Source organism: Selenobaculum gibii (assembly GCF_030273445.1).
Classification (GTDB): domain Bacteria; phylum Bacillota; class Negativicutes; order ICN-92133; family ICN-92133; genus Selenobaculum; species Selenobaculum gibii.
Genome location: NZ_CP120678.1, coordinates 1462571 through 1520241 on the forward strand (window position 1 = coordinate 1462571; position 57671 = coordinate 1520241).

The following is a 57671-nucleotide window of genomic DNA, read 5'->3' on the forward strand; positions in this document are numbered from 1 at the left end:
ATATTTAAAAAACAATTTCTCACATAGAGATGCATCATCTAAATACCCTTTTTGTTTTAGCACTATAATGGCCTTATTTATTTCATCACTTGTATATGATTTTTGCAACAATTTATTTGATAACTCGACTATTGAATAATCGCGCTTTGCTAACATGTTAACCGCAATCTTCAATGCTGTATTATTCATCCTGCTCCTCATTTATTGCCGTTTTCTCAGCTACCCCTTCTGCCCCTGAGTCAGAAACAATCAATTTTTCTCTTATTTTACTTTCAATTTCAGCACAAATATTTTTATTTCCACGTAAAAATTCTTTTACATTCTCTCTTCCTTGTCCGAGTCTAGTGCCAGCATACGAATACCAAGCACCGCTCTTTTCGATAATATCCATATCTGTACCTATATCAACAATACAACCTTCATGAGAAACGCCTTGTCCATACATAATATCAAATTCAGCCTGCTTAAATGGCGGTGCAATTTTATTTTTTACAACTTTAATTCGTGTTCTGTTTCCTACAATTTCATTTCCTTGTTTTAATGTGTCTATCTTCCTCACATCTAAGCGAATTGTAGCATAAAATTTTAAAGCTCTACCACCAGTAGTCGTTTCAGGACTCCCAAACATAACACCAACTTTTTCACGAATCTGATTAATAAAAACCGCTGTAGTTCTTGACTTACTAATAACACCTGTTAATTTGCGCATTGCTTGTGACATCAAACGAGCTTGTAACCCCACATGCGAATCTCCCATTTCTCCCTCAATTTCAGCTTTTGGAACTAATGCTGCAACAGAGTCAACCACAACGACATCAATAGCACCACTCCGAACCAATGCATCTGCAATTTCTAATGCCTGTTCTCCATTATCTGGCTGAGATATCAACAAATTCTCTGTATCTACACCCAATTTTTTTGCATATACAGGGTCCAATGCATGTTCTGCATCAATAAACGCTGCAATTCCGCCCAATTTTTGCGCCTCAGCAATAATATGTAAAGCTATTGTCGTCTTACCTGATGATTCAGGTCCATAGACCTCGATAATTCTCCCTCTTGGAACTCCACCAACGCCTAATGCTACATCCAAAGGCAATGTTCCCGTAGGTATTACTTCAATGTTCATATTTTTTGAAGCTTCACCTAATTTCATAATAGAACCTTTACCAAAATCTTTTTCTATTTGTTTCATCGCATTTTCAAGTGCTTTTAATTTATCCATTAAATTCCGCTCCCTTAAATATCTTTTTTATTATTTTACAAACATTTGTTCGCAAAGTCAATACAGTAACTTTGCATCTTATTCGACAAAAATAAATTTATTACCTTTCTTAAAACAAAAAGACATTGTAACATACAATGTCTTTTTTATCATTTGCAAATCTGCCTTATCTACTTTTTGCTGGTTCTACATTAATTTTATAACCTTTCACTGTATTTTTATGCATTACTGATAAAACACGCTCAGCCACATCTTCTGGCACTTCAACGAAAGTAAATCGGTCATAAATATTAATTACCCCAATAATATTTCCGGGAATATCCGCTTCTGAAGCAAATGCGCGTACGATATCTTCCGGACGAATTTTTTGACTACGCCCGATATTCATAAATAATCGTACCATTCCAGGTGCGCCACCTGTATTCTCAATTTTTGAAATTGGCTCTTCCTCTTTTTCTTTAAACCCTTCAACAGATAATTTAAGTGCTGCGGCTGCAACATCAATTAAATCATAATCTACAGTTAAATCGGACACGATTGTATGATAATCAGCAAAATTATTATTTTCCAGTGTTTTAAGTAAACGTGTTTTAATAATTTCACGTTGACGTTCTAAAATATCTGCCGAAGAAGGTAATTGCTTACGAACAAGTTTTGTCTTTGCTAAACGTTCAATTAATTTTAATTGACGATATTCTCTCGGTTCAATAAAAGTAATTGCAACACCTTTTTTCCCGGCACGTCCTGTACGTCCAATACGATGTACATAAGATTCATGATCTTGCGGGATGTCATAGTTAACAACATGTGTAATATCATCAATATCTATTCCACGTGCCGCAACATCGGTAGCAACAAGAATTTCTAATTTTCCATCTCTAAACTTTTTCATTACACGATCACGTTGAGATTGGCTTAAATCACCATGTAATCCATCAGACATATAGCCACGTGCCTGTAATGATGCCACTAAATCATCTACGCCTTTTTTAGTTCGACAGAAAATAATGATTTTTCCTGTTTCTTCTACATCAAGAACACGACATAAACCTTCTAGTTTTTCTCTTGTTTCATAATAAATTTGGTCAATCAAAGGTACAGTTAAATTTTCCCGGCTAATTGTTACTTTCTTTGGATTTGTCATATATTTTTCTGCTAATTTTGCAATTGGAGCTGGCATTGTTGCGGAAAAAAGTAAAGTCTGACGTTCTGTTGATGATAACTGCTCTAAAATCGCTTCAATATCATCAACGAATCCCATATCTAACATTTCATCGGCTTCATCTAAAATCAATGTTTTTACAGCATTCAATTTTATTGTATTACGTCGAATATGATCTAATAATCTTCCCGGTGTTCCAATAACAATCTGAACTCCGTATTTTAAAGCACGAATCTGTCGATCAATAGATTGTCCACCATAAATCGGTAAAGTTTTTACTTTTTTATATTTTCCAATCTTAGTGAATTCTTCTGATATTTGAATAGCAAGTTCGCGTGTTGGCGTAAGCACTAAAGCTTGAATATGACGATTCCCATCAATGATACGTTCAATCGTTGGAATCCCGAAAGCTGCGGTTTTCCCCGTACCTGTCTGCGCTTGACCAATGACGTCATGCCCCTCTAAAACTAGCGGAATCGTTTGGCTTTGAATTGGGGATGGTTCTTCAAAACCCATATCACTAATTGCCGCTAATACCTTTTTACTTAAAACAATTTCACCAAATGTAGTTATATCTTTTTTCAAATTAAATCCTCCTAAAATTACGTTTCTTTAACATAGCGCCTTATTATATCTAATGCAGTTTGTGTCGCACGATATTTAACCGCTGTTCTTTTTCCTTTAAATTGATTTTTATAACATTTTGTTCCGGAGTGTCCTGTTATTGCAATATAAACCAAGCCGACAGGTTTTTCATTGCTACCACCATCTGGCCCTGCAATTCCAGTAATTCCAATACCAATGTCTGTATTAAATTTACTTCTGATTCCTTCTGCCATCGCTTTGGCTGTTTCCTCACTAACGGCCCCAACTGAGCCCAAAATACTAGCAGGAACCTTCAACTCTGAAATCTTAACTTCATTATCATAGCTTACAACGGATCCATATAAATATTCAGAGCTACCCGGAACATCTGTTATTCGGCTCGTTAATAGCCCACCAGTGCATGATTCAGCACAAGCAATTGTAAGGTGTTTCTTTTTTAATAGATTTCCTACGACTTCTTCAATACCTATATCATCTGTACCAAAAATATATTCGCCAATTCGATTTCGAATTTCGGATTCTAAAACTTCAATCATTTGTTCGGCTTCTTTTTTTGTACTCGCTTTTGCGGTAATTCTAACGATTACTTCTCCTGGTCTAGCTAACAATGCTAATGTTGGATTTGATTGTGCTAATATTAAATCTTCTATACTTTCTTCTAATGTAGACTCTCCAATACCAACCGTATTTAGCACCCTAGATAAAATAATAGAATCCATACCATATTTTCCAGTTAAATATGGTATCACTTTCTTTTGAAACATGTCTTTCATTTCAAATGGGGGCCCTGGCAAATTAATAATCACTTTTCCATTATTCTCTAAGATGATACCAGGTGCAGTGCCACAAGCATTGTCCAATACTATTGCACCATCAGGTATCATTGCTTGTTTTATGTTATTCTGAGCCATTGGATATCCGCGGAAAGCACAAATTTCCTTAATATTATCTAAACTTGCTTGATGTAAGCTCAATTCTTTATCAAATAAAGATGCACTTACTTCCTTCGTTATATCTCCCTGCGTTGGTCCTAATCCACCTGATGTAATGACAATATCAGCTCTGTCTAAAGCAATGGTCAATGCTTGCTTCATACGATCTCGATTATCTCCAACCGTTGTTTGATATAGCACATCAAAGCCCAATTTATTTAATCCTTCTGCTAAATATGCAGCGTTTAAATTTACAATTTGCCCCAGCAATAGTTCTGTTCCTGTTGTAACAATTTCTACAACCACCTTTTCAATCTCCTTTCTACTTTTCATAAGCTTCTACGCTTCCATCTTCGTGTATGTTTAGTATTTACATTTGCAAATAAAAAATAGCAGGTATTTAACGCCCCGCTATTTTCATGTATTAGTATATAGTAATCACACATTCTTTAACACATTACGTTGAAAAATCGGTAAACAAATTGCTTATTATTCAGTTATTTTCTCTGCTAATATATCATAAGTAAAACCTTGAACTATTTTTGCTTTTATCATATCTCCAGGTTTACTATCTGAATCACACTCAACATAGACTTGTCCATCAACTTCAGGAGCTTCTCGATAGGACCTTCCATAAGCGACAGTTTCCTGCTCTGTATCCCGTCCTTCGATTAAAACCTCTATTTCTTTACCTTCCATTTCTTGATTTAATTCTTCAGAAATCTTACATTGTAAAGACATTAAATCATGATATCGTTCCTGCTTTACGACATCATCAATCTGATCATCCATCTCATATGCAGGAGTATCCTCTTCTCTCGAATAAGTAAACACACCAACCTTATCAAAGCGCTGTTCTTCTACAAAACTTTTTAACGCTAGGTATTGTTCTTCTGTCTCCCCTGGGAATCCAACAATAAATGAAGTTCTAATTGTAACATTCGGAATTTTGTTACGAATTTTCTTTAATAAAGCTTCTATACTTTCCCGCGTATCATAGCGTGCCATTGCTTTTAAAACAGTATTATCTGCATGTTGAAGTGGTAAATCAACATATTTACATATTTTAGGTTCAGCTGCCATCAGTTCAATTAGTTCATCAGTGAAATATTTGGGATAACAATACAAAATTCTAATCCATTGCAGTTTCTCAATCTTAACTAATTCTTTTAATAAATCAGTTAAACGCGATTTACCATATAAATCATGTCCATAATTTGTTGTATCCTGTGCAATTAAATTAATTTCTTTTACACCTTTATCCGTAAGACTTTTTGCTTCCGCAACAATAGATTCAATAGTTCTACTACGATAATTACCTCGAACTAACGGAATAACACAATAGGAACAACGATTATTACATCCTTCCGCAACTTTTATATATGCACTATATTCCGGTGTCGTCGTTATTCTTGTCATTTTTTCATCGTATATTGTATCAGTTTCTCCAATGAGTAAAACGCGTTTTCCTTTTAAAGTCTCAGCTACAGCTTCATCAATACGATGCCATGCGCCTGTCCCAACAATTGCATCAGCTTCTGGAATCTCATCTAACAAATCTTGCTGATATCTTTGCCCTAAGCATCCCGCTATGATTAAAGATTTACATTTCCCAATCTTTTTGTAATCTGCCATATTTAAAATTGCAGTAATAGATTCATTCTTTGCTGTTTCTATAAATGCACACGTGTTTACTATAAGTACATCTGCATTCTGTGGATCCGCTGTTAACTCAAATCCTCGATCTTTCAATGCACCTAGCATTACTTCTGTATCAACTAAGTTTTTCACGCAACCAAGGCTAATAAAACCAACTTTTTGCATGTGTTACCTCCATATTTTATCCAAATATAAGCATTTTACACTATTGAAATATATGAGTAGATATGCTGTGATTTATCCAAACCGCACATTTTTCACCCAATTATCCAATAATGTCTCTTTTTCTTTTTTAGTATAATTCACATCATTTTTTAACAATATTAAATTTTTACCTGAAAACGACTTATACGCCAAGCTTTCTTGATTCGTAGGCATAAAAAAGAATTTATTCGCTTGTAAGCACATTTGTGCATCGTCGCTAACTAGCCAATGCATAAATTGAACGGTTTCCGCCTTATGTTTTGTCCCTGACAAAATACCAAAGCCAGTTAAGCTATAAGAAGATCCTTCTTCTGGATAAATAATTTGAATAGGAAATCCATCCTTGACATATTTCATTGCTTCACTTTGAACTGCAATTGCTACATCAACTTCCCCCATACCTGCCATTCTAACTGGCGTAACTAAAAATTTAGAATACTGAATAATCTTTGGATGCAATAATCTAAAAAGATTCATTGCTGCCGACTCACCAAAATCAGCACTCATACTATAATACAAATTCGCTGCATCATCCGCTGCCATAAAATCTGTAATGCCAATTCTAATATGGTCATCTTTAACCAAGGCTTCCCACCCTGTAGGCAAATGCAAGGCATGAGATAAATAATCTTTATTCGTGCAAAAAACAATTGGATCGTACCAAACTCCGACCCACATACCATCTGAGGCTCTAAACTTTTGCGATATAATATCAGTATTTTCTGATGCATAAGATTGTAAAGCATTTGAAGATAATTTTATCTTATTTAATACCTCTTTATTCGTTAGTACAGCATCCGCTTGTGGCTCCTTTACTTCCGCTGATACTTTATCTACAATTTCATTTCCTGACAAAGGAATAAAGTTCACTTTGACTTTCGTATTCTTCTCATATTCTGCTGCTAATAAAGCAGCAGTTTCTATTGGAATACTTGTATATACAGTAATACTATTTGCATAGTCTTTAGTACTCTTATCAGCATATCCTGCTAAATAAATATTACTAGTAAATACAACCGCTAAGATAAAAAAAGTTAACCATAACAGTGGTATATAACGTCGCATATCTATGCCTCCGCAAAAAAAATAACAAACATTACTATACAACGAAATGACTTATGATGCAATAAAAAGAAATTTTACTTTATATTATCATAAATGACGATAGAATCATAGTAAAAAGATATTCTCTGCAATTCCTTCATAAAATTTCAAATAAATTGTTTGCATAAAGTTTATTTTCATCTTTATTGTATTTTTCCCTTTATAGTAAATTAAATATGACGTATAATATATTTTTGTTAATACATTATATTTAATTAGGAGGTTTCACATTATGCGTCCGTTAGGATTTTTTGATGGAAGAATAGTTGAACTAGATGAAAAAATTGTTGCTATGGAGGACCGCGGACATCAATTTGGCGATGGGATTTATGAAGCAACTAGAATCTATAATGGGAAATGCTTTCAACTGAAACGACACCTTGATCGTTGTGTTCGCTCATTAAGAGAGCTAAAAATTCCTATTGTTTATACATATGAAGAGTTAGAGGAAATTCACTATAGTTTAATTCAAGCAAGTGGAATAACTAATGGATTTATTTATTTTCAAATTACTAGAGGTACAGCACCTCGTGAACACGGATTCCCGAAAAACGTAATTCCTCATCTTTCAATGTTTATTCGCCCAATGCAAACAAAAACTGAATTACAAGCTGTGGGCGTTAAATGCTTTCTTACCCCAGATCAAAGATGGTTGCGTTGTGATATCAAATCATTAAATTTACTTGGCAATGTTTTAGCAAAACAAGCCGCTCATGACGCAAAATGTTTTGAAGCCGTAATGTATCGCGAAGATAAAAATTTAATTACTGAAGGATCTAGCAGTAACTTCTTCATTGTAAAAGATGAGGTAATTTGGACACATCCAATCAACAATCTAATTTTAAAAGGTATTACACGTACCATATTATTAGAGGATATTATTCCTTCACTAAACTTAACTATTCTAGAAAAAGCTTTTTCACCAGAATTTGCTCAAAAAGCTGATGAAGCTTTTATCACAAGTACTAGTTTAGAGGTAATGCCAGTTATTTCGCTAGGGGGTAAAATAATTGGCGATGGTAAACCTGGGAAAATCACGCAGAAACTACAAAGAGCCTATCGAGAAAAGGCTCATCAAGAATGTAAATAATAAGGAGTTTTAATTTGATTACACCTGAATTAATTCAACGAATCAATGAGTTAGCAAAAAAGAAAAAGGCAAATACAATTACTGAAGAAGAATTAGTCGAGCAAACAAAACTAAGAAGAATCTACATTGATCACTTTAAAATGCATGTAAAACATCATCTCGATAATATTGAATTTGTAGATACTCCACCAAGAAAGCCACATTAACATGAATAGCTTAAATAAAGGATCACATAGCTGGTATTCTGTTCTTTTATTAACAATGGGACATTTTTTTAGTGATTTTTATGCAAATTTTCTTCCAGTCCTGCTCCCAATTGTTATCCCAAAACTTGGCTTATCTTTGACGATGAGTGGGCTTTTAATTATGGTTTTATCTTTTACTTCAAATGTTTTACAACCTTTTTTTGGATATTGGATGGACCGTTCAAACTTAAATTGGCTAATTCTTGCAACAATTCCAGCCGGCGCAATATTCATTTGTTATACCGGAATAGTTGACACAAAAATCATGTTATTTATTTTAGTCGCTTTAAGCGGTGTTGCTGTTTCTTTTTTTCATCCATTGGGGTCTAGCTTAGTTAGCAAAGTAAGCGCTAGTAATAAAATAGGAATTTCACTTTCGATATTTGTAGCTGGGGGGAATCTTGGATTTGCCTTAGCCCCTATCATTTTAGTATATTTTACCGCTCACTATGGGCTTGACTCGCTTCCCCTATTAATAATTCCAAGCTTTATTTTAACAATAGCTTATTATCATTCAAAATTATATAAACAATGTTCTAGCTCTGAAATAAATGTATTAGTAAATCGTCATATTCCCAAGTTTCATAAGAATACTAATTTAATTAAACTTAATCTTGTTATGGGATTACGTGCTTGGACACACGTTGCAGTCACAACATTTTTGCCAGTACTACTTGCATCTCAAGGATATAGTAATACTTTTTCTGGTGTAGTTCTAACTATTTTTTTAGTCGGAGCCGCATTAGGTGGATTAATTGGTGGATATGCAAGCGATAAGTTTGGCATAAAAAAAGTGATTGTAACTTCTTTAGCATTAGGAATTCTCCCTACTTACATATTTTTATCAAGTTCAGAAATCACCATGTTAACATGGATTGCTATCGTTTTATGCGGTGCCGGATTGCAATGTTCAGCTCCGTCTTCATTAGTTTGGGCACAAAAGTTGTTACCCAACAATGCTGGCATGGCCTCGGGAATGATGTTGGGTCTTTCTTTTGGTTTAGGAGGTATTGGAACTGCAATTACAGCAACACTTGCTGACTATATAGGTCTTCCAACTTCTCTATTGTTAACTGTATTACCATTAGTAGTTGCCGTACCTTTAGCAATGACAATTCCAGCACCTACTTTAGATAATAAGCTATAGATTCTATAGACTAAAAAGAGAGGATACCATTGCGAATAAGCAATGGTATCCTCTCTTTTAACTATTTTTTATGTTAACTTATACTGCACCGATCATCTAGCATTTCATACTATATAATATAGAAGTAATTCATAAAGAAGGTGTAGATATGTTGCTTTATTACAATTTTTTAAATTTTCTTAGCCTATTATTTATTCTATCAGCTTCAATTATGCTTGTTAAAAATATTACTTATTCTCATTTATATAAAAACATACTGACAACTACTTTAGCATTAAATATAATTCAATTAGGTGTAAGTATCTATATTAATACCACTCTAACAGATACGTTTTATTTTTACTTTTATAATATTATGATAATTACTCAAATTTCAATAACAGTATTTCTTTTTATCATTTTACAAAAAATTTTTTCTATGAAAAGAGCATATCTGCATAGTTTTGAAGAAAGTGAACATCAAAGCGACTTACTAGAAACTTCTTTAGCAAAGATTGGCGCAATTTTGAATTCACAGCTCAATTTATCTGATACATTGAATACAATTGCAGATATGGTTGCCGATATGTTACGCGCAAATCAAAGTATTGTGACTATATATGATACTAAGGAAAATCAGTTAAGCATCGCTGCAACTTATGGGATTAATGTGCCTCCTATTGCCTTCCCCATAAATATCAGTCTCAGCCAGAGGGCCATTCATGAGTATAAAACAATTTATATTAATGATACTAGAAACTGTCCAGACCTATTTACACCAAAACTTTTATTTTCTAAAGTTCGCTCAATCATCGCAGCCCCTATTATTCATACTGGAAATATTATTGGCACAATTGAAGTCTATTCTAGAAGCATCAATGGATTTAATGAAAATGCTGCTGACTTTCTTTCCGTACTCGCCCATCATGCTGGAGCAGCAATTAACGCTGCAAAGTTATATGAAGATACAAAACAAAAACTTTTAAACGAGAAATACTTATCTGCGATCACGTATTCCACGTCCTTTACGTTTGACACAAATACCATAGTTGACGAATGTACACATCATGTATTAAATGCACTAAACGCAGATATAGGAATCGGCTGTTTATCTACAGATGTAGAGTATACTTTTACTCCAATTAGTAATATTAATATCACAAATAAATTAACAGAGATTGATTTAAATCCATTTCCATCCTTAAAACTTTTAATTAACAAATTACAACCTTTTAATTCTTTAAATGAAGTTTTACCTCCGATTCATTCTTTTTTACACTTACCACTTAAAATTAATTATCTTATGATTTTACCATTGGCAGTTAACAAGCGTTTATTAGGAATCATTTTAGTCGGCTGGTACAATTTTAAATCAAATAAGCATAAAGAAGAATATTCTTTTATAAAAATGATGGCAAATCAAGTTGCTATTGGTCTAGAAAAAGCACATTTTTATAATCAAATAAAATCTATGGCTTTATCCGATGGATTAACAAAATTAGCAAATCGTCGCAACTTTGATATGTTTTTAAAAACAGAATTACGACGAGCAGAATCATTGAATAAACCATTGAGCTTAATTATGCTTGACCTAGATAAATTTAAGCAATACAACGATACATTTGGTCATATTAATGGAGATCAACTCTTACAGCAAGTTGGTGCAATTCTAAAACATAATGTTCGTTCCATTGATCTTCCAGCTAGATATGGTGGTGAAGAATTCAGCATTATCCTGCCTGAAGGAAACATTAGTGAAGCAATTAGTACCGCCGAACATTTAAGAAAAGAAATTGAAAGTTATAAATTCACTAATCAAAGTGGCATTTTTACCAAACATATAACCGCTAGCTTTGGCATCGCTACGTATGACCCTAATATTACAATGAATGCACCTTCCTCAGATACAATTATTGCCATTGCCGATAAAGCTCTTTATCAAGCGAAACAAGAAGGTCGCAATAGAGTAATAAGTTCAAATATATTTCAATAACGATAAATAAAATTTATAATTTCTCCTCTCTCAATAGCTTAAAATTTTCAGATTTTTTCGGTAAAATTTACACTTTTCAGAATTTGTTCAAAAAATCACAAATATCTCGCCAGGCGCATTGACAAACACTTTCTAAGTACCTATAATGAAGTTGTTAGATAAGACGACAGTAAAATAGCTTAAATAAATTTAAGCTATTTTACTGTTGAAACTTAAATTTATAATGTTTTAATTATATTGGGAGGGTTTACTTAATGGCAAAAAAACCAGTTAGAATTACAGAAACTGTTCTTCGCGACGGACATCAGTCTTTAACTGCAACTCGTATGCGTTTAGACGATATGAAACCAATGTTAGAAACACTTGATAAAGCCGGCTATTTCGCAATTGAAGCTTGGGGCGGAGCTACATTTGATACTTGTCTTCGTTTCTTAAACGAAGATCCATGGGCTCGTTTAGATTATTTAAAAGCTCATCTAAAAACTCCTATTTCCATGTTATTAAGAGGTCAAAACCTTTTAGGTTATAACCATTATGCAGATGATGTTGTTGCAGCATTTGTTAAGAAAATGGTTGAACATGGCATTGGTGTTATCCGCGTTTTTGATGCACTAAATGATATTCGCAATCTTGAAGTTGCAATTAAAGCTGGTAAAGAAGCTGGTGCACATGTACAAGGGACATGTGTGTATACAATCAGTCCTTATCATACAAAAGAAAGTTATGTAGAATTAGCTCGAGGTTTAGTAAAAATGGGCGTTAACTCCATCTGCATTAAAGACATGTCCGGTTTACTAAAACCTTACGTAGCTTATGATTTAGTAAAAGCTTTAAAAGCTGAAATTGGCGATTTACCACTTGAATTGCATACACACTACACAAGCGGATTTGGTTCAATGACTTATTTAAAAGCCATTGAAGCTGGTGTAGATATTATTGACTGTGCATTATCTCCATTCGCTCTTGGCACTTCTCAACCTTGTACGGAGACTATGATTGCAGCACTTGAAGGCACTGATCGTGATACAAACATTGATAGACATGCATTAAAACCAGCAGTACTTCATTTTGCACAAGTTAAGAAAGATCTTGCTGAAACATTTAAATTAGCTAAAACATCATTTGATGTTAATACAGATGTTCTTGATTTCCAAATTCCTGGTGGCATGCTTTCCAACTTATTCAACCAATTAAAAGAACAAGGTATGGAAGACAAATATCAAGATCTTCTTGATGAAATGCCTCGTGTACGTGCTGATCTTGGATATCCTCCATTGGTTACTCCATCCAGCCAAATCGTCGGCTCCATGGCTACATTCAATGTAATGATGGGCGAACGTTATAAAATTGTACCTCGTGAAGTAAAAGATTTAGCTCGTGGTAAATATGGTAGAACTCCACTTCCTGTAAATGAAGAAGTGCGTGAAAAAATCATTGGAAATGACCCAATCATTGATTACCGTCCAGCTGATGATATTCCTCCACAAATGGAAAAATTAAAAACTGAATTAGCTGAAAAAGGTTATCCTAATGCTTCTATTGAAGACGTTTTATCTTACGCTTTATTCCCTGAAGTTGCATTAGAATTCTTTAAAAATAATCGTTAATTCAAAAGAAAAAAGACCTTGCACAAATGTGCAAGGTCTTTTTTCTTTTGAAACTTTATTTAAAAACATGATTTTCCAATAAACTCTTTTAATATCGAATTTACCGGAATTTCATCATCGTTCTCAATACTAACAAAATACTCTAAAAAATCTAGGAGACGGCTAGATTCCGCATATTCAGCTTCCGTTTGCTTTACCTCTCTTAATAATGGTTCCGCATGTTTTTTCAAAACCCCCAGCTCATATATCAAAGCTGAATTAAACATAATATCTGCTTCCTCTTGAAATGGGAAAATATTTTTTTCTTCTCCATTACGTACAGACGGCCATTGTTTTAGCGTTTTCACTGCACTTGATCCCCTAAATTTATGATCACGAACAATTCGACGAATTAAACGAGCATCTGTCGTCGGAATTCTATTATGACCATCTATAGCCAATTGAGTCAACGCACTTATATAAATTTTCAATTTTTTATTACGTGGGATTTTACTTGTTAAACGCTCATTCAGCCCGTGAATTCCTTCAATAAGAACAGGCTGGTTTGGCTCGATTTGAATTATATTCCCCTTATATTCTCTCTGCCCTGTAACAAAATTATAATATGGAATTTCTACAGACTTCCCATTTAAAAGCTCAACTAAATGTTGATTAAAAAGATCTGTATCCAAGGCCTCTAAAGATTCAAAATCATATTCTCCTTTTTCATTTTTAGGCGTATGTATACGATTATGAAAGTAATCATCTAATGAAATGGTTATAGGTACTACCCCATTTACTCGAAGTTGAACTCTAAGCCTCTGCGCAAAAGTGGTCTTCCCTGATGACGATGGACCAGCAATTAATATAATTCTAGCCTGACTTGTATGACTTACAATAAAGTCCGCAATCTGGGCAATTTTCTTTTCATGTAAAGCTTCTGAGATTCTTACAATATCATATATTTCATCTTTTCTCGTATACGCATTTAATTTTTCAACATAATCGCATTGAAGTATTTTAGCCCATTTTTCCGCCTCATTAAAAATATCTGCCAATTTCTCTTGTGGAGAAAATTCAGGAACTATCTTCACATTGGTAATCTCAGGTATTCTTATAATTAAACCTGATCTATATTGATTTAACGCAAATAAACTTAATTCAGCTGTATTACTTAACATCGGTCCATATAGATAATCATATGTATTGCCACAATAATATACACTAACTAATTCCCGTTTTAAATCCTCAATAAGACTTACCTTCTCCGCTTGGCCAGATTTTTTAAACAACTCTAACGCTTCAGCTTTTGGCAGTGTTTTTTTTAGAATTGGCCTTTTTTCTAACACGATTTCACTCATCTTTGCTTCTATTTCTTTTATATCGATTGAAGTTAAATTCCGACCTAAATATACCTCACAAAATAATCCTTTACTAATTGAATGCTCCACTGTAACTTTAACATTGCGATATAATTCATATATAGCTACAATCAAAAGAAATGTTATTGATCTTTGATATACTTTTAGTCCAAACTCTGTATTTAGCTCGATAAATTCTATACTGCAATCATCATAAAGGCATGCTTGTAAATCTTTTATTAAATTGTTTACTTTAGCTGCTACAATCAAATTAGAATGAGAATTATTAAAATCATCCCTTATCTCTTTTAAGGAGATCCCCCTCCGATATATCTTTTCAATATCCCTATTTTTTACCTTAGTAATAACTTTAATGTTCATAATAAAACCTCCACATCTCACGGAAAAAAATTAAGGTAGTATACATGATATGTATACTACCTTAATTATACACCAGATTATGTAAAGAACCTAGGAAAATATAACTCGAACAATACAATAAATCACTGCTCCCATCAATGCAGTACATGGAATTGTTAATAACCAAGCCATAAGCATTTGTTGCGCAACACCCCAACGCACTGCACTAATTCTTTTCGCACTACCAACCCCCATGATAGAACCAGAAACTACATGCGTTGTGCTTACTGGAAGATGTAGCAAAGTCGCTCCAAATACAACAATAGATGAATTCAAATCAGCTGCAAAACCACTTATTGGCTCCAATTTGAATATTTTTCCTCCCATCGTTTTAATAATGCGCCAACCACCAGCAGCTGTACCTAATCCCATAGATGTAGCGGCCGCCAATTTTACCCATGTAGGAACTTCTAAAGTTTCTATATATCCGCCACTTAGAAGTGCAAGAGTAATAATCCCCATTGCTTTTTGCGCGTCATTAGAACCATGTGAAAAAGACATCATCGCAGCAGATAAAATCTGCATTTTTCTAAATTTATTATTGATCGTAGATGGTGCAAATCGCCCAAAAATTAAATATAAAATCATCATAATAATACAACCAGAAATAATTGCAATTACAGGCGATGCAACAAGAGATAAAACAATTTTTCCAATGCCATAAAAATTAAGCCCCATTGCACCTGTCGAGACCAAAACTGCACCAATAATTCCACCTACTAATGCATGAGAAGAACTGCTTGGAATTCCAAGCCACCATGTAACTAAATTCCAAATAATAGCACCAAGTAATGCTGCAATTATAATTTTTTCATCAACATGAGATGCCGACTTTACAATATCTCCACCAATTGTTTTTGCTACACCAGTACTATACATAGCACCCAAAAAATTTAACATTGCAGCCATCAAAATAGCAACTTTAGGTGGAATAGCTCTCGTGGAAACCGATGTCGCAATTGCATTTGCGGTATCATGAAATCCATTAATATAGTCAAACAGCAATGCTAACGCTACTACTGTAAAAATTAATACCTCAAGCATATTTCATTACCACACCTCTTAGTAAGTCTGCTGTATCCTCACAGCGATCTAACGTATCCTCTAAAAACTCTAAAACCTCTTTCCATTTGATTACTTCAATTGGATTTAGTGTAGACTCAAACAAGTGTGCAACTTCTTTACGATAAATTCTATCACCTTCGCTTTCAATATTTTCAATATTTCGCGTACAGTCTAAAATAGCATGTTGATTTTTCTTAATATCTTTTAACAATTCTAGAGCTTTAAGCAATTCTTCAGTACTGCGAATTAGAAGTTTTGCTAATTCAATCGTTCCTTCTCTGGAATCTCCCGTTTTATACAAAACTATCCGCTGTACGGTTCCTTGTAAAAAATCCACGCCGTCATCAAGCTTATTTGCTAATGCATAGATATCTTCTCTATCAATTGGAGTAATAAAAGTCTGATTTAATTTATCAATAATTTTCTCATTAATATCATCAGCTTTATGTTCAATCTCAATAATATCTTTCATCAATTTTTCAGCTTGACTATAATCGCTTACTACAGTGTGTAGTTTTAACGCACCCGCATGAAAGAACTTTGCACTTTCTATAAACAAATCAAAAAACTCATCATCTTTATGCTTAAAACTAAAGTTAAACATACATTGCCCCCCAAAATAGTTACTTATTTATGTAATTTATTTGACCAAGATTTACTATATCACCAATTATTAAATTATACAATGACAAAAATATACTAAAAAAGCCTGTATCCGTAAAAATATAAAAGCATTAATGCTTTTATATTTTTTTCTTACAGTAGAATTAATGCAAAATTATTTTTTTCTTATAATAAAATAGTCCATAATAGATATATATCTATTATGGACTATTTTTAGAAAAAAATTCTTATTTTTGCTCTACAAAATTCATTGCATTTAAAACTTTTTCAGCCATTCCTTTTATTTTAGCTGATGGTACTGCACAAACGGCAATCCTAACGCCCATTTTTAATGGTACAGCGAAAATTAAATCATCATGTAGTTTTGTACATACTGCATCAGAATCAGCTGCTGGAATAGAAATAAAGAAACCAGCACGATATGGTAGCATATTTAATCCACATGCTTTTGCTTCGCTCATAAAAATATCTGCACGTTCGCGAATTAATTGATAATAACCATCTCTTTCTTTTTCAAACTGTACAAGTAATGTTTTATCTTGATCAATTGTTGTTAATAAAGTCATTGCACCACGATTAATATTTGACCAAGTAGCTCTACTTGTATATTGATTGATTTCTGCAAATTCTTTGATCACATTTTTATCAGAAGATATACCAATCATCGCACCTGTACGCTGCCCATACATCGTATAACCTTTAGACATACTAAATGCTAAAATGCCTAAAATATTTGCAGGTAAATTGCTAAATTGTTTTAAAAATTTGCGTGATTCATTTTTCTCTCCTGCATAATCAATATAAGCAATATCTATTAAAACAGTAATTTTTTTCTCAGGATTTTTCGCTTGTACTTTACACACATCCAGCACCTTTTTCCAATCGTCATCCGTTAAACTAAAACCAGTTGGATTATGCGCCGGCGTATTAATAATAATAACGAGTGAATTTTGTTTAGAAAGCAGTTCATTTACTTTTGTTTCAAATGATTTAATATTGAAATTTTGATGCTCATCAAACAATTGATATGTATCCAATTCACGTAATGCTTCTTTACAAAGCACGCTATAAGGACCCCAATACCAATCAGAAGTCAATACTTTATCCCCAATTTCAGAATAATTCCAAATTGTATGATGAATTACCCCTGTACCACCAGCCGTAGCCACAGAATTAAAATAGGCATCTGGTCTTTGATCAGCAAAAGCTAAGTTAATCGTTGCATCCAAATAAGCTGGCAAGCCAGAAATTGGTGCATAAGCAATCATATCGTTAATTGACATTCCACGTAAAACTTTTTCTACGGTTGGAATACAAGCTAATTTTTCATTGTCATCCATAATTGCGCCAATTGTCGCATTTACTACTTTATCTTTACCATGCTCAGCTGTCGCTTTTACAGCTGCTCCACTGGCCCCAAAAATCTTATCCGTAGCAAACTTTCCTTTTGCATGAGATGCTGCAACACTATTTGTCATTTTTTATCCCCCTTAGAAATAGTACTTCAACTTACTACTAAGTGTCCAAATAAATTATATTCGTTTTAATAAAGTAAAGTCCTGCCCAAAATATAAGTATACAAAATTCTTAAAAAATTCTACCTAGCAAATAAGCAAGCCTTAAAAATCCAGCTTGCCTAATAACAGTTTTATTTTTCCGGGAAAAATTCTGCATGAATTGCATTTACAGCTTCTTTCACTTGGCTGTTTTTAATTAAACAAGAGATGCTAATTTCAGATGTGCTGATTACTTCTATATTAATGCCTGCTGTTGATAACGCACCAAACATTCTAGCTGCAATACCGGGACTACCAAACATACCTGCACCAACAATAGATACTTTTGCTACATCTTCTTCAATCAATACAGCGATTGCATTTAATTGATCAGCAACTTTATCAACTATCTTCTTTGCTTCTGCTAAATCAGTAATTGCAACTGTAAATACCATATCCGTAACATTTTTTTCTATGTTACGAATACTTTGTACAATCATATCGACATCAACATTCGCTTCCGCTAAAGCAGCAAAAATCGAATGCGCAATCCCTGGATTATTAGGTACTCCTAATACCGCAACTTTTGCTACATCGCAGTCATGTGCAACGCCTCTAATATTAAACTCTTTATCTTCCATTGTACATTCCTCCCTAATAATCGTTCCCGGTCTTTTTGTAAAAGTAGAACGAACATGTATTGGTATATTAAAATATTTTCCCATCTCTACAGAACGTGGCTGCATAACCCCTGCACCAAGTCTTGCCATTTCAAGCATTTCATTATAGGTGATTTCTTTCATTTTTCGAGCACTTTTTACTACCCTCGGATCAGAGGAATATACACCCTCCACATCCGTAAAAATTTCGCAACTATCTGCTTTTAAAGCTCCTGCAATTGCCACAGCCGAAGTATCTGAGCCACCACGGCCAAGCGTAGTTGGATCTCCATTCATATCAAGCCCTTGGAATCCTGCAACCACGACAATCTGACCTTTATCCAATTCAGCTAAAATGCGCTCAGGATTAATATCAACAATTTTTCCTTTTGTATGTACTGCATTCGTCTTTACTCCAGCTTGCGCACCAGTTAAAGATATTGCAGGATGACCAAGATTCTTAAATGCCATTGCTAATAAAGATATAGATACTTGTTCTCCCGTAGTAAGTAACATATCCATTTCTCTTGCATATTGATATGGTTCTTTGTTAATTCCTTTTGCCAAAGCAATTAAATCATCAGTTGTATCTCCCATTGCAGATACAACCATAACAACCTTATCATCCTTATTCTTTTCTTCTATAATTCTTTTGGCCACTGCTATAATTTTCTCAACACTGCCAACTGAACTTCCGCCAAATTTTTTTACAATTAACGCCATCGCCATCCCCCTAAACTTCTAAAAACATCACGCTAACAATTATACACTATTCTCTTTAAGAAAACAAACTCCTCCTACATGTGGACATTTTATTACAAAAAGTTAATTTTAGCAATTAAGAATCTTTTAGAAAACAACTAACCTTGGAAAATTTCTACTCAGCTCATTTACATTGAGTAAATTTTCTGTAAAAAAATCTGGACATTTTCTATAGACTATGATAAATTGTATTGCAAAGATATCCTTTAAGTTAGTCCTGTGAGACTAAGAAGGTGCACCATATTTGTGATGATGTTACTTTCATGTCTCTTGCGTAATGTAAGGGATTTTTTTTTTGAAAATTTTAATAAAAGGAGTAGAATTTATGAATAACCGTGTAATTTCAGTAGATCAAAAGCTACCATTATTGCAAACAATTCCTTTAAGTTTGCAACACTTATTTGCTATGTTTGGAGCAACAGTCCTTGTCCCGATTCTTTTTAAAGTAAACCCTGCCACAATTTTATTATTTAATGGAATTGGAACTCTATTGTATTTATTCATTTGTAAAGGTAGAGTTCCTGCATATTTAGGATCCAGTTTTGCATTTTTGTCACCAGTATTTTTAGTTTTGCCTCAATACGGCTACGAAGCAGCATTAGGTGGATTTATTGTCGTAGGCGCAATATTTTCATTAGTTGCACTTAGCATCAAAGCTATCGGTACAAAATGGATTGATATCGTATTTCCGCCTGCTGCGATGGGAGCAATTATCGCTGTCATCGGTCTTGAATTGATGCCGACAGCCGCTGGTATGGCTGGACTAACAGCCGAGCAAGTTGATACAAATACGATTCTTGTCTCAATTTTCACTTTGGTCATTACAATTTTAGGCTCAGTTGCCTTCCGTGGTTTTTTAGCAATTATTCCAATCTTAATTGGAGTTATTAGCGGTTATATTTTAGCCTTTTTCTTGGGTTTAGTTGATTTAGTACCAGTCGAAGCAGCTTCCTGGTTTGCCATACCAACAATCTATACCCCTGAATTTAATTTAAGTGCAATTGCAATTATTTTACCAGCAGCACTTGTTGTTATTGTTGAACATATCGGACATCTTATTGTAACAGGCAATATCATTGGTAAAGATTTAACTAAAGAGCCTGGTTTAGACAAATCATTATTAGGTAATGGAGTTTCTACTATCCTTTCTGGATTTTTTGGCTCTACACCAAATACTACTTATGGTGAAAACATTGGCGTGCTCGCTATTACAAAAGTTTATAGTGTTTGGGTCATCGGCGGTGCAGCAGTTTTTGCGATTATCTTGTCCTTTGTTGGAAAACTTGCAGCTGCAATTCAAAGCATTCCCGTGCCTGTTATGGGCGGAGTATCCTTACTCCTTTTCGGTGTCATTGCAGCTTCTGGTATTAGAATGTTAGTAGAAGCAAAAGTCGATTACAATAAGCCTAGTAATTTAATTTTAACCTCTGTAGTTTTAGGCATTGGTGTAAGCAACGCAAGTCTTACTATCGGCACCGTAACAATGAAAGGCATGGCACTAGCAACTGTTGTAGCAATCATATTAAGCCTAACCTTTAAGGTGATTGATTCATTCCATAACAACGATTAAATTATTTATTTTCACATAAAAAATAAGCCTAATCATAACAAAGTGCAGTTTAAAAGATATATAATACTATATATCCTGCATAATCTGTTGTATGATTAAGGCTTATTTTTATTTTCAGAAAGTGGTGTTATTTTGTCTTCTCTTTCATTTTTAAAATTCTATTCAAGCAATCCTAAACTACGTGGCATTATCTTTACTTTACTAGGCGGTATCTTATGGGGATTTTCTGGAACTTGCGGGCAATATCTATTATCTATAAAAGGCTTTGATGCTACGTGGATTACAATTATCCGTATGATAATCGGAGGTATAATTATATTAGCCTTCTCAGCCATTCACAAAAAAGAACAATTAAAAAGAATTTTATTAAATAAACACGATCTTTTTCATCTTTTTTTATTTAGCATATTCGGCCTAGTAATTTGCCAATATACTTATATGACAGCCATTTTTTATCTCAATGCAGGTACTGCAACTGTTTTGCAATATCTTGGTCCGCTGTTTATTATGATCTATACCTGTATAAAGACATTGCGATATCCATCCGCTAAAGAGTATATCTCTATTTTTTTAGCTATTTTGGGTACTTTTCTATTGGCTACCCAAGGAAATATTAACGCTTTAGCCATTTCCTCGCAAGGATTACTCTGGGGCCTTTTATCCGCCTTAGGCGTCATGTTTTATACAATACTTCCAATAAATCTTATGGCAAAATGGGGAAGTATTATCGTAGCGGGTTATGGTCTACTTTTTGGAGGTATCTTTCTTTATCTTATTTCTGGCGAATGGATCTTTCCTTTTTCAATTGACCTATATACGGCATTTGCATTAGCTGCAATAATCATTTTTGGCACAGTGATTGCTTTTATTCTTTATTTACAAGGCGTAAACGATATTGGCGCAATAAAAGCAAGTATGATTTCTTGCGTTGAGCCTGTCTCAGCCGCAATTTTTTCAGCAATTTGGCTTAATTCGCAATTTACGTTTATCGATATCATAGGATTTCTATGTATTATTACAACTGTTTTTTTACTAATAAAATCAAAATAAAATGGGGGAGATAAATCATCATCGATTTATCTCCCCCTTTTTAAACACTATTCAAATCTACAATGACATTTTGAGCATTCATGCCACTTATCAAAGCAATGACCACATTTATGACATTTATTGCAGCCCCAGACACATGCACATCCACAAGATGGACAAACTTGATGACATTCATGGTGACATTTTGGACAGCAATGACACTCATGCTTTTTACCACAACAACCCATATAAGCAACCTCCTTATCCTCATCTACTATAGCTTATGAAGATTAAAATACATCGGTTACTATGATTAAAAGAAAAAGTTTTACAGAACGATAACAACATTGTCACCTAACAGCGGCTGCTTTTTGCACTTCTAATAAATAAAGAAACCTGCACAACATCAAATTTTATGTAGTGCGGGCTTCTTTTCCTATATTATTAATAATTTCATTCTATTATACATTAGAAAATAAGTCTATATATAAACTTTCTTTAAGATAAATTTATTTGCCAATACAAAAAGCCTCCGCATACTACGGAGGCCTAAAATTCATGGTGACACACCGGGGAATCGAACCCCGAACCTACTGATTAAGAGTCAGTTGCTCTGCCAGTTGAGCTAGTGAGTCAGTTAACTTACTCATATATAATATACCCTTTAATAAAAAAAATCAATAGATAAATTAAAAAATTATTAAAATATTAATCTTTATGATAACCATAGAAATTTAATAAACATGATATTGTTTCCAAGGAATTTGTTCTATCTTAATTGTTTTTAAAAAATCAACAATATCTTTTCTGCCAACAAAGCGAGGAACACCTTGCTCGTTTTGAGACATTAAAATGATCGGCATATTCGGAAAAAAAGCCGCATAATTTTGTCTAGCCTCTATTGCCGTAACAGTATACCGTGTTACATGCGGTTTAACAGAGATAATAGCAAAAGTTACCCCTTGCTCTTTGATAACTGCACCATTTATAACCATAATTTTTCCTTTCGTCTTAATAATAGTTGTATTCTAACAAAATTTTATTATAAAATCAAACAACATCTTGCTAGAACATATGTTTTGTGTTATGATGTTTTTAAATCGAACATTTGTTCTTATTGGAGGTTATATAATGAAATTACTAACAATTACCCTTTGTTCAATTTTTTTATGGTTCATGGCTCCTTCTACTATTTCTAACGCTTATCTTCAAGGTAATACTTTTACAACAATTGAAGTAAGACAAGGCGACGACCTATGGAACATTGCAAAAAGATATTCCAGTGAAAAAGATGATATTCGCGACTTGGTTTTTGCTATTATAGAATTAAATCATTTAGATAAGAATGCACATATTTTTCCTGGACAAACAATTAAAATTCCTTTAATAAAATAGTCTTAAACGAAAAAACCTCCTGATAAAGCTTTTATCAGGAGGTTTTTCACTACTTAATTATTTTACTTTTACACTTAGTTCTAATGCTTTTTCAAAAAATTCACTAGGAACATACGTTACTCCATTGATCATCTGAGGAGCGTCATCTAAAACTATGCGCATTTTATTTTTCCCATAGTCATGACTATCAATCGTTAAGGTTGCAAATTGTGGTCCTTTTAATAGCTCCGCAGATTTACTATCTTCTTTCCAAGAAACAGTATACCCAAATTTCTCTGCAATCTGACGCAATGGCAATAGAATCTTTTCATTTTTTACAATCGCCCGTGTAGAAATCACTTGATTATTCCCTTTAATTATAATGCTATTATCTAAAAGCTCAACTGTAATATCTGGTTTCTTATTTAAAATCACAGCTTTTTCTGCTACTGCTTGTCCTGGTAAACTTAATGTCATCGCTTTATACCAAACAAGTAATTCATCACCAGCACTAATATTTTTTGCATCAGCTAAAATATCATTTTTTATTGTGACTAAGCGATCACCATTAGAGCAAAGTACTCTGACACCGTCTTGAATTTTTTCAACTTCTCTCACTTGCATATATAAACCATTTTCATCATTATCCCCAACAACAATCGCCTTAGCAAATCCAATTGGCGGAATACTCCTCGTCATTCTTCCATCATAATACACAGAGACCGATGAATGTTCTTTCAACGTAGAAAAATCTAAATTTTCTCCAGTTTTTCCATTTAAAATATAACTTTCATCCGTAACCCTTAAAATAAGATTTTTATATGTTCCTTCGCCACTAATTGCAATAGAATCTTTATCAATAGAATCAATTATGCCAATCGTATTAAAAATATTATTACTTCTTTCTTCAACAGCTTGGGCAAATACAGTATTTGCGCTAATCATCATAAAAATAAGTAACAGTACTATAGATAATTTTTTCATTTTAACAACCTCTCTTTACTATTATATATCTACAATAGCAATAAACTCCTAATTTCGCAACAAGAATTTTTCTCCATAATTATGTATAATTAATAACCTAGTCCCATTAACGCTAGCGAAACTATACTTAATAAAGCGAGAAACGCCATAATTAAAACGGCATTTTTCTTTCCCCTCTGTGTAGACTTAAACAACTGGATTAATGATAAATTCTGTCCATTTGTTGTTTTTTTCATTTCATCATGCCAGCCTTTTAATGATAGTAAGCAAACGCACAAAGCGATAAGAACTGCAATAAACACATTAATTCTCCTTTTATTTTTATATAAAAATCTTATAACACTAAGAAAATTCCTGAACGATCATAGACCCCTTTTTTCATTTTACTGTAGCTTTTAACGCTTCATCCAAATCAGCAATAATATCTTGCACATCTTCAATACCTATTGAAAGTCTAATTAAATCTGGCTGCACACCTGCACTTTCTAGTTGCTCTGGTGTTAATTGTGAATGTGTTGTGCTAGCAGGATGAATAACTAATGATTTTGCATCACCTACATTCGCAAGTAAAGAAAATAATTTCAAAGAATTAATAAATTTCTTTCCGGCCTCTAAACCGCCTTTTATACCGAAAGTAAAAATTGCACCTGCACCTTTTGGGCAATATTTCTTTGCCTTATCAAATTGTTTATCACCAGAAAGACTAGGATAGCTAACCCAACTAACAAGTTCATGTGATTGTAAAAATTCAGCTACTTTTAATGCATTTTCAGCATGTCTTTGCATACGAAGGTGTAGTGTTTCCAATCCAACTAAAAACATAAAACTATTAAATGGGCTTAAACAAGCACCTAAATCTCTAAGCATTTGCACTCTTAGTCTAGTAATAAATGCTGCCGCTCCTACATCTTTTGCATAATTTAACCCATGATAGCTTGGATCCGGCGCATTAATTAGTGGAAAATTCCCCTTTGTCCAATCAAATTTTCCTGCATCAATAACAACGCCGCCCATAGATGTACCATGTCCGCCAAGAAACTTCGTTGCTGAGTGAATCACTACATCTGCACCAAAATCAATCGGTCGACATAAATAAGGAGTGGCAAATGTACTATCGACAATTAATGGAATATTATGTTCATGCGCAATTTTAGCTACGGCTTCAATATCTAAAATATCTGCTTTAGGATTGCCAATCACCTCAGCATAAATCGCCTTGGTTTTTGAAGTAATTGCTTTTGCAAAATTCTCAGGATTTTCTGCATCTACAAAATTCACGTGTATTCCATACCGCGGTAAATTATAAGCAAACATATTGTATGTACCACCATATAAAGTAGAAGCACTGACTATTTCATCACCAGCTTCAGCAATATTGAGAATTGATGCAAAAATAGCTGCATGTCCAGATGCAAAAGCTAAAGCCGCTATTCCATTTTCTAATAAAGCGATTCTTTTTTCAAATACATCGGTCGTCGGATTCATAAGTCTAGTATAAATATTTCCAGGTTCCTTTAATTCAAATAAATTTGCAGCATGTTCAACATCCCGAAAATTATATGCCGTGGTCTGATAAATTGGAACAGCTCTTGACCCTGTTGTTGGATCTGCCTCTTGTCCTCCGTGTACAGCTAAGGTAGCAAATTCTAAGTTCTCTGGTAATGTCATCTATAAATCCCTCCCAAATTTTGTCCTACAATATATCAACATATTAAATAAAAATATACTTAGTTATGATTTATAATACAACATTGCTTATAGGTTTGTCAATATAATTCATATATGTTTTATATGTTTTATTTCTTTTTGCCTTTTCCAGAAAGGTATCCAAAAATCAATACAAGTCCAACAATTGTTATCGGAATTAGGAATGTTAATACATGAGAAACTGAATTTAAATAACTCCCAATGATTTTATCGTGTACAATCATTGATCCCGCTGTCCAAGCTAAAATTCCGGCACCAACATAAACTAATATTGGATAATCTTCCATCCATCTACCGATCCATTTGCTTCCCCAAACTACAATCGGAACACTAATTAATAATCCAATAACAACGAGTAAAAAGTCACCATGCGCTGCTCCTGCAATGGCTAATACGTTATCAATTCCCATCACAGCATCCGCAATGATGATAGTTTTAATTGCCCCCCAAAATCCAGTTGAAGAATCAACGTGTTCAGTATGTTCTTCTTTTTTTAATAATTTACATGCCACAGGAATAAGTACTAACCCACCTAATGCTTGCAAATAAGGAATTGTTAAAAGCCATACTGCACATAAAGTCATTAAAGTACGAATAACAATTGCGCCTAAAGTTCCTAAATAAATTGCTTTATTCTTTTTCTCTCTGGGTAAATTTCTTGCGGCTAATGCGATAACAACAGCATTATCTCCTGCCAAAACCAAATCTAAAATTACTATAGATAAAACTGATGATAAAAACTCCATATGCATATCCCCTTTTTATAAAATTAATTTTAGTATTAACGCTTTTTAATAATTATTATTCCTGTCAAAAATAGTCACTAATAAAGCAGAGAAGTAGTCAAATAAATGAAAAAGACTTTTAGTATAACCTTTAAGGTTATACTAAAAGTCTCACTAATTGAATCAAAATTCAACGATATAGCCAGCCATGTTATGCATGACAGGATTGTTGACTATATCTATCTAGCTACTCCCCTTTAGAATACTCTATGCCACGTATTTTACATTATCATTCCTATATTGTCAATAATAACTACAAATCATTTAAAAGTAATTTTGCACCAATAGCCAAGAATAAAATACCTAGTACATGTTGCCAGCCAAAGTGTAATTGTTTTAAGCCAAATAATCCAAAATAATCAATAACCCCAGCCATCAATACTTGTCCAATAATAATAGCAGTCGTCGCATTTGCAGCACCTAATTTAGGTATACTTAATGCTACTAGATAAATGATAAAAACGCTAATAACGCCTCCTAAATAACTATACCAAGGCGCTTGATTAATATTAGAAAAACTTCCATCACCCAATTTAATTCCAAACAACATTAAAAACAAAACAATAACAGCTATTACATGAACAATAAAAGTAGCCTCCCATATCCCGATAACCTTTCCCAAAGAGGCATTAATACTACCTTGAATAGCCATCAATACACCTGACAATCCGGCTAATAAAAGCGACCCCAATGTTATTGAAGTAGTGTCTCCCATATTTGTACTCCCCTAAAAAAGAATTTTATTTTATCTTCTCCATCAAAACATAAATCATCCATACAAATTTTACATATGCTAAAAATTGAAAAAGAAAGAGAAAAAGCTCTTCATTTAAAAAAGAGCTTTTTCCCCTTTAATCAACTATATAAACAACAACATCACGACGTCCAAATTCCAATGCTTCACGATGACTATCAAAAGCCAAATCTATACGATTGCCTTTTATTGATCCCCCAACATCGTCAGCAATAGCATAACCATACCCTGGTATATATAATCTAGTTCCAAGAGGAATAAATGAAGGGTCAACCGCAACAAGCCCTTTACGCAAAAAACTTCCTCTAGAAGTATATTGAGAATTTCCTGGATCATATGCACTATATGCAGACGCATTCATAAAAAATGATCTCATATTTCGGTTTACAATTGGCTCTGCTCTTTTCATTACTGCTAATGTCGCATCCCCTACAATGCCATCTGGAATCATTTTATGTGCCAGTTGAAAGTCTTTCACTGCATTTAACGTATTATTACCAAAAACTCCATCAACTGTATCTGCATAAAAACCTAATTCCATCAATATTGTTTGCACTGTCCTTACCGATTCTCCACGCATTCCATATTTAACTATAAAAGGCTGTGCCTTGATTTGCGCACTTTCCTTCCTTAGTTCTCCGTTTTCTTGTTCTAATTTTTTACCAAGTGAATTATCTTCTGTTTCAGCAACTTCTTTACTTTGTTTCTTTTTATCTTTGCTAGAATTGTGCGTTGATTCGGTGTGGGATGAGTTTACGGTATTTTCTTTCGTTTTCTTTTGATTATCAGTTCCAGCAAATACAATTGCATTTATCGAAAAAGTAACTATAATCAAAATAACAAAGATACGAGAAAATTTTTTCAAATAAACCACCTCTCCTTAATTATTTGCAAAACATCATCACAAATTTTCCTATAGATTATACTATATAATTCATTGTTTAGTCAAAATTTCTCAAAATACAAAAGCCCTTACTTGTAAATATATCTCTACAAATAAGGGCCTTGCTATTTTAATAAATAATATAATTATTACTACACGTAGGGGTAAAGTCTATATTATTTATTAAATAATATTTCTTTTATAAACTTCATACAACGCTTTTAATTCTTGAACCTTATCATACATTTCAACTTGCAAACCAGAAGCAGTTGCAAAATCACCTTCCACTAAAGCAGATGAAATAAGCGTAAATAAAGATTTTTCTTCAATTGCATCTTTTGCTAAATAACAACGTAATTCATTTACTTTCGTCCAATTAAATACATCTTGATCTGTATAAAAATCAGAATCAACCTCTTTACAAGCTCTAATAATGGATAAATTCTCTGGAATAATTCTGCTTATTAATTCTGTTTTCCAACGAGTTAATGCACCTGCAACGAAAGCGGAGATAATTTCTTCACGTAATGCACCACCAGCAGTCAATACAGCACGTTTTTCTGGATACAGTTCCATCGCACTCATATTTTCCCATACAGTAGCAGGTGGAGCTCCAAACAATCGATTACGCTCTTCTTCTGTATAATCTTCAAATACATCTTCTTCACTACGATATGCACGATCTTTTTCTAGATAAAATCCTTCTGCACCAGCTTCTTTAGAAAGTTCAGCTAACAATTCATCTGTAGTTTTTGTTACTGCAGCTTTTACACCATCTAGAATAGCAGAATAAACAGCAGCTAACGTAACATAAGTATTTGTGAATGGATTACATGCCCGTAATTCAAAACGAGTTGCCATTGGATTTTCTACATCACGAACTAAACCAGCTAAAATAGTTCTATTTCGGGAAGGAACTTCTGGAGTATGGCCAAGGGATGTAACAATGCAAACTGGTGCTTCAAACCCTGGTTTTAAACGATTTAATGAATCATTTGTAGCGGATACAAATGGATTAATCACTTCATAATTTTTAAGTAATCCCATAATTGCACCATAACCGATAGCACTCATGAAATCTTTTTTCATTTCAGTTGGTGCAAATAGATTTACTATTTTACCTGATTTCAATTTTGCCATGATGCAGAAATGAGTATGTTCGCCATTACCAGCAAGGCCAATCATCGGTTTTGCTTGGAAAGTTACTTCAAGACCGTTTTCACGGAAAACTTCTTTCACCAAAGTACGAACTAACAATTCATTATCCGCAGCTTGCAAAGCATCTGCATATTTCCAGTCAATTTCAATCTGTTCGCAAACATGTGTTAAGTTACCAGATTCATCAATATGGGCTTTAATTCCACCAACTTCTTTATGTCCCATTTCAGCACCAAGCTCATATTGATCTAATATTAATACAGCTTGCTCTAATGCCGTACGGACTGCGCCGCGAGTACGTTGCCAATATTGTTCTTGCATAACTTGTGAAGCAGACATTTCTGTGATTTCCGCTTCAGCAAGCGGAGTTTTTACCCAAAATTCTAATTCAGTTGCAGATGTAAATAAAATATCTTCTACATCATTACCATTAATGTGATCCAATCCAGAAATATGAGGATTTTGCTTAAATGCTGCTAATAATTCAGTTTTCACATATTCTAACGTACCTGCTAAAATAGAGCGAGAATCTACTTTTTTACCATCATGAATCAAAAATGCAGGAATACGTAAAGTTCCTACAGGTTTACCTGTAACTTCATCATAATGTTCAAAATTATAATCAACAATCCACTTCACACTAGGATCAACCGGCATATCAACTTTTGCGTTATTCAAAGTAGCAATACCAGTTAAAACAACTGAAGAACCATCGGTTTGAACCGCACTACCAGAATAAAAGCCATCCATGTCTTTAAGAAAAATACTTACTGGAATTTTTTCGTCAGTATCATTACCAGCTAAATCAATACCAACAATAGACACAAATTTAATTTCAGGATGCGCTTTTAGCATATTACTTACTTCTTCTTTAGGAGTGTTCGCGGGAATTACATACAATAAATCATTCATCATAAATATCACCTCTAAAAAAAATTTAAACTACCAGATACATAAAATAAAAAAACCACATGACAAAACAACCAATAATATATGTACAAACAAAATACATAATAATATTGTATTATCATCTGGCACCATTGCCTATATTTATTAAATTTTCTATAAATATAGGATAGCACACCTATTATCATTTGTCTATACTTTTTTATTTTTTTATGATTAAATCTGATCTCTAAAGAAATAAAGAATTTGGAGTCATGGCTTTATTCACTTCTTCTACTCACATAAATTTTAATAGTTTACATGCTGTTAAAATTTATGTGAGTAGAAGAAGTGAATGCTCCATCTGAATCAACTTTTACTCTGTAAAATCTAGTATGTAATTACTTTCATCTACCGGTAATTCTTCTACCGTTTTTAATTTTCGCTCAATTGTTCGCGTTTTTCTTGCTGCTGCATCAATAACGTTGCTCGCCTCCTGTAGTTTTTTATTTGTCTTTTCTAATAAATCACCAAATTTACCAAACTCAGTTTTAACTGCACCTAATATTGACCAAACTTCTGAACTCCTCTTTTCTATCGCTAAAGTTCTAAAGCCAATTTGTAAACTGTTCAGTAACGCAGCTAAAGTTGTTGGTCCCGTAACAATAATTTTATATTTTTGCATTAAAAATTCGCATAATCCTGGACGACGCAATACCTCTGCATATAATCCTTCAATTGGCAAAAAGAGAATAGCAAACTCAGTTGTATATGGGACACAAACATATTTATTCTTTATATCTTTCGCTTCACTCTTTATACGATTCTCTATAGATTTTGCGCACTCTTCAATTAAAGCAGTATCTGCTTTATCTTGTGCATCTAATAATCGTTGATAATCCTCTTGAGGAAACTTAGCATCGATCGGCAACCATACAGAACCTTCATGAATATGTTTGCCTGGCAACTTTATTGCAAACTCTACTCTTTCACAGCTATTAGGAATCGTTGCAACATTTTTTTCATATTGCTCAATTGTCAATATCTGCTCAAGCAAATTCTCCAATTGAATTTCTCCCCAAATTCCACGTGTTTTTACATTTGATAAAACTCTTTTTAAATCACCAACACCATTTGCCAAGGTTTTCATTTCGCCTAAACCTTTATGTACTTGTTCTAACCGCTCACTGACTAATTGAAAACTCTCTCCTAATCTTTTTTCTAAGGTAGCATGCAATTTTTCATCAACTACTTTACGCATTTCTTCAAGTTGGTTATTATTATCATTTTGTAAATGTCTTAACTGTACAATAATGCTATCTTTTAGTTTGTCAAACTTTTTTTCGTTCATATCTGCTAAAGCATTTAATTGCTTCGCGAAAACCGCTAACTGATTTAATTCAGCTGTGTTAGATTCATTCATTCTCTTAATTAGAGACTCATTAAAATTATTCAATTGAGAAAAAAGTTCTTGTCTTAATAAGTTCGTGTTCTTATTATTTTCTAATCGATTTACACTCATCTCATTTTGCATATAATGATGTATTTGTAAAATGTTTTTTTCTAAAGCCCCTAATGATTTATTAATATCTTTATTTTTATCTATAGTTTTTAATAAATAAAGAAAGATTCCTAACGTCAAAAGTAAATTTCCAATGGAAATAATCACAATCCCATATTCCATCTTATCCCATCCTTAATAAAAATCTCTCGATAAAGCTCGAGAGATTTTTGTCTTATTTTAAATTATTAAGATGTTGCATCAACCATTCAATCCAAATATCAGAAAAAATAGTCTCACTTAATAGTTCATCCACAGATTCAATTCTTTTTTGCCCTAAAAACATAGCTACCCGATTTTTTTCTACTTCCTTTAGAACATAAAAATTTTCTTCTGGTGTACTTTCGCTTGGAAAAACAACCGTATATTCATTATATAAATTATCATCCATCGTTTCGTAAACTGTCGTTGGACGGGCTACATAGCCAGCAAAAGAAGGTGTTGCAATCTCATCAAGTATAGATTGTATTAGAATTTTCTTTTCTGCAACCTTACTTTGATATACCTGCAAAATTTTATCAAGTAAATCCTTTTGTCCAAAAATCACACCACAAATCAACTCTCGAATTGCTAAATAAGTAGATAAATCAAGATTTTTTAATTCATCTTTAGATTTTATCCTATAAATCCATGTATGCACTACTTTTTCAATAAGGTCTTGTGCATTTATCATTAAGCCTTCATCTAACTGATTTAACTCCATGCATGCGTTGCACACATCTTGCCCCTTACTTTGATTATAAATATGATTTTGCGCACATATAGCACAATATCCATCTTGAAAATAGGTGAAATTTTCCTCTCCAAGCTTAGGTAACTGAAGGTGATATTTTTCATAAAGTTTTTTTTGCTTTTCCATTCGATTATTTGCAATATAAACTAAACCATTTTCATTATATTGGACTTTTAAATCATTTCCACAATCCATACAATGGTTAATTTTATCTGTCATATGCACCGAAATGTACTTTTCTGGTTTAGGTACAATAAAATGATATGATGCAGTCTCAATAAAAGCATAGTTAAATACATTTTGTAAATCTCCTGTAATCGTCGGACGCTTTGACAAATTTTCCATAATAGTACCTCTTATTTCATAAAATTATTTTATACAGAAAAAAGCTCCTGATTTCTCAGGAGATTAAATGACAATACAACAAATAATTCTATCATATTTTATGAATAATGTAAATCTTCGCTAATTATTCTTCCAAAGTGACTTTAACAAAGCAATTTCCTCTGCATATCCTTCTAACTCATTTGGTGTTTCTAAATAAAATGGCAAGTTTCTCAATTGTGGATGATTTATAATCCTTGCAATTCCTTCAAGCCCCAACGAACCTTGTCCAATCTTTTCATGACGATCTTTATGACTAGCAAAAGGATTTTTGCTATCGTTCAAATGAACCGCTTTTAATTTATGAATTCCTATAACTTTATCGAATTTTTCTAATACATCATCTATTTGACCAATAATATCATAACCTGCATCATATACATGACAAGTATCTAAACACACACCCATTTTATCAGATAATTCAACCCGATCCAAAATCATTTTTAACTCTTCAAAATTTCGGCCGATTTCAGTTCCTTTTCCCGCCATAGTCTCTAATAAAACGGTTACTTCCTGAGTTGGCTTTAAAACCTTATTGAGCAATTCTACTATATAATTAATACCTATATCAACCCCCTGTTTTACATGACTACCAGGGTGAAAATTATACAAGCTTCCTGGCAAATACTCCATTCTCATCAAATCATCCTGCATAATCATTTCGGCAAACTCACGAGTCGATGGCTCCGCAGAGCATGCATTTAAGGTATATGGTGCATGCGCTAAAACAGGTGCAAAATTATTTTCTTTCATAATTGCTAGTAAAACGTTTACATCTTCTTGTTCAATTTTTTTTGCAGCTCCCCCACGCGGATTACGTGTGAAAAATTGAAATGTATTCGCACCTATAGAAACAGCTTCATTTCCCATATGTGCAAAACCTTTTCCTGCAGATAAATGACAACCAATATTTAATCTATTCTTCAAACTATTTCCTCCTCGCATAAATAACTATAAAACTTATTTTGCATTATATACTTAAATTTTATAACAATCAATAGGTTTTCATTTCAATCCTAATAACGAAAAAGCACTCACCAAAGTGAGTGCTAAACAAAACTGGCATCTACCTAACCTCCCAGGACGTTTCCATCCAAGTACTTTCGGCGTGTATAGGCTTAACTACTGTGTTCGGTATGGGAACAGGTGGTACCCTATAGCTATCGACACCAGATCCGTCTGTCTATAAACGCACATCTACTTCGTTACTGCTCAATCCGTTCAGTCAACGTAATTCTCATTACGCCTCCCTCTCTTCTTTCCGCTGCGCCTTGTATCTGCACATTTCTAGTCATCCGTGCTTTTTGAAGTGAACTTTCTTTTTAGATATGTTCCTTCAAAACTATACAGAAGAATTGAAATTAATCTTAACTACATTTTATTCTTGCTTTACTCCGCTTCGCTTAGATATGAAACTCACTCGCTCCATTTCTTTACGCTCGGAGTAAAGCGATTCGCTCAATCTACTTCATTCGCTTTCGCTCATGGTATATTGGCTCTCTGCTTTAAGTCAAGCCCTCGACCTATTAGTACCAGTCAGCTAAATACATTACTGTACTTACACATCTGGCCTATCTACCTTGTCTTCTTCAAGGGGTCTTACTAGATTACTCTATGAGAAACCTCATCTTAAGGCTGGTTTCACGCTTAGATGCTTTCAGCGTTTATCCTTTCCGAACGTAGCTACCCAACTGTACGCCTGGCGGCATAATTGGTACACCATTGGTTCGTCCACTCCGGTCCTCTCGTACTAGGAGCAGCTCCCTTCAAGTTTCTTACGCCCGCGATGGATAGGGACCGAACTGTCTCACGACGTTCTGAACCCAGCTCACGTACCACTTTAATGGGCGAACAGCCCAACCCTTGGGACCTACTTCAGCCCCAGGATGTGATGAGCCGACATCGAGGTGCCAAACCTCCCCGTCGATATGGACTCTTGGGAGAGATTAGCCTGTTATCCCCAGGGTAGCTTTTATCCGTTGAGCGATGGCCCTTCCACTCGGTACCACCGGATCACTAAGCCCTACTTTCGTACCTGCTCGACCTGTCCGTCTCGCAGTCAAGCTCCCTTCTGCCTTTACACTCTTCGCGCGATTTCTTGCCGCGCTGAGGGAACCTTTGGGCGCCTCCGTTACTCTTTCGGAGGCGACCGCCCCAGTCAAACTGCCCGCCTGACACTGTCTTGATGTTTGTTATTCATTCAGTTAGATTTTCAGTAAATAAAGGGTGGTATCCCAACATTGACTCCTATGATACTAGCGTACCATATTCTCAGTCTCCCACCTATCCTGTACATTATTTACCAAAAACCAATGTCAGGTTGCAGTAAAGCTCCATGGGGTCTTTCTGTCCAGTCGCGGGTAACCTGCATCTTCACAGGTATTTCAATTTCACCGGGTCCCTCGTTGAGACAGTGCCCAAGTCGTTACACCTTTCGTGCGGGTCGGAACTTACCCGACAAGGAATTTCGCTACCTTAGGACCGTTATAGTTACGGCCGCCGTTTACTGGGGCTTCAATTCAGATCTTCGAATTACTTCTAAACCCTCCTCTTAACCTTCCAGCACCGGGCAGGTGTCAGCACATATACTTCAGATTTCTCTTTCGCATGCACCTGTGTTTGTGGTAAACAGTCGCTTGGGCCTCTCTTCTGTCGCCTTCTTCAGCTCTGCTAGCTTGTAGCTTCACCAAAAATGGCTATCCTTTTCCCGAAGTTACGGATACATTTTGCCGAGTTCCTTAACGAGGGTTTTCCCGCGCACCTTAGGATTCTCTCCCCGCCTACCTGTGTCGGTTTGCGGTACGGGCACCTTTAATCTCACTAGAAGCTTTTCTTGGCAGCGTGGTCCAGTTAAATTCAATGTAATTGCTTACATCTTTCCGTCACTTCTCAGGTTTTTAAGATGCGGATTTGCCTACATCTCACCCTACCAGCTTAGACAGGCGTTTCCATCTGCCCGCTTAACCTTCCTTCTGCGTCACTCCATTGCTCAAACAATTATCGGTGGTACAGGAATCTTTACCTGTTGTCCATCGCCTACGCTCTTTGCCTCGGCTTAGGTCCCGACTTACCCTGAGTCGACGATCGTTGCTCAGGAAACCTTAGGCTTTCGGTGGGAAGGATTCTTACCTTCCTTTTCGCTACTCATACCGGCATTCTCACTTCTATACTCTCCAGCACTCCTTTCGGTATACCTTCGTCGTGTATAGAACGCTCCCCTACCCAACATACTTTAGTATGCTGACGCGACTTCGGTTCTGTGCTTTAGCCCCGGACATTTTCGGCGCAAAGCCTCTCGACCAGTGAGCTATTACGCACTCTTTAAATGGTGGCTGCTTCTGAGCCAACATCCTGGTTGTTTGTGAAGCTTTACATCCTTTGCCACTTAGCACAGCATTGGGGACCTTAGTCGGCGTTCTGGGCTGTTTCCCTTTTGACTACGGGTCTTATCACTCGCAGTCTGACTCCCAAGTACAAGTATAGCCATTCGCAGTTTGACTGGGTTCGGTAAGCTTTACGCCCCCTAGCCCGATCAGAGCTCTACCGTCTATACTTTTTACCTTGAGGCTAGCCCTAAAGCTATTTCGGGGAGAACCAGCTATCTCCGCGTTCGATTGGCATTTCACCCCTATCCACAACTCATCCCAAAACTTTTCAACGTTCACGGGTTCGGTCCTCCACTCAATTTTACCTGAGCTTCAACCTGGTCATGGATAGATCACTGCGGTTTCGGGTCTACAATATCTAACTTTCGCCCTATTAAGACTCGCTTTCGCTTCGGCTCCGTGTTTTCCACTTAACCTCGCTAGATACTGTAACTCGCCGGTTCATTCTTCAATAGGCACGCTGTCGCACATTTATAGTGCTTCAACTGCTTGTAGACATACGGTTTCAGGTTCTTTTCACTCCCCTCCCGGGGTTCTTTTCACCTTTCCCTCACGGTACTATACGCTATCGGTCGCCAAGGAGTATTTTGCCTTGGAGGGTGGTCCCCCCTGCTTCCCACAAGGTTCCTCGTGTCTCGTGGTACTCTGGATTCTGACCCACTTATTTATCTTTCATCTACAGGAGTTTCACCTTCTACGCTTGACTTTCCCAAGTCATTCGATTAGATAAATTTCGCTTTTTGTCAGTCCTCAACCCCAGTTGACCGAAGTCAGCTGGTTTGGGCTCTTCCCCGTTCGCTCGCCGCTACTTAGGGAATCTCATTTGATTACTTTTCCTCCGGGTACTTAGATGTTTCAGTTCCCCGGGTCTACCTTCTCATGCTCTTTGGCATGGATAACAGTACATTACTACTGCTGGGTTCCCCCATTCGGACATCCATGGATCAAGACTTACTTGCAGTTCCCCATGGCTTTTCGCAGCTTATCGCGTCCTTCTTCGGCTCTTGGCGCCTAGGCATCCGCCGTATGCCCTTAGTAGCTTGACTTACGTCATTTAAGCTCTAAGTTCATCATTTTTGATGCTTAGTTTGTTTTTTTGAATCCTAAAATGTCGTTAATTTACTCTCTCTTTTGAGAGGTTGATTAATTTCATTTGTTTCTTCTGTGTAGTTTTCAAAGAACATTTTTGAGTCAATACATACTTGTATTCCCTCAAAACTAATCAATGTAGATGCCAAATGTGTCGACCTGGATGACAAGAATTCTATTTCAAATTCTCATGTCTCCTTAGAAAGGAGGTGATCCAGCCGCACCTTCCGATACGGCTACCTTGTTACGACTTCACCCCAATCATCGGCCCCACCTTAGACGGCTAGCTCTCGTTAGAGTTACCCCACCGGCTTTGGGTGTGACTGACTTTCGTGGTGTGACGGGCGGTGTGTACAAGGCCCGGGAACGTATTCACCGCAGTATGCTGACCTGCGATTACTAGCGATTCCGACTTCATGTAGGCGAGTTGCAGCCTACAATCCGAACTGAGAGATTGTTTCTGGGGTTTGCTCCATCTCGCGATTTCGCTTCCCTCTGTCAATCCCATTGTAGTACGTGTGTAGCCCAGGACATAAGGGGCATGATGACTTGACGTCATCCCCGCCTTCCTCCGCGTTATCCGCGGCAGTCTCATTTGAGTTCCCACCTTTACGTGCTGGCAACAAATGATAGGGGTTGCGCTCGTTGCGGGACTTAACCCAACATCTCACGACACGAGCTGACGACAGCCATGCACCACCTGTTTTCTTGTCTTCCGAAGAAGAGGTACGTATCTCTACGTCTTTCAATCAATGTCAAGCCCTGGTAAGGTTCTTCGCGTTGCGTCGAATTAAACCACATACTCCACCGCTTGTGCGGGCCCCCGTCAATTCCTTTGAGTTTCAACCTTGCGGCCGTACTCCCCAGGCGGGGTACTTATTGCGTTAACTCCGGCACAGAAGGGGTCGATACCTCCTACACCTAGTACCCATCGTTTACGGCCAGGACTACCGGGGTATCTAATCCCGTTCGCTACCCTGGCTTTCGAGCCTCAGTGTCAGTTACAGTCCAGAAAGTCGCCTTCGCCACTGGTGTTCCTCCTAATATCTACGCATTTCACCGCTACACTAGGAATTCCACTTTCCTCTCCTGCACTCAAGAAAAACAGTTTCCATTCCATCACGGGGTTGAGCCCCGCACTTTTAAAACAGACTTATTTTCCCACCTGCGCTCCCTTTACGCCCAATAATTCCGGACAACGCTTGCCACCTACGTATTACCGCGGCTGCTGGCACGTAGTTAGCCGTGGCTTTCTCGTTTAGTACCGTCATTACCTCATACTATTCGCATAAGGCACATTCGTCCTAAACAACAGAGCTTTACGATCCTAAAACCTTCTTCACTCACGCGGCGTTGCTCCGTCAGACTTTCGTCCATTGCGGAAGATTCCCCACTGCTGCCTCCCGTAGGAGTTTGGGCCGTGTCTCAGTCCCAATGTGGCCGTTCATCCTCTCAGACCGGCTACTGATCGTTGCCTTGGTGGGCTGTTATCTCACCAACTAGCTAATCAGACGCAGACCCATCTTTTAGCGATAGCTTATATATAGAGGCCATCTTTAAATAACGAAACATGCATTTCATTATCAACATTCGGTATTAGCACCGCTTTCGCGATGTTGTCCCCATCTAAAAGGTAGGTTGTCTACGCGTTACTCACCCGTTCGCCACTAAGAATTACCGAAATAATTCTCCGTTCGACTTGCATGTGTTAAGCACGCCGCCAGCGTTCGTCCTGAGCCAGGATCAAACTCTCCAATAAATTTATTATTAGAAAGCCTAAATGGCTCAATAATTATCTTTTCTTTAAAAGAAATTGTTGTTACTTTTTTGTAACATTTGTTTTGTGTTTCGTTTAAAACGAAACCCGCACATCTGGCATAATTGAATCAAGTAATACATTACTTAATATCTACATTGTTTAGTTTTCAAGGAACACTTGATTGCCGGCGTAACCAGCTCATTTATATTATCAGAAGCGATTTGTTTTGTCAACATCTTTTTTAAAGATGATTGATAAAGTTCACTTCCCGTGCCGCTCGTTAGCGACTTGTATTATATTACACGCTTCATTCTTTTTTGTCAATATCTTTTATGAAAAAATACGAGAATTTTTTTATCCTCGTATTTTTGCTTAATCTTTTAACTATTTATATTCAATTATTTTACACTTCAGTATGACAAATACACAGCTACTTTCCTGACAACAATAACCTCATAATGTAATTCATATTAAACATTTGCTCTTTTTCCCCAAAAACTCTCTCAGCTTTATTTTTCCCTATGGTTAATTGTATAGCCTTTTAACATATATAATAGCTTCTTCATCTAGTTTTACTTTACAGTTCTTAGCTTCAAACTAAATTTGTCACAATTTTGTCATATAACTCTTTTATTATATGATTATACCCCTAGTAAATCTCATACACACTCTTCTCTCTTTTCAAAGAAAAGCACTCTATTTATCATGAGTGCTTTTTTTATTTAGTTTATGTTCCATAAAATAAATAAAATTCATAAACTAATAATGTATATGAAATTTTTAGGAGGAGAGATTTTATGAAAGATTCAAAAAAAGTTCAACAAGACCTATTTAGAGCTAGTAAGCCACCTAATATTGAATTTGAAAAATTTGTATCCCCGAGTGTTGTAAAATTAAATCATACCTTAACGTATAAATTATATTTTCACAACGAAAGTGATGTTCGACTAACTGATGTAACTTTTTCAGACACATTAGCAACCTATTTTCAGGCAGTCCCTAATAGTTTAACTATTGACGGAGACAGTTATGATATAACGAAATTACCTACAGGAATAAATTTTGGCGCTGTAAATCCACATGTAACAATTCCAATTGAGTTTAAAGTTACTTTAATATCCATTCCTAATGATCTTTGTATATTAGGAAATAATGGAAAAATGACCTTTACCTTTAATGACCAAGGAACAATTACTACCGAATCAGTTTTTAGTACAGATGCAAATGTATTCTTAAATTCAATTTGCGGTGCAACTGGCGCAACTAGTGCTACCGGCGCAACTGGTGCTACTGGTGCTACTGGCGCAACTGGCGCAACTGGTGCTACTGGTGCTACTGGTGCTACTGGCGCAACTGGTGCTACTGGTGCAACTGGCGCAACTGGTGCTACTGGTGCAACTGGCGCAAGTGGTGCTACCGGCGCAACTGGTGCAACTGGTGCTACTGGCGCAACTGGTGCTACTGGTGCTACTGGTGCTACTGGCGCAAGTGGTGCTACCGGCACAACTGGTGCAACTGGTCCTACTGGGGCTACTGGGGCAAGTGGTGCTACTGGTGCAAGTGGTGCTACCGGTGCAAGTGGTGCTACCGGTGCAAGTGGTGCTACCGGTGCAACTGGTGCTACTGGCGCTACCGGTGCTACTGGCACAACTGGTGCTACTGGCGCTACCGGCGCAACCGGTGCTACTGGCAGAACTGGGCCTACTGGTGCTACCGGTGCTACTGGCAGAACTGGACCTACTGGTGCTACCGGTGCTACTGGCAGAACTGGACCTACTGGTGCTACCGGTGCTACTGGCAGAACTGGACCTACTGGCGCTACCGGTGCTACCGGCAGAACTGGACCTACTGGTCCGTGTTGTATATACAATACAATTTACGGAGATTTTGCTTTACGATGTTGCTGCTTTAAAACAACTAAAGGAGCTTTACCATTGCGTGTTATTACGTCAAATGGTCCAACAGTATCCTCCTCTAGCAATTTTAAAGAAATATCACTTCCTTCTAATAAGCTATATAAAGTTTGTTGGAACATAATTGTGAAAGTGGATCGTGGACCATATGACTTAGAAGGATATTTGCTTTTAAACGATACTAAAGTTTCCGGTAGCAACTTTAGAGTTTCTGGAGCTGTAGCTAGATGTGAGTTTATAACCTTAGTTGGATCTGCATTAATCAGCATACGTTCACACCACGATGTTTTATCCTTAGTTTTAAATTCGCATGATAATGCCTCTGTAGATGTCGTCGATGCATCTATAAAGATGATTTCTTTAAGCGAATCTATTGATAATCATTTATAGAATGGAGTGTTTTCATGAAAATCTGCGTATATGCCATTGCTAAAAACGAAGAAAAATTTGTTAAACGTTGGATGGATTCAATGAATGAAGCCGATTTTGTCGTTGTGCTTGATACAGGATCCACTGATAATACAGCTAAAATTCTTAAAGAATACGGTGCTATCGTCAAAACAGAAATAATTTCCCCTTGGCGCTTTGATGTAGCTAGAAATAAATCCTTAGATTTAATCCCATCAGAAGTAGATATTTGTGTCTGCACCGATTTAGATGAAGTTCTTGAAGCGGGCTGGCGTAAAAAATTAGAATCACAATGGACTTCAGAAACTAAAAGAGGTCAATATAGATATACATGGAATTTTAACGATGATGGCTCTGAGGGAACAGTATTTTGGGTTGATAAAATTCACTCCCGTCATGATTTTAAATGGGTAAATCCAGTTCATGAAATACTTTCTCCAAAAAAAGAAGAATCCTATCTTACTACTATTTTATATGGTATACAATTAAATCATTTTCCAGATCATACTAAGCCAAGATCACAATACCTTCCTTTATTAGAATTATCCATTGAAGAAGATCCTACAAATGATAGAAACATGCACTATCTTGGTAGAGAATATATGTATTATGGAAAATGGAATCAATGCATTGATACATTAAAAAAACATCTTAATTTACCCAAATCCACCTGGATTGATGAACGTTGTGCCTCTATGCGATTTATTGCAAATGCATATTACAATCTCCAAAACCACGTTGAATGTGAAAAATGGTTACTTCGAGCAATGGCAGAAGCTCCTCATTTAAGAGAACCATATATTGATTTAGCAATGCTATATTATCATCTAGAAAATTGGTATGGTGTTCTATTTGCAGCCGAAAAAGCACTTGGCATAACAACGCGTCCTATGACTTATATTAACGAACCACGTGCGTGGGGTTTTACTCCTTACGATTTAGCCTCTTTAGCATGCACTAATATGGGACTATATGAAAAAGCTTACGACTATGTTAATCAAGCAATAAAATATGCTCCACATGATAAACGATTAGAGTGTAATCGACAATATATAAAAGAACATTTATAAAAATAAAATGGAGTTGAAAATTCAACTCCATTTTATTTTTATAAATTTTAATATTTTAGGTTAATATTGTATTTTTTTTTACCAAACTATGCTAATATGTTATCAAATACTGAAATAAAATGGAACTTATATGCTATAAATAGAATTAATTTCTTAAAAATAGTTTATTTATCTCATTTATGGAGCGTGTTCTATTTGAATAAAAAGCTTACATTTTCTTTAAAGTTAATTCTAATATTTTCTCTTTTAATTTTAATTTGCACATTATTCTTTAGCCAATTTCAAATTTCATTAGATAAAAACCTTAAAGAATCAACCCAAGAAAAATTATCCTATAATACGCAACAAACCTTATATTCCCTAGATAAAAATTATATTGATACTTTTGCTAAGCTAAAAATACAAGCAGATACTCTTAGCTTACATTATGACGATATTACAAGTAACGAGGCTCTATTATATTTAAGCAATCAAATAGATAACCATTTTTTATTACGAATGGCCATAATGACATCCGATGGTACAAGTTATACAACTGATGGCAAAACGCAAAATAATGTTTCACGAGAATATTTCAAACAAGTCTTAGCGGGCAATAATAGTATTTCTGATGTTTTACAATCAAGCGTAGATGAAAAACCTATTATTGTTTTTGCTGTTCCTATTCATAAAGACAACACAACTATAGGGGTCTTGCGCGCCACCTATCAGTCTGAATATTTTTCTGATTTATTAAAAGCAAACACATTTGACAACACAAGTTTATCAATCATTATTAGCCGGTCAGGGGACATAATCGCTTCCACTCAAAATACCCAAAATCAAAGTAACTGGCTAAAAATATTAGAAAATGCTCATTTTCAAGACGATGAAACATTGTCTCATATAATAGATAACTTAGCAGACAATAAAAAAAATACAATTCACTATATTTTAAACAATCAGGAATATTATGCTAATTTTCAGCCTATTGGATTAAATGATTGGTATCTTTTTAACATCATACCAGCTGAAACAATTGCAAAACAACATAAGGAAACTTCTACAAACACATTAGCTTTGTGCATAAAAGTTCTTCTTTTTTTATTAATTGTTATTTTAGCTACAATTTTATATTTAAAGCATAGTTTTAATGAATTACAAAAAAGTAAAAATGCCCTTGAAGCTACTACTAATAATATTAATGGAGTTGTTATTGTTCTATCTTGCGATGAAAACCTTACAATTAAATATGCAAACGATTCTTATTATTCTATGTTAAATTACACACGAGATGAAATTCATACAAAATTTAAAAACACCTTTTATCCTATCATTTATCCACCAGATGCTATAACTACTTTTAATTCTATTATAAAACAATTAAAATCTACCGAATTAATTTCATGCGAATTTCGTATTCGGAATAAAAATGGTACAATTTTTTGGATATTATTAAATGGGCAATGCGTAAATAACCAAGAAGATATCCATACACCACCTACGATAAATTGTGTATTTATTGATATCACTCCAATGAAGCAAACAACACAAGAATTAGAGACGCTCACAAATAGTATCCCTGGCGGTGTTGCAAAAATCTTCATTGGAAGTAATATATCAATTTTATTTGCTAATGATGGCTATTATGAGCTCATTGGCTATACCCGCGATGAATATATAGCCTTAGGTAAACGTGCTTTAGCAAAAATCATTCATCCTAGAGATATTGACAGGGTATTGTCATACCTACGTGCTAACGCACATAAAAATCACCCTATAAAAATCGAATACCGTGTAATTCATAAAGATAAAAGTATATCATGGGTATTATTACATGGAAATCGTGTAGATGATGAAATTATTACACCCGTTTTTCAATGTGTATTCATTGACATCACTCATGGTAAGGAATTACAAAGAACTTTAGAACTCGAGAGCGAACGCTATCGTACTTTAGCCGAATTATCTGATGATATCTTATTTGAGTATGATTTTGCAACAAAATCTATTAGTTTTTCTAAAAAATATGAAGAAGTTACCGGATTAAATCCGCCAATGAAAAATATCCGAAAAAACTTTATTGAATACCAGTTAATTTATGATGAAGACATTGAAACTTTTTTAGTTTTTTATGATTCATTTAAAAATGGTGCATCTTCTGGAACTACTGAATTAAGGTTAAATAAGAGGCAAGGATATTCTTGGTATAAACTCCAAGCTGTAACGATTTTTAACTTTGATAAAACCCCTAAATTAATTATCGGAAAAATTGCAAATATTGATTCACACAAACAAGAAACTGATCATTTACGAAAATTGGCTGAACGAGATACTTTAACTCAGCTTTACAATCATAATACAACAATCTCTCTCATTAACCAGTATTTAAATGAATGCGATGAATGCTCTTATAATGCATTAATCATTATTGATATTGATAACTTTAAAGCAATCAATGATACTTTTGGACATTTAAATGGTGATATTGTTTTGAAAATGGTTTCAAATGGTCTACGCATTTTATTCCGTTCTACTGATATTATTGGCAGAATTGGCGGCGACGAATTTGTCGTTTTATTAAAAAATGTTGTATCAAAAGAAGTCCTATTAAAAAAAGCTACTGCTATTTGCAAATTTTTCCATGAGATTCATTTAAAGGATTATCCAAATTATAAAATATCCGGCAGTGCCGGAATTGCGATAAATCCAGATAACGGATCTAATTATGATGAACTTTTATATAAAGCAGATGCAGCCTTATATAAAGCGAAACGAAAAGGTAAAAATTGCTTTGCCTTATACGACGAATATTAAAAATAGCAAGCCTAAAGGCTTGCTATTTTTAATATTTAAATTTTCCTATTGCATTTTTCAATAATTCCGCCATTCTTGCTAACCCTTGGCTAGATGCTGAAATTTGTTCCATAGAAGCTGATTGTTCTTCAGTTGATGCTGAAATACTATCAATATCTGTAGCAATATTTTTTGTAGATTTATCAACCTCTTCAACAGCACTTAAAACGGTCGTGCTATCTTGAGCTATAGAATCCGCCCCTGCAGCTAATTGTTTTATTAAATCATCCACTTGTTCTATTAAATTAGCAATTTGCTTAAATTGAGTACCTGCTACACCAACAACCTCATTACCTACTCTAACTTCTTGAGTTCCTGCATTCATCGCATTTACAGCTCTATCAGTATCCGTTTGTATCTCACCAATAATTTGAGCAATTTCTGACGTAGCAGCTTGTGATTGTTCAGCTAACTTTCTTACTTCATCTGCTACAACGGCAAATCCACGTCCTTGCTCACCAGCCCTAGCAGCTTCTATAGCTGCATTTAATGCTAGTAAATTAGTTTGTGCAGCAATACTTGCAATCGTACCTACAATATCGCCAATTTGTTTAGAACGTTGTCCCAAAACTTCTACTGCTTTAGAAGATTCCGCAACAGTACTCTCGATTTTGTCCATCTGATTTATCGCACGTTCAATTGCAGCACCACCGTCTACTGCCGCATGACCAGCTTTTTTTGATACGCCTTGCATATTCTCTGAATTCTCAGCAATCCCTCGAATTCCATCTGCCATCCCCCGAACTAAATCTACCATATGATTAATTGTGTCGGTCTGTTTAATTGAAGACTCTGCAACCGTGCCAATTGTTTCTGCTACATGAACAATTGTATCTGCAGTTTGTTCAGCCCCTGTAGATAATTCAGATGATGCAACCGATACCTCTTCAGCACTCTTATTAATTTGTGCAACTAATTCTCTAAGTTGATTATTCATCGTCGTAAACGAGCTCGCCAAATTTCCAATTTCATCTTTTGAATGAATATCAATATCGACTGCTCTCACATCACCATCAGCAATATTTCCTGCTGCATTTTCTAATTTTTTTAATGGATTTACAATTTGATTAGATAACCAATATGCCGCTAAAACAATTGGAATCATGGCACCTAACAATACAAAGAATAAAATTTTGCGAACTTCATTTACTCCTGCCATAAGCTGAGATTTATCTACAACCGTTATGTAACGATAGCCGGTTTTCTCGGATGAGTATACAGCAACTAATTTAGTTACACCATTTATTTTAACTTCTTTAGATCCTTCTGTTAAACTTGAAATCTCATTAAATCCATCAATTCCTGTATCATTAAGATTCTTAAAGTTCAAATCTGGATTTTCAGGATCAGCTATAATTATTCCATTTCTATCTGTTAAGATAATATAGCCAGTTTCGCCAATTTTAATATCAGAAATAAGTTTCGTCACAATTGGCAAATCAACATTTAATCCCAAAACACCTTGTGGGTTGCCATTTAAATCCTTTTCGACCATAAAAATTCCAATCGTTGGCACACCCTTTGATGTCATAAATGGATCAGTTATGATGATTTCATTTGGCTTTTCCATACTATTTTTATACCAATCACGACTTCTAGAATCATATCCTTCTTTCCTAGGTACAGTTGGCCATTGTAAAAAACCACCATCTATGGTTCCATAACTTACTACTGAAACAATTCTATCATGACTTTTACCAAAATTATCAAAAATATTATATACATCAGCTTCAAAGCCCCCATTTTCTAGAGGAGTCATTGGAATCATACCATCTGCTGATGTAGACTTCATATTTTTATAAACGGTAATATTGCCCCCTTGTTTTAATGCATCATTATTAGCAATCATATAAAGATTTTCCTTTAAATCTAAAAACATGATTTCAACTGCATTATCGACCTGTTTCAATTCTCGATTTGCTGCATCAATAAAATCTGTTTTGCTTTTATTAGCAATCACATCGTCTAAAATTAATCCTAAAACAAACATCATACATACAAAAATCCCAATAAAAGAAATTACAATTTTATTTTTAATCCCTAAATTACTAAATATATTCTTCATAATTTTCTCCTCTCAAATAACTCCTACGTACTTTCATTAAAGAATAATCATTTTAAATTTTATGAATCTGTCCTTCAAATTTTCGTGCAGTAGGAGTATCCGCTAATCCAGCCTCCGAAGTTTCACGTAAACTTTTAGGTATAGCTAGACCGATTTTATACATAGCTTCAATTATTTCATCTACTGGAATTACACTTTTTACTCCAGCCAATGCCATATCTGCAGCTAACATCGCATGAACAGCTGCAAATCCATTTCTTTTAACACATGGAACTTCTACTAGTCCTGCAACAGGATCACAAACAAGTCCTAATAAGTTTTTTATAGCCAATGCAACAGCATCACCAATTTGTTCAGGCGTTCCTCCCGCTAAACAAACAAGAGCACCAGCTGACATCCCAGCAGCTGAACCACATTCAGCTTGGCATCCTCCTTGCGCACCTGCAATAGACGCATTTCGCGCAATAATTATTCCAATCCCTGCTGCTGTAAATAAAGCATCTACAATTTTATCTTCACTAACAGGATATTTTTCTACTGCTGCCAAAATAGCCGCTGGCAAAATACCACAGGATCCCGCAGTTGGGCAAGCCACGATCTTCCCCATAGCGGCATTAACTTCAGAAATAGCAACTGCATATGCGGCTGTCTTAAGTACCGTTGCTCCTGAAAAATTTTCACTGTCTTTACTTAGATAATTGTTTATACTACGTGCATCACCACCAACTAACCCACTTGCAGACTTTTCATTCTTTAAAATTCCTTTATGAGCCGCCTCCTTCATCACCTGCCAATTTTCCTTCATTTGCTTTCTTAAAAATTCTTCAGATAGTTGCGATTTCTTAGCTTCATACTTTAATACAATATCTGCTATTGTTATTGATTTTTCATTCGCTAATGTAACCAAATCACGAATGTAATTAAATTGAATCATCCCATACTCCTTTTTCACGATTAAATTGGAGGAATACTAAAACAATGATAAACCCCTTCTACAGTTTGTATTTTATTTAAAACATCTTTATTAATTGGTTCATCTACTTCAATAATCATCATCGCATCCTCTCCCCGAATTTGTCGCGACACGCGCATAAATGCAATATTTATATTATTTTGGGACAAAACTTTTGTTACCTGTGTAATAATTCCTGGCTTATCATGATGTATATTAATCAGCGTAGGATATCGTCCTGTAAGCTCGACTGCATATCCATCAATTTGAGTAATTAAAATATTGCCACCGCCGATAGATGATCCAACAACACGAGTTGTCCTACCAGCTTTTCCTATTAAATAAATAACAACTGTATTGGGATGAACATCTCCTAAATCAATTCGATTAAATTGATATTCCAATCCTATTTCGTCGGCAATATGTAATGATTTCTTTATTCTTTCATCATCTGTCTCAAAGCCCATAATACCTGCAATAATCGCTTTATCCGTTCCATGCCCTTTATAGGTCTGAGAAAAAGACCCATGAAAGCCAATCGTTGCCTTTACAGGCTCTTCCCCTAATATTTTCCTTGCCATTATTCCCAATCGCACAGCACCAGCGGTATGAGAGCTAGACGGGCCAATCATAACTGGACCTATAATATCAAAAACACCGTTCACCGTCTCACCTCCCATAATAACTAATCTTTATACATAGGATTAGCCCTTCACAAATTAAAATGCAAATTCTAAGATTTTTTCTACATCAGCTAATCTTAAAACACTTAATTTACCAATATTTCCTCGAGAAACTGTCATTTCAGCTAATTTTCGTAAATCTTCTTCTTTTACCCCCAGTTCACGCAATGACGTAGCTGCATTCCAAGATTTAAGTAGTTGTTTTAATTCATATATTCCACTTTCAATATCATCGGTCAATAAAACATTTTTGGCAAAACGTTTAAATTGTTGTGGGTTACTATCACAAACATACTTCATCCATGCTGGAAAAATAACCCCTAACGCCCCGCCATGTGCAATCTGGGGATACATACAACTAATACTATGGGACATATCATGACATGCCCAGTCTCCACCTTTAAGCCCCGCACCGCTGATTCCATTCAAGCCCAAAGTAATTGCCCAAGCTAAATTCGCTCTACTTATCGTGTCTTTAGCATCTACTTTTAAACCTTCTACCGACTTAATAATTGTTTTTAATAAAGCTTCATTGACAGCAATACTCGTTTCCTCATTCGTGCCAATAAAATAATATTCCATAATATGCGCCATAGCATCAAGCGCCCCATTTACAGTTTGATTCCATGGCAATGTATTCTGCACATCAGGTTGAATAATAGAAGCAACCGGATATAAAAGAGGACTTCCTGTTCCCCATTTTTTGTTTTCTTCATCATTACTAATTACCGCACTACAATTCATCTCAGATGCAGTTGCTGATAATGTTAAAATTGTAAAAATCGGCAAAGCTTTTTTTATTTTCTCTTTTCTTTCAAAAACTTGCCAAATATCGTCTGCATAAACTCCTGCTGCTACAATTTTAGTTGTATCAATAACACTACCACCGCCAACAGCTAATACAGCATCAACTTTTTCTTTTTTCGCAATCGCAATTGCTTCCCGAACTTTAGCTAAAGAAGGATTGGCCCTTACCCCCCAACATTCCCTCCACTCAATTCCATTTTTCCGCAAAGAATTTATCGTGATATCATAAACATTATTTTTTTTAATTGAGCCACTTCCAGCAATCATCAAAACTTTCTTACTCCCCACATTAGAAAGCAGTTCGCCTATTTTCTCAATCGTATTTTCACCAAAAACTAATTTGGTTGGATTATAAAAATTATAAGAAATCATTTATCCCTCTCCTAACAAAACCTATCCTTAATACAATTTAAAATTCTACAAAATAGTTAAACTACCTTCAATCAGAAACAAATTTTTTCACAAAATGATAAAATTGGCCTATGTTTTTTTGCATTTTTATTTTTTTTTAAAAGTAATTTATTAAAAAATTAGATAAATAAAAAAATGTAACCGATAGTAAAAATAAGATATATTCCCCAAGCGAAAGAATATCCTATTATATCTGCCATAAAACCAGAAAAAAGGGGGCCTATTCCCCCACCTATTGTAAAAAACAACTGTGCAATTCCTAGAATTGCAGCATAGTTTTCTTTAGAAAATAACTTTCCCACTCCATACGCCGGCCACAAAGAAGGCATACATAAACTAAGGCCAAAAATAATTGCAAAAACATACGGAATAGTTGATTGCTCCATAAAAAACAATAAACATATCGCAATAAAATTCAATCCACTAAAAAACAAAATTGCATGTTTTGTTTTCATCGAATCAAACACAGCTCCACCAAGGATACTTCCCACTAATGCTGAAATTGCTAATGTTGAACCAATATTTGCTCCATACTCCAGTCCATATCCTAAAGATGATAAATAAGATTGTACATGTACTTGAACCCCAGATACTGTAATACCTAAAAATAAAAGCCCTATAGTAAACCGCCAAAAAGTTTTATTTGTCCAGAGATTAGATAAGCTTGACTTATTGTTAATTTTAATATTCGGATTATCTTCAAGAACCCTTTTGATAAAATTATTCTTATCACTTAAATGAGGTGAAAGTTTCATAATAAATAATGAGATAGGAACCGCAATCATCAATATAATTAAACCAAGAAAAATATATGTTTTTTCATACCCAAATTCTATGATTTTATCTGATACAATTTGCATCCAAAAAAAAGTTCCCATGCCTGCACCTGCGAATGCAATTCCCATCGCTGTTCCGCGCCATTCGCCAAACCAGTTTGTAATAACTGTAGAAATTGGAATTGACGTTAAGCCCGCCATACCAATTGCTATAAATACTGCAATAGTATAAAATTCTGTAATATTTTTTACAAAACCATAGCTTAAAAATCCACTTCCTACTAAAATAGCACTTATTGTCATAATAATTTTTAAATTTATTTTTTTTATTAAATATCCAATCAACGGAGATGCAAATGCAATTACAGCCGCACTTATTGTAAAAATTAAAGAAAAAGCACTAATACTAAAACCTAAATTTTCTATGACTGAACTCATAAATAATGGCTGAATGGAATTTACTATACTAAAAGGAAAAGCCATTAATAAAAAACATCCTATTAAGATAATCCATTTATACCATACTTTTCTTTGCATTTACTTCTCCTTTTCAATGATAAATTATCACATTTTGCAAAACTTAAATAAATTTTTTTAAGATAGATCCTTATCGTTATTATGACTCGTTTCTCTTTCAATATGCACAAAAAAGGAGCACTGTATATGCAATGCTCCTTTTTTGTATCTATTAACTTCTAACTAAATAGTTCAACAGCTTTTTTTGCGATTCTTTCTCCAAAAACCTGAAACATCCGTTTGCTTTCTTCAAAATTTTCTTTTAATGCAACTGCTCCAAGATGAATGAATGGCTGTCCATATGCACTTCCACCAGAATATACGAGCATTCCTTTTACCATTAAATGATGCAAAATAAAGGAAATAGCACAATCCGCACCACCTTGCGCATAATCAGCTGTCGCAAAAGCAGCTCCTAATTTTCCTGCCAAATTATATTTGTGAGATTCATCAAACCATTTTTTTATCTGCCAGCAAGAGCTCGCATAATATGTAGGCGTTCCAAAAACAACAGCTTTGCTTTCTGATAAAAATTTCTCATCTATCTCATTACAGCTTAAATCAAAAAGTCGCACCTCTATATTTTGGATTTGTTTCATTCCTAATGCAACTTCTTCTGCCATAATTTTTGTTTTACCACCCTTGCTATAATACAAAATCGAAATCTTCAAAAAAAAAACACTTCTTTCTTTAATTTATTTAACATTGATTTAATTCAATATTCCTAGTTCATTTCCTGTATATAATTTATTATAAAAATTTTGCATATGAACTTTATTATTTAAAGTCGTTATATTGCTCTCCATAACCATATTTCTCAACTACATAATCAATATCTTTATCGCCACGACCACTTAAACAAACTAAAATGGAGCCCTGCTTCATTTCTTTTGCTTTTTTCATAGCAAAAGCAACAGCGTGCGAACTTTCTAAAGCAGGAATGATACCTTCATACCGAGATAATTTAAAGAAAGCATCAATCGCTTCTTCATCTGAACTTGTACCATATTTAACTCTCCCCAAATCATGTAAAAATGCATGTTCTGGTCCAACGGATGGATAATCTAATCCACTTGCAATTGAGTATACAGGGGCTGGTTCTCCTTGATGATCTTTTAACATAATGCTTTCAAATCCATGCATAATTCCTCGTTCACCATACGACATTGATGCAGCATGGTCACCTAAGTTGCTACTTTTTCCTAAAGGTTCAACCCCAACAATATCTATAGGTTCTTCTAAAAATGGAATAAACATTCCCGCTGCATTGCTTCCCCCGCCAACACAAGCACATACTACATCAGGAAGTAATCCTGTCATTTCTTTAAACTGATCTTTTGCTTCATAGCCAATAACTGCTTGAAAATCACGTACCATCAATGGAAATGGATGAGGTCCTAAAGCCGAGCCAATACAATAAATAGAGTCTTTATAATTTTTTGCATAAGATTCAAATGCAGAATCCACTGCTTCTTTTAATGTTTTCAATCCATGCGATACAGGGACAACATTCGCACCAAGAATTTTCATTCGAGTTACATTTGGTGCTTGTTTTGCAATGTCGACTTCTCCCATATGTATTTCACATTCTAATCCAAAGAATGCAGCAGCCGTTGCAAGCGCTACCCCATGCTGGCCCGCTCCAGTTTCAGCAATCAAGCGTTTTTTTCCCATAAATTTAGCAAGCAAACCTTCGCCCATACAGTGATTCAATTTGTGGGCGCCAGTATGATTTAAATCTTCTCTTTTTAAATAAATTTGACAGTTACCAATTTTTTTAGATAATCTCTCACAATGATACACAGGGGTCGGTCTACCTTGAAATTCTCGTCGAATTCTTCTTAATTCATTGATAAATTGAGATGAGTGGCAAATTGTCTGATAAGCATCTGCAATTTCTTCAAAAGCAGGTGTCAATTCATCAGGTAAGTATGCTCCACCATATACACCAAATCTACCATTTTTATCAGGATAATCTTTTAAATATCTTCTAAAATCCATGTAGCAACCTCCAAATCATTTTTCATACCATTTTAGTATAACAATATGTGATAATCTTTACAAGGATACAAATAATCAGATTAAAAATCATCTATATTTTTATTTTGTCTTCTCCAAAAGAATTATAGTTTTTTTGAACCTCTAATATATTTATCAAGCCTTATCAAAGAGCTTACATCAATCTCACTTAAAAGTGTAAACCCTAAAATTAATCCCCCACCAATAATTTGTAAAAAACTCATCGTTTCATTTAAAAGAAATGAGGAAATTATTATTGCAAAAATTGGATCTATATAACTCATTAATGCAATTTTTTGTCCTGTCAACATTTTTATTGAAGATAAATACAAACAATAGGTAAAACCCGTATGAATTACACCTAAAAAAATCAAATTAAAAATTCCCCAATTATCCAAAGTCCTAACATGAATACCATTACTAAAGCATACATATGGCAATAATACAAAAATTGCTGCAACAAATTGCAATAGAGTTCGCTCTACCCCCATTACTTTCTTTATATATTTATTTAATAAAACTACTGTTGCATAGAAAATTGCCGCCCCTAATCCAAAAAGAATCCCTAAAAAGTGATTCTTTGCTTCCCCCAGGCTAACACCAATAATTAATACCAATCCAACAGTCGACATAATAAAGCAAATACTTTGTTTTAAACCCAACTTTTCTTTAAATAATATGGGACAAATCATCATTACAATAACAGGTGCAAAATAATAGCACAAGGTAGCTAAAGAAATACTTGTATAATGATAGGCCTCAAATAAAAAAATCCAATTCACTCCCATAGCGATTCCCGATGCTAATAACCATGGCAAATCTGATTTAATCTGACGAAAAGAAATATTTCGTCCCCATAAAAATTGATATATCAATATCGCTCCCGTACCAATTAAAGCACGAAACAAAGCAATTTCCCCAGCCGAAAGGGATATGTTTTTAACAAAAATCCCAACTGTCCCAAAGATCATCATTGCACAAATATATTTTACTTCTGCATACATGGCTATAAACAACCCCTTAAATAAAAAATACTCCCTTTACAGTAACAGATTTCCATACTTCCGTCTACTGCAAAGAGAGTCTTTTTATTTACCTATCCTAAGATTTTTTTCAAATCTTCCTCTGGCGTACTAATTGGTGAAATATTAAAATTCTCCACTAAATAATTCAATACATTTGGCGATACAAAGGCAGGTAATGTTGGCCCTAAATAAATATTCTTTATCCCTAATGATAATAAAGTTAATAAAATACAAACTGCTTTTTGCTCATACCATGATAGCACTAAAGTTAATGGTAATTCATTAACCCCACACTTAAATGCCTCAGCTAAAGCAATAGCAACGCGAATTGCGCTATATGCATCATTACATTGTCCCATATCCATAATGCGAGGTAAGCCAGCAACTGTTCCTAAATCAAGGTCATTAAATCTAAACTTTCCACATGCTAATGTCAAAATAATTGTATCTTGCGGCGATTTTTTTACAAAATCAGTATAGTAATTGCGTCCTGGTTTCGCACCATCGCATCCACCAACCAATAAGAAGTGACGAATATCACCTTTTTTCACTGCATCAATCACCTTATCCGCAACAGATAAAACCGTGTTATGTCCAAAGCCAGTCATAACCGTTTTTCCTCCGTTAATCCCAGTAAACACGGTATCTTCTTTATATCCTCCTAATTCCAAAGCTTTTTCAATGACCGGAGTATAATCGCGCTCATCGTCGATATGCACCATCTCTGGATATGCAACTACTTCCGTTGTAAATACACGATCACGATAACTATCTTTTACTGGCATCAAGCAATTTGTTGTAAATAAAACTGGCGCTGGTATATGGTCAAACTCTTTTTGTTGATTTTGCCACGCAGTACCAAAGTTGCCTTTTAAATGAGGATACTCTTTTAATTTTGGATACGCATGTGCAGGCAGCATTTCCCCATGCGTATAAATATTAATCCCCTTATCCTTTGTTTGCTCTAATAATAAATATAAATCATATAGATCATGTCCCGTTACGACAATAAACGGACCTTTTTCTACAGTCAACGGAACTGTCGTAGGTACTGGGTTTCCATAAGTTTCAGTGTTCGCCTTATCTAGTAGCTCCATACATTTCAAATTTACTTTACCCGTTTCCAAAACAACTGGTAATAATTTTTCCATTGACCAATCTTGACTAATTGCATATAACCCTTGATAAAAGAAATCACTTACTTCTTTATTTTTGTATCCAAGCAAAAATGCATGATAAGCATATGCCGCCATACCTCTTAATCCAAATAAAATCAAAGACTTAAGTGAACGAATATCCTCATTTGCCTGCCAAATATTCTCCATTTCATATGCTTTATAATCACTCTTATTACGGTTTAGCTTTTCTGTTTCATTTTTTGTAATCTCAATTTGTCTACTTATCGCCGCATCATCAAAACTAACGTTTGTTACTGTAGTAAATAATCCCTCTAAAATAATCCGATGTGTCTGTTCTGTCACGTTCATTGCGTTTTCTTTCGCAACACATGCCAAGCTAATTAATGCACTGGTCAATGCATCTTGTAAATTCGCAGTATTTTCTTTTTTACCGCATACCCCAGCCTTTCCTCTACAGGCAACACTTCCCGCAGTCTGCTCACATTGAAAACAAAACATATTTTCCATAAAATTAACTCCTCCTAATTTAAAATTTCACCTTTTGTAGAAATCGTAACGATTTGCCAGGGGATAAATTTCCCACTTTCTTGCAAAGCCCGTTTGACAGCATTCTCAATACCTCCACAACACGGAACTTCCATGCGTACAACCGTTACACTTTTTATTTCATTTTCTCGAATAATCTCAGTTAATTTCTCGCTATAATCTACACTGTCTAATTTTGGACAACCAATCAGAGTAATATGATTTCGCATAAACTTACGATGAAAATCCCCATATGCAAATGCACTGCAATCTGCGGCAACAAGTAATCGTGCTCCATCAAAATAAGGTGCATGTACTGGAACAAGTTTTATTTGAAGCGGCCATTGCATAAGTTCACTACCAATATCCATATTCTCATCTTCTCTTTCATGCTTAACCATAATCTTTTGCGCTTGACTTCCGGGACAACTACCACTTGCACAAGTAGACTTCATTTTTCTTTTTGCCATTCGCTCCTTTACAATAGATTCATTATATTCATCTGCCTCCCGAACCTCAAAAGTAATCGCATTCGTTGGACAAGCAGGTAAACAATCACCTAAACCATCACAATATTCATCACGAATCAAATTTGCTTTACCATTCTTTATTTCTATTGCACCTTCATGGCATGCATCAGCACAAATACCACATCCATTACACTTTTCTTCATCAATTTTTATAATCTTTCTCATTACCATAACTAGTTTTCTCTCCCTTCATCATGAAATTCCCAAATATTATTTACGAATTATCCGTAATCTATCATCAACTTAACTTGACTTTATGCTGTTATTTTACTATGCTAAAAAAAATAAATCTGTTGTTTTTACAACAGTTTGGAGATTTTTATGGAAAATATTAAATTTAATGTATTAAAAAAATCTCCGTTATTTTATAACATAGCGGAGAAAGACCTAGAAATAATGTTAAATTGCTTATCTGTTCAAGAAAAAACATATCCCAAAAACACCTTTATTTTTAATGACGGTGATAACGTTTCAACCGTAGGTATCGTTTTAAGAGGCTCCGTTCATATCATTAAAGAAGACTTCTGGGGAAACCGAAGAATTATCTCCCAAATTGGCATAAGTGATATTTTTGCTGAAACATTTTCCTGCGCGCAAGTAGAGAAAATACCTGTTAGTATTGTAACGAATGAAAAAA

General features: G+C 34.9%; 45 protein-coding genes, 1 tRNA gene and 3 rRNA genes (2 of these 49 running past the window's edge). 12 read left to right on the forward strand and 37 right to left on the reverse strand.

The window, feature by feature from the left end; genetic code table 11:
• The 6 genes from P3F81_RS07075 to P3F81_RS07100 all read right to left on the reverse strand — a co-directional run.
• Positions 1-189 carry the start of a regulatory protein RecX gene (locus P3F81_RS07075; RefSeq protein WP_309320211.1) on the reverse strand. Its footprint begins 237 nt before the window's first position, so the window shows 189 of its 426 coding nt (coding positions 1-189); it begins with the start codon at positions 187-189; the stop codon falls past the left edge of the window.
• Entirely contained in the window at positions 182-1225 is a 1044-nt protein-coding gene (gene recA, locus P3F81_RS07080; protein WP_147669121.1) for a recombinase RecA, read from the reverse strand. The genes P3F81_RS07075 and recA overlap by 8 nt, the downstream gene beginning before the upstream one ends.
• A 166-nt stretch (positions 1226-1391) precedes the next feature.
• Complete coding sequence (locus P3F81_RS07085; RefSeq protein WP_147669124.1) at positions 1392-2972, reverse strand: DEAD/DEAH box helicase; 1581 nt, start codon at positions 2970-2972, stop codon at positions 1392-1394.
• Between the two features lie 17 nt (positions 2973-2989).
• Positions 2990-4258: a competence/damage-inducible protein A gene (locus P3F81_RS07090; protein WP_434064753.1), complete on the reverse strand. Its 1269-nt coding sequence runs from the start codon at positions 4256-4258 to the stop codon at positions 2990-2992.
• A gap of 156 nt (positions 4259-4414) precedes the next feature.
• Positions 4415-5749 carry a 30S ribosomal protein S12 methylthiotransferase RimO gene (gene rimO / locus P3F81_RS07095; RefSeq protein ID WP_147669127.1) on the reverse strand — a complete coding sequence of 445 codons (1335 nt, stop codon included), beginning with the start codon at positions 5747-5749 and terminating at the stop codon, positions 4415-4417.
• Positions 5750-5821: 72 nt separating this feature from the next.
• Positions 5822-6853, reverse strand: coding sequence for an ABC transporter substrate-binding protein (locus P3F81_RS07100; protein WP_147669130.1), 1032 nt, complete (start codon positions 6851-6853; stop codon positions 5822-5824).
• 271 nt (positions 6854-7124) lie between these two features.
• Between P3F81_RS07100 and dat the strand changes: the two genes are divergently transcribed.
• From dat to P3F81_RS07125, 5 genes are all read left to right on the forward strand, one after another.
• On the forward strand, positions 7125-7982 hold the full coding sequence (gene dat / locus P3F81_RS07105) for a D-amino-acid transaminase (RefSeq protein ID WP_147669133.1): 858 nt from the start codon (positions 7125-7127) through the stop codon (positions 7980-7982).
• Positions 7983-7996: 14 nt separating this feature from the next.
• Positions 7997-8188, forward strand: coding sequence for a DUF896 domain-containing protein (locus tag P3F81_RS07110; RefSeq protein ID WP_147669136.1), 192 nt, complete (start codon positions 7997-7999; stop codon positions 8186-8188).
• 1 nt (position 8189) lies between these two features.
• A complete protein-coding gene (locus P3F81_RS07115; RefSeq protein ID WP_147669138.1) occupies positions 8190-9374 on the forward strand; it encodes an MFS transporter in 1185 nt (394 codons plus the stop codon).
• Between the two features lie 418 nt (positions 9375-9792).
• Entirely contained in the window at positions 9793-11346 is a 1554-nt protein-coding gene (locus tag P3F81_RS07120) for a diguanylate cyclase (protein ID WP_309320215.1), read from the forward strand.
• Positions 11347-11600: 254 nt separating this feature from the next.
• Positions 11601-12953, forward strand: a complete 1353-nt coding sequence (locus tag P3F81_RS07125) for a pyruvate carboxylase subunit B (protein ID WP_147669143.1) — start codon at positions 11601-11603, stop codon at positions 12951-12953.
• A gap of 59 nt (positions 12954-13012) precedes the next feature.
• Here P3F81_RS07125 and P3F81_RS07130 read toward each other — a convergent pair whose 3' ends face one another.
• From P3F81_RS07130 to P3F81_RS07150, 5 genes are all read right to left on the reverse strand, one after another.
• Positions 13013-14674 (reverse strand): nucleoside kinase, encoded by a 1662-nt coding sequence (locus tag P3F81_RS07130; RefSeq protein ID WP_147669146.1) that lies wholly within the window; start codon positions 14672-14674, stop codon positions 13013-13015.
• Positions 14675-14764: 90 nt separating this feature from the next.
• On the reverse strand, positions 14765-15757 hold the full coding sequence (locus P3F81_RS07135) for an inorganic phosphate transporter (RefSeq protein WP_147669149.1): 993 nt from the start codon (positions 15755-15757) through the stop codon (positions 14765-14767).
• A complete protein-coding gene (locus P3F81_RS07140; protein WP_147669152.1) occupies positions 15750-16382 on the reverse strand; it encodes a DUF47 domain-containing protein in 633 nt (210 codons plus the stop codon). The genes P3F81_RS07135 and P3F81_RS07140 overlap by 8 nt, the downstream gene beginning before the upstream one ends.
• 247 nt (positions 16383-16629) lie before the next feature.
• On the reverse strand, positions 16630-17880 hold the full coding sequence (locus P3F81_RS07145) for an aminotransferase class I/II-fold pyridoxal phosphate-dependent enzyme (RefSeq protein ID WP_147669155.1): 1251 nt from the start codon (positions 17878-17880) through the stop codon (positions 16630-16632).
• Positions 17881-18050: 170 nt separating this feature from the next.
• Entirely contained in the window at positions 18051-19280 is a 1230-nt protein-coding gene (locus P3F81_RS07150) for an aspartate kinase (RefSeq protein WP_147669158.1), read from the reverse strand.
• Between the two features lie 364 nt (positions 19281-19644).
• On the opposite strand from P3F81_RS07150, the gene uraA reads away from it, so the two are divergent.
• Both uraA and P3F81_RS07160 read left to right on the forward strand, forming a co-directional pair.
• Positions 19645-20889, forward strand: a complete 1245-nt coding sequence (uraA, locus tag P3F81_RS07155) for a uracil permease (protein WP_147669161.1) — start codon at positions 19645-19647, stop codon at positions 20887-20889.
• Between the two features lie 132 nt (positions 20890-21021).
• A complete protein-coding gene (locus P3F81_RS07160) occupies positions 21022-21939 on the forward strand; it encodes a DMT family transporter (RefSeq protein WP_309320219.1) in 918 nt (305 codons plus the stop codon).
• Between the two features lie 40 nt (positions 21940-21979).
• Here P3F81_RS07160 and P3F81_RS07165 read toward each other — a convergent pair whose 3' ends face one another.
• The 3 genes from P3F81_RS07165 to P3F81_RS07175 all read right to left on the reverse strand — a co-directional run bounded on the left by P3F81_RS07165 (position 21980) and on the right by P3F81_RS07175 (position 22913).
• Positions 21980-22174 (reverse strand): hypothetical protein, encoded by a 195-nt coding sequence (locus tag P3F81_RS07165; protein ID WP_147669167.1) that lies wholly within the window; start codon positions 22172-22174, stop codon positions 21980-21982.
• 303 nt (positions 22175-22477) lie between these two features.
• Positions 22478-22553 (reverse strand) — tRNA-Lys (locus P3F81_RS07170).
• A gap of 99 nt (positions 22554-22652) precedes the next feature.
• Positions 22653-22913 carry a hypothetical protein gene (locus P3F81_RS07175; RefSeq protein ID WP_147669170.1) on the reverse strand — a complete coding sequence of 87 codons (261 nt, stop codon included), beginning with the start codon at positions 22911-22913 and terminating at the stop codon, positions 22653-22655.
• Positions 22914-23049: 136 nt separating this feature from the next.
• Between P3F81_RS07175 and P3F81_RS07180 the strand changes: the two genes are divergently transcribed.
• A complete protein-coding gene (locus P3F81_RS07180) occupies positions 23050-23313 on the forward strand; it encodes a LysM peptidoglycan-binding domain-containing protein (RefSeq protein ID WP_177505859.1) in 264 nt (87 codons plus the stop codon).
• Positions 23314-23370: 57 nt separating this feature from the next.
• Here P3F81_RS07180 and P3F81_RS07185 read toward each other — a convergent pair whose 3' ends face one another.
• The 13 genes from P3F81_RS07185 to P3F81_RS07245 form a co-directional block, all read right to left on the reverse strand.
• A complete protein-coding gene (locus P3F81_RS07185) occupies positions 23371-24276 on the reverse strand; it encodes a stalk domain-containing protein (RefSeq protein ID WP_147669176.1) in 906 nt (301 codons plus the stop codon).
• Between the two features lie 89 nt (positions 24277-24365).
• A complete protein-coding gene (locus P3F81_RS07190) occupies positions 24366-24578 on the reverse strand; it encodes a hypothetical protein (protein WP_147669179.1) in 213 nt (70 codons plus the stop codon).
• 76 nt (positions 24579-24654) lie between these two features.
• Positions 24655-25944, reverse strand: coding sequence for a homocysteine synthase (locus P3F81_RS07195; protein ID WP_147669182.1), 1290 nt, complete (start codon positions 25942-25944; stop codon positions 24655-24657).
• A gap of 128 nt (positions 25945-26072) precedes the next feature.
• Positions 26073-26729, reverse strand: coding sequence for a TerC family protein (locus P3F81_RS07200; RefSeq protein WP_434064754.1), 657 nt, complete (start codon positions 26727-26729; stop codon positions 26073-26075).
• Between the two features lie 292 nt (positions 26730-27021).
• The gene (locus P3F81_RS07205) at positions 27022-27483 is read right to left on the reverse strand and encodes a DMT family transporter (RefSeq protein ID WP_147669188.1); all 462 of its coding nucleotides are present in this window, start codon (positions 27481-27483) and stop codon (positions 27022-27024) included.
• 136 nt (positions 27484-27619) lie between these two features.
• Positions 27620-28387, reverse strand: a complete 768-nt coding sequence (locus tag P3F81_RS07210; protein WP_309320222.1) for a 3D domain-containing protein — start codon at positions 28385-28387, stop codon at positions 27620-27622.
• A gap of 201 nt (positions 28388-28588) precedes the next feature.
• The gene (locus P3F81_RS07215; RefSeq protein ID WP_147669191.1) at positions 28589-30478 is read right to left on the reverse strand and encodes a type I glutamate--ammonia ligase; all 1890 of its coding nucleotides are present in this window, start codon (positions 30476-30478) and stop codon (positions 28589-28591) included.
• 346 nt (positions 30479-30824) lie between these two features.
• On the reverse strand, positions 30825-32132 hold the full coding sequence (locus P3F81_RS07220) for a DNA recombination protein RmuC (RefSeq protein ID WP_147669194.1): 1308 nt from the start codon (positions 32130-32132) through the stop codon (positions 30825-30827).
• A gap of 52 nt (positions 32133-32184) precedes the next feature.
• On the reverse strand, positions 32185-33087 hold the full coding sequence (locus P3F81_RS07225) for a hypothetical protein (RefSeq protein WP_147669198.1): 903 nt from the start codon (positions 33085-33087) through the stop codon (positions 32185-32187).
• Positions 33088-33207: 120 nt separating this feature from the next.
• Positions 33208-34053, reverse strand: a complete 846-nt coding sequence (locus P3F81_RS07230; protein WP_434064755.1) for a deoxyribonuclease IV — start codon at positions 34051-34053, stop codon at positions 33208-33210.
• Between the two features lie 130 nt (positions 34054-34183).
• A 5S ribosomal RNA gene (rrf, locus tag P3F81_RS07235) occupies positions 34184-34300 on the reverse strand.
• Positions 34301-34632: 332 nt separating this feature from the next.
• Positions 34633-37558: ribosomal RNA gene (locus P3F81_RS07240) — 23S ribosomal RNA — on the reverse strand.
• A gap of 245 nt (positions 37559-37803) precedes the next feature.
• Positions 37804-39360, reverse strand: a 16S ribosomal RNA gene (locus P3F81_RS07245).
• The 16S, 23S and 5S rRNA genes sit together here, the layout of an rRNA operon.
• 797 nt (positions 39361-40157) lie before the next feature.
• On the opposite strand from P3F81_RS07245, the gene P3F81_RS07250 reads away from it, so the two are divergent.
• The 3 genes from P3F81_RS07250 (at position 40158) to P3F81_RS07260 (ending at position 45547) form a co-directional block, all read left to right on the forward strand.
• A complete protein-coding gene (locus P3F81_RS07250) occupies positions 40158-41663 on the forward strand; it encodes a hypothetical protein (RefSeq protein ID WP_147669961.1) in 1506 nt (501 codons plus the stop codon).
• A gap of 14 nt (positions 41664-41677) precedes the next feature.
• Complete coding sequence (locus tag P3F81_RS07255) at positions 41678-42751, forward strand: glycosyltransferase (RefSeq protein WP_147669960.1); 1074 nt, start codon at positions 41678-41680, stop codon at positions 42749-42751.
• Positions 42752-42946: 195 nt separating this feature from the next.
• Complete coding sequence (locus P3F81_RS07260; RefSeq protein ID WP_309320225.1) at positions 42947-45547, forward strand: diguanylate cyclase; 2601 nt, start codon at positions 42947-42949, stop codon at positions 45545-45547.
• A gap of 28 nt (positions 45548-45575) precedes the next feature.
• On the opposite strand, the gene P3F81_RS07265 is transcribed toward P3F81_RS07260, so the two are convergent.
• From P3F81_RS07265 to P3F81_RS07310, 10 genes are all read right to left on the reverse strand, one after another.
• Positions 45576-47651, reverse strand: a complete 2076-nt coding sequence (locus P3F81_RS07265; RefSeq protein ID WP_147669958.1) for a methyl-accepting chemotaxis protein — start codon at positions 47649-47651, stop codon at positions 45576-45578.
• A gap of 52 nt (positions 47652-47703) precedes the next feature.
• Positions 47704-48585, reverse strand: a complete 882-nt coding sequence (gene sdaAA / locus P3F81_RS07270) for an L-serine ammonia-lyase, iron-sulfur-dependent, subunit alpha (RefSeq protein ID WP_147669957.1) — start codon at positions 48583-48585, stop codon at positions 47704-47706.
• Between the two features lie 20 nt (positions 48586-48605).
• Positions 48606-49268, reverse strand: coding sequence for an L-serine ammonia-lyase, iron-sulfur-dependent subunit beta (gene sdaAB / locus P3F81_RS07275; protein ID WP_147669956.1), 663 nt, complete (start codon positions 49266-49268; stop codon positions 48606-48608).
• A gap of 54 nt (positions 49269-49322) precedes the next feature.
• On the reverse strand, positions 49323-50465 hold the full coding sequence (locus P3F81_RS07280; protein ID WP_147669955.1) for an iron-containing alcohol dehydrogenase: 1143 nt from the start codon (positions 50463-50465) through the stop codon (positions 49323-49325).
• Between the two features lie 158 nt (positions 50466-50623).
• Complete coding sequence (locus P3F81_RS07285) at positions 50624-51817, reverse strand: MFS transporter (protein WP_147669954.1); 1194 nt, start codon at positions 51815-51817, stop codon at positions 50624-50626.
• Positions 51818-51975: 158 nt separating this feature from the next.
• Positions 51976-52467, reverse strand: coding sequence for a flavodoxin family protein (locus tag P3F81_RS07290; protein ID WP_147669953.1), 492 nt, complete (start codon positions 52465-52467; stop codon positions 51976-51978).
• A gap of 106 nt (positions 52468-52573) precedes the next feature.
• Positions 52574-53797, reverse strand: a complete 1224-nt coding sequence (trpB, locus tag P3F81_RS07295) for a tryptophan synthase subunit beta (protein WP_147669952.1) — start codon at positions 53795-53797, stop codon at positions 52574-52576.
• Between the two features lie 122 nt (positions 53798-53919).
• The gene (locus P3F81_RS07300) at positions 53920-54819 is read right to left on the reverse strand and encodes a DMT family transporter (RefSeq protein ID WP_147669951.1); all 900 of its coding nucleotides are present in this window, start codon (positions 54817-54819) and stop codon (positions 53920-53922) included.
• Positions 54820-54911: 92 nt separating this feature from the next.
• Positions 54912-56486 (reverse strand): hydroxylamine reductase, encoded by a 1575-nt coding sequence (hcp, locus tag P3F81_RS07305; RefSeq protein ID WP_147669950.1) that lies wholly within the window; start codon positions 56484-56486, stop codon positions 54912-54914.
• Positions 56487-56500: 14 nt separating this feature from the next.
• A complete protein-coding gene (locus P3F81_RS07310; RefSeq protein WP_309320228.1) occupies positions 56501-57205 on the reverse strand; it encodes a 4Fe-4S binding protein in 705 nt (234 codons plus the stop codon).
• Between the two features lie 150 nt (positions 57206-57355).
• Here P3F81_RS07310 and P3F81_RS07315 point away from each other — a divergent pair, with 150 nt between their 5' ends.
• On the forward strand, positions 57356-57671 hold the 5' end (the start) of the coding sequence (locus P3F81_RS07315) for a Crp/Fnr family transcriptional regulator (protein WP_147669949.1). Its footprint extends 356 nt past the window's final position; only the first 316 of its 672 coding nucleotides appear in the window; its start codon is at positions 57356-57358; its stop codon lies beyond the right edge, outside the window.

Excerpts from the sequence above, each read along its gene's own strand:
- P3F81_RS07090 (WP_434064753.1), bottom strand. The coding sequence starts at position 4,258 with ATGAAAAGTAGAAAGGAGATTGAAAAGGTGGTTGTAGAAATTGTTACA.
- P3F81_RS07145 (WP_147669155.1), bottom strand. The coding sequence starts at position 17,880 with ATGACAAATAGTGTTGCAGCATCTCATGCAAAAGGAAAGTTTGCTACG.
- P3F81_RS07115 (WP_147669138.1), top strand. The coding sequence starts at position 8,190 with ATGAATAGCTTAAATAAAGGATCACATAGCTGGTATTCTGTTCTTTTA.
- P3F81_RS07215 (WP_147669191.1), bottom strand. The coding sequence starts at position 30,478 with ATGATGAATGATTTATTGTATGTAATTCCCGCGAACACTCCTAAAGAA.
- P3F81_RS07120 (WP_309320215.1), top strand. The coding sequence starts at position 9,793 with ATGAAAAGAGCATATCTGCATAGTTTTGAAGAAAGTGAACATCAAAGC.
- P3F81_RS07285 (WP_147669954.1), bottom strand. The coding sequence starts at position 51,817 with ATGCAAAGAAAAGTATGGTATAAATGGATTATCTTAATAGGATGTTTT.
- uraA (WP_147669161.1), top strand. The coding sequence starts at position 19,645 with ATGAATAACCGTGTAATTTCAGTAGATCAAAAGCTACCATTATTGCAA.
- P3F81_RS07180 (WP_177505859.1), top strand. The coding sequence starts at position 23,050 with ATGAAATTACTAACAATTACCCTTTGTTCAATTTTTTTATGGTTCATG.
- P3F81_RS07175 (WP_147669170.1), bottom strand. The coding sequence starts at position 22,913 with ATGGTTATAAATGGTGCAGTTATCAAAGAGCAAGGGGTAACTTTTGCT.
- sdaAA (WP_147669957.1), bottom strand. The coding sequence starts at position 48,585 with ATGATTCAATTTAATTACATTCGTGATTTGGTTACATTAGCGAATGAA.
- P3F81_RS07200 (WP_434064754.1), bottom strand. The coding sequence starts at position 26,729 with ATGGAGTTTTTATCATCAGTTTTATCTATAGTAATTTTAGATTTGGTT.
- P3F81_RS07280 (WP_147669955.1), bottom strand. The coding sequence starts at position 50,465 with ATGATTTCTTATAATTTTTATAATCCAACCAAATTAGTTTTTGGTGAA.
- P3F81_RS07205 (WP_147669188.1), bottom strand. The coding sequence starts at position 27,483 with ATGGGAGACACTACTTCAATAACATTGGGGTCGCTTTTATTAGCCGGA.
- P3F81_RS07150 (WP_147669158.1), bottom strand. The coding sequence starts at position 19,280 with ATGGCGTTAATTGTAAAAAAATTTGGCGGAAGTTCAGTTGGCAGTGTT.
- trpB (WP_147669952.1), bottom strand. The coding sequence starts at position 53,797 with ATGGATTTTAGAAGATATTTAAAAGATTATCCTGATAAAAATGGTAGA.
- P3F81_RS07125 (WP_147669143.1), top strand. The coding sequence starts at position 11,601 with ATGGCAAAAAAACCAGTTAGAATTACAGAAACTGTTCTTCGCGACGGA.
- P3F81_RS07300 (WP_147669951.1), bottom strand. The coding sequence starts at position 54,819 with ATGTATGCAGAAGTAAAATATATTTGTGCAATGATGATCTTTGGGACA.
- P3F81_RS07265 (WP_147669958.1), bottom strand. The coding sequence starts at position 47,651 with ATGAAGAATATATTTAGTAATTTAGGGATTAAAAATAAAATTGTAATT.
- P3F81_RS07220 (WP_147669194.1), bottom strand. The coding sequence starts at position 32,132 with ATGGAATATGGGATTGTGATTATTTCCATTGGAAATTTACTTTTGACG.
- P3F81_RS07100 (WP_147669130.1), bottom strand. The coding sequence starts at position 6,853 with ATGCGACGTTATATACCACTGTTATGGTTAACTTTTTTTATCTTAGCG.
- P3F81_RS07195 (WP_147669182.1), bottom strand. The coding sequence starts at position 25,944 with ATGACATTACCAGAGAACTTAGAATTTGCTACCTTAGCTGTACACGGA.
- P3F81_RS07250 (WP_147669961.1), top strand. The coding sequence starts at position 40,158 with ATGAAAGATTCAAAAAAAGTTCAACAAGACCTATTTAGAGCTAGTAAG.
- hcp (WP_147669950.1), bottom strand. The coding sequence starts at position 56,486 with ATGGAAAATATGTTTTGTTTTCAATGTGAGCAGACTGCGGGAAGTGTT.
- P3F81_RS07135 (WP_147669149.1), bottom strand. The coding sequence starts at position 15,757 with ATGCTTGAGGTATTAATTTTTACAGTAGTAGCGTTAGCATTGCTGTTT.
- P3F81_RS07310 (WP_309320228.1), bottom strand. The coding sequence starts at position 57,205 with ATGGTAATGAGAAAGATTATAAAAATTGATGAAGAAAAGTGTAATGGA.
- rimO (WP_147669127.1), bottom strand. The coding sequence starts at position 5,749 with ATGCAAAAAGTTGGTTTTATTAGCCTTGGTTGCGTGAAAAACTTAGTT.
- P3F81_RS07130 (WP_147669146.1), bottom strand. The coding sequence starts at position 14,674 with ATGAACATTAAAGTTATTACTAAGGTAAAAAATAGGGATATTGAAAAG.
- dat (WP_147669133.1), top strand. The coding sequence starts at position 7,125 with ATGCGTCCGTTAGGATTTTTTGATGGAAGAATAGTTGAACTAGATGAA.
- P3F81_RS07140 (WP_147669152.1), bottom strand. The coding sequence starts at position 16,382 with ATGTTTAACTTTAGTTTTAAGCATAAAGATGATGAGTTTTTTGATTTG.
- P3F81_RS07225 (WP_147669198.1), bottom strand. The coding sequence starts at position 33,087 with ATGGAAAATTTGTCAAAGCGTCCGACGATTACAGGAGATTTACAAAAT.
- P3F81_RS07185 (WP_147669176.1), bottom strand. The coding sequence starts at position 24,276 with ATGAAAAAATTATCTATAGTACTGTTACTTATTTTTATGATGATTAGC.
- P3F81_RS07255 (WP_147669960.1), top strand. The coding sequence starts at position 41,678 with ATGAAAATCTGCGTATATGCCATTGCTAAAAACGAAGAAAAATTTGTT.
- recA (WP_147669121.1), bottom strand. The coding sequence starts at position 1,225 with ATGGATAAATTAAAAGCACTTGAAAATGCGATGAAACAAATAGAAAAA.